The sequence below is a fragment of the Eisenibacter elegans DSM 3317 genome, assembly GCF_000430505.1.
Classification (GTDB): domain Bacteria; phylum Bacteroidota; class Bacteroidia; order Cytophagales; family Microscillaceae; genus Eisenibacter; species Eisenibacter elegans.
Genome location: NZ_AUMD01000021.1, coordinates 173,015 through 230,685, shown reverse-complemented (window position 1 = coordinate 230,685; position 57,671 = coordinate 173,015). Strand labels below are relative to the sequence as shown.

The 57,671-nt window shown below is 48.9% G+C and carries 48 protein-coding genes, 1 pseudogene and 1 riboswitch (2 of these 50 running past the window's edge); of the genes and pseudogenes, 22 read left to right on the top strand and 27 right to left on the bottom strand.

The annotated features are described in order from the left end of the window. Positions 1–936: the final stretch of a T9SS type A sorting domain-containing protein gene (locus G499_RS0109825; protein ID WP_026999798.1), read on the top strand. It extends 1,662 nt beyond the left edge of the window; only the last 936 of its 2,598 coding nucleotides appear in the window; its start codon lies beyond the left edge, outside the window; it ends in the stop codon at positions 934–936. A 414-nt stretch (positions 937–1,350) separates the two neighbouring features. Here G499_RS0109825 and G499_RS0109820 read toward each other — a convergent pair whose 3' ends face one another. Next, entirely contained in the window at positions 1,351–4,080 is a 2,730-nt protein-coding gene (locus G499_RS0109820; RefSeq protein ID WP_026999797.1) for a cation-translocating P-type ATPase, read from the bottom strand. A 224-nt stretch (positions 4,081–4,304) separates the two neighbouring features. Continuing rightward, positions 4,305–4,850, bottom strand: coding sequence for a GNAT family N-acetyltransferase (locus G499_RS0109815; RefSeq protein WP_026999796.1), 546 nt, complete (start codon positions 4,848–4,850; stop codon positions 4,305–4,307). Between the two features lie 202 nt (positions 4,851–5,052). On the opposite strand from G499_RS0109815, the gene G499_RS19485 reads away from it, so the two are divergent. Continuing rightward, on the top strand, positions 5,053–7,476 hold the full coding sequence (locus G499_RS19485; protein ID WP_051296135.1) for a S9 family peptidase: 2,424 nt from the start codon (positions 5,053–5,055) through the stop codon (positions 7,474–7,476). 291 nt (positions 7,477–7,767) lie between these two features. Here the strand turns inward: G499_RS19485 and G499_RS19480 are convergent, their stop codons facing one another. From G499_RS19480 to G499_RS0109780, 5 genes are all read right to left on the bottom strand, one after another. Next, positions 7,768–8,673 (bottom strand): prolyl oligopeptidase family serine peptidase, encoded by a 906-nt coding sequence (locus G499_RS19480; protein WP_051296134.1) that lies wholly within the window; start codon positions 8,671–8,673, stop codon positions 7,768–7,770. Between the two features lie 115 nt (positions 8,674–8,788). Next, positions 8,789–9,925 (bottom strand): site-2 protease family protein, encoded by a 1,137-nt coding sequence (locus tag G499_RS0109800; RefSeq protein ID WP_026999795.1) that lies wholly within the window; start codon positions 9,923–9,925, stop codon positions 8,789–8,791. A gap of 18 nt (positions 9,926–9,943) precedes the next feature. Then, on the bottom strand, positions 9,944–10,579 hold the full coding sequence (locus G499_RS19475; RefSeq protein ID WP_035727112.1) for an HAD family hydrolase: 636 nt from the start codon (positions 10,577–10,579) through the stop codon (positions 9,944–9,946). 247 nt (positions 10,580–10,826) lie between these two features. Next, entirely contained in the window at positions 10,827–11,738 is a 912-nt protein-coding gene (gene rimK, locus G499_RS0109785) for a 30S ribosomal protein S6--L-glutamate ligase (RefSeq protein WP_026999793.1), read from the bottom strand. Between the two features lie 45 nt (positions 11,739–11,783). Continuing rightward, positions 11,784–12,266 carry an ATP-dependent zinc protease family protein gene (locus G499_RS0109780; RefSeq protein WP_026999792.1) on the bottom strand — a complete coding sequence of 161 codons (483 nt, stop codon included), beginning with the start codon at positions 12,264–12,266 and terminating at the stop codon, positions 11,784–11,786. 276 nt (positions 12,267–12,542) lie between these two features. Between G499_RS0109780 and G499_RS0109775 the strand changes: the two genes are divergently transcribed. The 6 genes and pseudogenes from G499_RS0109775 (at position 12,543) to G499_RS0109745 (ending at position 19,330) form a co-directional block, all read left to right on the top strand. Next, positions 12,543–13,607, top strand: a complete 1,065-nt coding sequence (locus G499_RS0109775; RefSeq protein ID WP_026999791.1) for a 1,9-bis(guanidino)-5-aza-nonane synthase — start codon at positions 12,543–12,545, stop codon at positions 13,605–13,607. A 137-nt stretch (positions 13,608–13,744) separates the two neighbouring features. Further along, positions 13,745–14,653 carry a hypothetical protein gene (locus G499_RS0109770; protein ID WP_026999790.1) on the top strand — a complete coding sequence of 303 codons (909 nt, stop codon included), beginning with the start codon at positions 13,745–13,747 and terminating at the stop codon, positions 14,651–14,653. A gap of 44 nt (positions 14,654–14,697) precedes the next feature. Further along, entirely contained in the window at positions 14,698–15,360 is a 663-nt protein-coding gene (locus G499_RS19470) for a hypothetical protein (protein WP_051296133.1), read from the top strand. A gap of 199 nt (positions 15,361–15,559) precedes the next feature. Beyond that, a riboswitch (cobalamin riboswitch) is annotated at positions 15,560–15,746 on the top strand. A 234-nt stretch (positions 15,747–15,980) separates the two neighbouring features. Further along, positions 15,981–18,299, top strand: a complete 2,319-nt coding sequence (metE, locus tag G499_RS0109755; RefSeq protein WP_026999788.1) for a 5-methyltetrahydropteroyltriglutamate--homocysteine S-methyltransferase — start codon at positions 15,981–15,983, stop codon at positions 18,297–18,299. 452 nt (positions 18,300–18,751) lie between these two features. After that, a pseudogene (locus G499_RS22320) lies at positions 18,752–18,904 on the top strand (cysteine-rich CWC family protein); the annotation flags it as partial. A 36-nt stretch (positions 18,905–18,940) separates the two neighbouring features. Beyond that, positions 18,941–19,330: an acyl-CoA thioesterase gene (locus G499_RS0109745; protein WP_026999786.1), complete on the top strand. Its 390-nt coding sequence runs from the start codon at positions 18,941–18,943 to the stop codon at positions 19,328–19,330. Between the two features lie 289 nt (positions 19,331–19,619). On the opposite strand, the gene G499_RS0109740 is transcribed toward G499_RS0109745, so the two are convergent. Further along, positions 19,620–20,261: a Crp/Fnr family transcriptional regulator gene (locus G499_RS0109740; protein ID WP_026999785.1), complete on the bottom strand. Its 642-nt coding sequence runs from the start codon at positions 20,259–20,261 to the stop codon at positions 19,620–19,622. Between the two features lie 377 nt (positions 20,262–20,638). On the opposite strand from G499_RS0109740, the gene pruA reads away from it, so the two are divergent. Further along, on the top strand, positions 20,639–22,264 hold the full coding sequence (gene pruA / locus G499_RS0109735; protein WP_026999784.1) for an L-glutamate gamma-semialdehyde dehydrogenase: 1,626 nt from the start codon (positions 20,639–20,641) through the stop codon (positions 22,262–22,264). 82 nt (positions 22,265–22,346) lie between these two features. Here the strand turns inward: pruA and G499_RS22015 are convergent, their stop codons facing one another. After that, complete coding sequence (locus tag G499_RS22015) at positions 22,347–22,487, bottom strand: hypothetical protein (protein WP_161627729.1); 141 nt, start codon at positions 22,485–22,487, stop codon at positions 22,347–22,349. A gap of 62 nt (positions 22,488–22,549) precedes the next feature. On the opposite strand from G499_RS22015, the gene hemN reads away from it, so the two are divergent. Continuing rightward, positions 22,550–23,911 carry an oxygen-independent coproporphyrinogen III oxidase gene (gene hemN, locus G499_RS0109725; RefSeq protein WP_035727109.1) on the top strand — a complete coding sequence of 454 codons (1,362 nt, stop codon included), beginning with the start codon at positions 22,550–22,552 and terminating at the stop codon, positions 23,909–23,911. A 275-nt stretch (positions 23,912–24,186) separates the two neighbouring features. After that, positions 24,187–26,301, top strand: a complete 2,115-nt coding sequence (locus G499_RS21125; RefSeq protein ID WP_026999782.1) for a ComEC/Rec2 family competence protein — start codon at positions 24,187–24,189, stop codon at positions 26,299–26,301. Between the two features lie 11 nt (positions 26,302–26,312). On the opposite strand, the gene G499_RS0109715 is transcribed toward G499_RS21125, so the two are convergent. From G499_RS0109715 to pyk, 3 genes are all read right to left on the bottom strand, one after another. Continuing rightward, positions 26,313–27,149: a coiled-coil domain-containing protein gene (locus G499_RS0109715; protein ID WP_026999781.1), complete on the bottom strand. Its 837-nt coding sequence runs from the start codon at positions 27,147–27,149 to the stop codon at positions 26,313–26,315. Between the two features lie 13 nt (positions 27,150–27,162). Further along, positions 27,163–27,534: a response regulator gene (locus G499_RS0109710; RefSeq protein ID WP_026999780.1), complete on the bottom strand. Its 372-nt coding sequence runs from the start codon at positions 27,532–27,534 to the stop codon at positions 27,163–27,165. Positions 27,535–27,992: 458 nt separating this feature from the next. Next, on the bottom strand, positions 27,993–29,423 hold the full coding sequence (gene pyk / locus G499_RS0109700; protein ID WP_026999779.1) for a pyruvate kinase: 1,431 nt from the start codon (positions 29,421–29,423) through the stop codon (positions 27,993–27,995). Between the two features lie 188 nt (positions 29,424–29,611). Here pyk and G499_RS0109695 point away from each other — a divergent pair, with 188 nt between their 5' ends. Beyond that, positions 29,612–30,775: a hypothetical protein gene (locus tag G499_RS0109695; RefSeq protein WP_026999778.1), complete on the top strand. Its 1,164-nt coding sequence runs from the start codon at positions 29,612–29,614 to the stop codon at positions 30,773–30,775. Between the two features lie 178 nt (positions 30,776–30,953). Here the strand turns inward: G499_RS0109695 and G499_RS0109690 are convergent, their stop codons facing one another. Both G499_RS0109690 and G499_RS21120 read right to left on the bottom strand, forming a co-directional pair. Next, a complete protein-coding gene (locus G499_RS0109690) occupies positions 30,954–33,671 on the bottom strand; it encodes a valine--tRNA ligase (RefSeq protein WP_035727106.1) in 2,718 nt (905 codons plus the stop codon). A 116-nt stretch (positions 33,672–33,787) separates the two neighbouring features. Beyond that, entirely contained in the window at positions 33,788–35,092 is a 1,305-nt protein-coding gene (locus G499_RS21120; RefSeq protein WP_051296132.1) for a GWxTD domain-containing protein, read from the bottom strand. A gap of 115 nt (positions 35,093–35,207) precedes the next feature. Between G499_RS21120 and G499_RS19455 the strand changes: the two genes are divergently transcribed. Together G499_RS19455 and purN are read left to right on the top strand one after the other, a co-directional pair. After that, the gene (locus G499_RS19455; RefSeq protein ID WP_051296131.1) at positions 35,208–36,005 is read left to right on the top strand and encodes a 2OG-Fe(II) oxygenase; all 798 of its coding nucleotides are present in this window, start codon (positions 35,208–35,210) and stop codon (positions 36,003–36,005) included. Positions 36,006–36,086: 81 nt separating this feature from the next. Beyond that, a complete protein-coding gene (purN, locus tag G499_RS0109675) occupies positions 36,087–36,683 on the top strand; it encodes a phosphoribosylglycinamide formyltransferase (RefSeq protein WP_026999776.1) in 597 nt (198 codons plus the stop codon). 44 nt (positions 36,684–36,727) lie between these two features. Here purN and G499_RS21115 read toward each other — a convergent pair whose 3' ends face one another. Next, on the bottom strand, positions 36,728–37,576 hold the full coding sequence (locus G499_RS21115) for an SGNH/GDSL hydrolase family protein (RefSeq protein WP_154658393.1): 849 nt from the start codon (positions 37,574–37,576) through the stop codon (positions 36,728–36,730). 113 nt (positions 37,577–37,689) lie between these two features. Here G499_RS21115 and G499_RS0109660 point away from each other — a divergent pair, with 113 nt between their 5' ends. Beyond that, positions 37,690–38,055, top strand: a complete 366-nt coding sequence (locus tag G499_RS0109660) for a MerR family transcriptional regulator (RefSeq protein ID WP_026999775.1) — start codon at positions 37,690–37,692, stop codon at positions 38,053–38,055. Positions 38,056–38,199: 144 nt separating this feature from the next. On the opposite strand, the gene G499_RS21110 is transcribed toward G499_RS0109660, so the two are convergent. From G499_RS21110 to ychF, 6 genes are all read right to left on the bottom strand, one after another. Then, positions 38,200–38,619 carry an OmpA family protein gene (locus G499_RS21110; protein WP_026999774.1) on the bottom strand — a complete coding sequence of 140 codons (420 nt, stop codon included), beginning with the start codon at positions 38,617–38,619 and terminating at the stop codon, positions 38,200–38,202. A gap of 57 nt (positions 38,620–38,676) precedes the next feature. Then, positions 38,677–39,099, bottom strand: a complete 423-nt coding sequence (locus tag G499_RS0109650; protein ID WP_026999773.1) for a hypothetical protein — start codon at positions 39,097–39,099, stop codon at positions 38,677–38,679. Positions 39,100–39,173: 74 nt separating this feature from the next. Beyond that, positions 39,174–39,599 (bottom strand): hypothetical protein, encoded by a 426-nt coding sequence (locus tag G499_RS0109645; RefSeq protein WP_026999772.1) that lies wholly within the window; start codon positions 39,597–39,599, stop codon positions 39,174–39,176. 30 nt (positions 39,600–39,629) lie between these two features. After that, the gene (locus G499_RS0109640) at positions 39,630–40,049 is read right to left on the bottom strand and encodes a hypothetical protein (protein WP_026999771.1); all 420 of its coding nucleotides are present in this window, start codon (positions 40,047–40,049) and stop codon (positions 39,630–39,632) included. Between the two features lie 353 nt (positions 40,050–40,402). After that, positions 40,403–41,653 (bottom strand): sulfate adenylyltransferase subunit 1, encoded by a 1,251-nt coding sequence (locus tag G499_RS0109630; RefSeq protein ID WP_026999770.1) that lies wholly within the window; start codon positions 41,651–41,653, stop codon positions 40,403–40,405. A gap of 279 nt (positions 41,654–41,932) precedes the next feature. Further along, positions 41,933–43,033, bottom strand: coding sequence for a redox-regulated ATPase YchF (gene ychF, locus G499_RS0109625; RefSeq protein WP_026999769.1), 1,101 nt, complete (start codon positions 43,031–43,033; stop codon positions 41,933–41,935). Positions 43,034–43,262: 229 nt separating this feature from the next. Between ychF and amaB the strand changes: the two genes are divergently transcribed. Next, positions 43,263–44,813, top strand: coding sequence for an L-piperidine-6-carboxylate dehydrogenase (gene amaB, locus G499_RS0109620; RefSeq protein ID WP_211231608.1), 1,551 nt, complete (start codon positions 43,263–43,265; stop codon positions 44,811–44,813). A gap of 216 nt (positions 44,814–45,029) precedes the next feature. Further along, a complete protein-coding gene (locus G499_RS0109615; protein ID WP_026999767.1) occupies positions 45,030–45,440 on the top strand; it encodes a response regulator in 411 nt (136 codons plus the stop codon). A gap of 48 nt (positions 45,441–45,488) precedes the next feature. Here the strand turns inward: G499_RS0109615 and G499_RS19440 are convergent, their stop codons facing one another. Continuing rightward, entirely contained in the window at positions 45,489–47,108 is a 1,620-nt protein-coding gene (locus G499_RS19440) for a glycoside hydrolase family 10-like protein (protein ID WP_051296129.1), read from the bottom strand. Between the two features lie 238 nt (positions 47,109–47,346). Further along, the gene (locus G499_RS0109605) at positions 47,347–48,351 is read right to left on the bottom strand and encodes a DUF4349 domain-containing protein (RefSeq protein ID WP_026999766.1); all 1,005 of its coding nucleotides are present in this window, start codon (positions 48,349–48,351) and stop codon (positions 47,347–47,349) included. A 380-nt stretch (positions 48,352–48,731) separates the two neighbouring features. Here G499_RS0109605 and G499_RS0109600 point away from each other — a divergent pair, with 380 nt between their 5' ends. Further along, complete coding sequence (locus G499_RS0109600; RefSeq protein WP_161627727.1) at positions 48,732–51,164, top strand: PP2C family protein-serine/threonine phosphatase; 2,433 nt, start codon at positions 48,732–48,734, stop codon at positions 51,162–51,164. Between the two features lie 118 nt (positions 51,165–51,282). Here the strand turns inward: G499_RS0109600 and G499_RS0109595 are convergent, their stop codons facing one another. Next, positions 51,283–51,990: a DUF4738 domain-containing protein gene (locus G499_RS0109595; protein ID WP_026999764.1), complete on the bottom strand. Its 708-nt coding sequence runs from the start codon at positions 51,988–51,990 to the stop codon at positions 51,283–51,285. A 380-nt stretch (positions 51,991–52,370) separates the two neighbouring features. Here G499_RS0109595 and G499_RS0109590 point away from each other — a divergent pair, with 380 nt between their 5' ends. Beyond that, entirely contained in the window at positions 52,371–52,898 is a 528-nt protein-coding gene (locus tag G499_RS0109590) for a YceI family protein (RefSeq protein WP_026999763.1), read from the top strand. Between the two features lie 119 nt (positions 52,899–53,017). Here G499_RS0109590 and G499_RS0109585 read toward each other — a convergent pair whose 3' ends face one another. The 3 genes from G499_RS0109585 to G499_RS0109575 form a co-directional block, all read right to left on the bottom strand. Next, positions 53,018–54,442 (bottom strand): hypothetical protein, encoded by a 1,425-nt coding sequence (locus G499_RS0109585; RefSeq protein ID WP_026999762.1) that lies wholly within the window; start codon positions 54,440–54,442, stop codon positions 53,018–53,020. A gap of 121 nt (positions 54,443–54,563) precedes the next feature. Next, the gene (locus tag G499_RS0109580; RefSeq protein WP_026999761.1) at positions 54,564–54,743 is read right to left on the bottom strand and encodes a hypothetical protein; all 180 of its coding nucleotides are present in this window, start codon (positions 54,741–54,743) and stop codon (positions 54,564–54,566) included. 131 nt (positions 54,744–54,874) lie between these two features. Then, positions 54,875–55,468 (bottom strand): thioredoxin family protein, encoded by a 594-nt coding sequence (locus tag G499_RS0109575; RefSeq protein ID WP_035727103.1) that lies wholly within the window; start codon positions 55,466–55,468, stop codon positions 54,875–54,877. 260 nt (positions 55,469–55,728) lie between these two features. Here G499_RS0109575 and G499_RS0109570 point away from each other — a divergent pair, with 260 nt between their 5' ends. From G499_RS0109570 to G499_RS0109560, 3 genes are all read left to right on the top strand, one after another. After that, positions 55,729–55,971, top strand: coding sequence for a type B 50S ribosomal protein L31 (locus G499_RS0109570; RefSeq protein WP_026999759.1), 243 nt, complete (start codon positions 55,729–55,731; stop codon positions 55,969–55,971). Between the two features lie 143 nt (positions 55,972–56,114). After that, the gene (locus G499_RS0109565) at positions 56,115–57,308 is read left to right on the top strand and encodes a GlmU family protein (RefSeq protein ID WP_026999758.1); all 1,194 of its coding nucleotides are present in this window, start codon (positions 56,115–56,117) and stop codon (positions 57,306–57,308) included. Between the two features lie 81 nt (positions 57,309–57,389). Beyond that, positions 57,390–57,671: the 5' portion of a tetratricopeptide repeat protein gene (locus G499_RS0109560; protein WP_081413735.1), read on the top strand. It continues 843 nt past the right edge of the window; 282 of the gene's 1,125 nt are visible here — the first part of the coding sequence; its start codon is at positions 57,390–57,392; its stop codon lies off the right edge, out of view.

Here is a 57,671-nt window from a genome sequence, read left to right as displayed (position 1 = left end):
GTAGGCAGCACAATACCAAACAACATAGCAGGGTCGGGGGTGTTTATTGCCCGTAGCAACACAGACATCACCCTTGATGTGCGTCGTTATCATTATGCCGCCCTAGGATTCAGTATTCTAAGGGTCTACAGTATCCAACTTACCGCAGGGACTATCAACGCAGGCAATACTGCTACCGTGCGTATTGCCTATCCATTGTTGGCACTCAACGGGCACCCTGCTGCGGACTTGCAGGTATACCGTAATGCCGGTGGCGGTTGGCAAGAGTTGGGGCGAAACCCATCTCAAACAAGCTTGGCCAATCAATGGGTCGGTTTGGAGAATATCCAAAGTTTTTCAGATTGGACACTGGCTCCCGAAAATTCCCCCTTACCTATTGACTTACTTCGTTGGGAGGTGGACATCCACCCACAAAATCCACAACACGCCCGCCTACGCTGGACTGTCAGGCCTCTACAAACGGATACCATCAGCTATTGGATAGACAAAAGTACAAACCTCCAGATAGACAATACACACCCCATTGTACACCTCAGGGTATCTCAAAACCTCCGTAATAGTCCGGTACAATACCAAGCCATTGATACAGCCTTTCAACAGTCAGCCTATTACCGCTTGCGCTGGTATGACCAAGGCCGGCTACGCCACAGTGAATGGCGTTATTTGGCCAAAAACAACACAAATGCGCAAGATTGGGTGCTTTACCCAAACCCTACTCCTTACACACTCTCCCTCAAAGGCGGCCCTAGCCCTGATGAGTACTGTACCATCTTGTTGTTGGATATACAAGGACGACAACTGTGGCAACAATCTGGGGCATTTGAGCTAGTATGGCAACAACTCAATGAGCAATTAATACGCTTATCATCAGGGCCTTATCTTCTAAAAATAGAAACAAGATTCCAACAATGGAACAGTCGATTTCAGAAAGAATAGGCAATAATTCCAAAGATGCTAGTGCTGTGGCATCATTGTTGCGACTTTGTTAATGCTATTAATTTTGGTGTCATTTTTGTTCGGGCATTCAGCTTAATTTTTAAGCTGCTATGCCTTTTTTCTTGTTCCACAAACACCACTGGACATTTTTCAAACCCCACAGTTAACACTACAGGCTAAATCTCATTTTACCCCCACAATGAGGCCTCAGCTTATCGCGGAGCTGGAGCTCCGAGTTGCTTTTCCAAAAATGTAGCGTGAGCTACGCCCGCGCCAGTGTCCTCACAGGCCTGATTGATATCCCTTAAATAACACAATTCTTCAAGGGTTTGAGACCCTTGAAGAATGAGTAGTATAAGCCATAATATGGTCGAACTAGTGTGCTATTCCCCCCTCAGAAGCAGCTTGTTTTGGCTAGCGTTCTTGGGTGTATTCGCAGCGCAGCGGTGTATGGGGTATGATTAGTTTGAAGATTTCGGATACAACCAACACAGCCAAGGCAACTATCAACATCGTCCCCCACTCATGGAGCGTAACCACATCAACCCCAAGGATGGTGCGCATCCATTCGCTTTGCATTGCGGCAATGTGGATACCTTGCGCCAGCGCAACCCCACCAAGGATGTACCAGTTACGGCTGAGCGGCACACGAAACACCGAGCTACGCTCCGAGCGGCAGTTGAACACCTGTACATTTTCGATAAATACCAAGAGCATCAGCACCAGATTGCGGGCATGAATGGTTTCGTAGCCGGCCTGCATCATCCAATACCAAGCTGCAAACGCTGTCAAGCCCATCGTACTGCCTACAATCAAGGTTTGGCTAATCATCAGTTTGTCAAAAATACCTTCAGAAGGTTTGCGAGGCGGTTTGCGCATATTTTCAGGCTCCCGCCCTTCAAAGGCAAGGGCAATATCTTGGATGCCGTTGGTTACTAAATTGACCCAGAGCAGCTGCACTGCCGTCAGAGGCATTGGTGTATTGGCCAAGATAGCGCAAACAAAGAGCATAATCTCGGCAGCTCCGGTAGCTATGAGCAGGTAGATGACCTTGCGGATATTGTCGTAGGCGTGTCGCCCTCCTTCAATACCAGCCTTGATAGAAGCAAAGTTATCATCCGTAACAATGATTTCGGCGGTCTCCTTGGCCAAGTCAGTACCGCTGCCCATGGCTACGCCGATATGGGCCTTTTTGAGTGCCGGTACATCATTCACCCCATCTCCGGTAACGGCCACAAAGTGTCCATGATTTTGTAAAGCAGTAACAATCTGCATTTTTTGCAGGGGAGATACCCTTGCAAACACCCGCTTTTGACCGATGAGCGCGGCAAACTCCTCCCCTTCGGTATCTGCTATTTCGGCGAGAGCAGCTCCGGTGACCACTTCATCCATTGTTTTGGCAATCCCCAACTCTTGGGCAATGGCCAAGGCAGTGAGGGGATGGTCTCCGGTAACGATGCCTACCTGTACGCCAGCACGTTTACAGTCGGCTACGGCCTGTGCGGCTTCGGGGCGTAGCGGGTCTATAAAGCCCAAAAGCCCAATAAACTGTAAGTCTTGGAGGGAGTTCTCTGTAGGGGTTGTTGTTGCATCAATTAGCCCATCTACTACCGCCAACACGCGGTAACCTTGCGCCGTCAGGGCATCTGCTTGTGCTGTAATGGCAGCGGCATCGAGTGGTGCACTGCCTCCATCGGGCAAACGGATAGCATTGCAGCAGGGCAGCAAAGTTTCGAGTGCTCCCTTGGCGGTGGCGTGTCGGCCTTCGGCAGTGTCATAAATCAGTCCGGCATACTTGCGTTCTGACTCATAAGGAATTTCGAGCTGTACCTTTACCGTCGATTTGAGGTCGGCGGGCAGTACGCCCACTTTGTGCCCTAGCGCCAAGATAGCCACATCCATCGCATCGCCTTGCCCCTGCCACTGTGTGCCGCGTTTTTCGAGCGAACCTTCGTTGGCCAATGCCCCCAGCCTAGCCACATAATTGAGCGCCGGGCGGCTGTCTTCGTCGGTAGTGTTTTCGGGTAGGGCTTCGCCCTCGCCGCTGTACCCCTCCCCACTAATTTGCCACACCTGCCCCTGTGGCAACACCACACGCCGCAGCGTTTGTTGGTTTACGGTCAGGGTGCCGGTTTTGTCACTAGCAATAAAAGTACAACTACCCAAGCCTTCTACCGCTGTGAGCTTACGGACAATCACATTGCGCTGCGACATCCGCCAAGTCCCTATCGACAAGGCTACCGTAATGGCAATGGGCAAGCCCTCTGGGATGGCTGCTACGGCCAAGGCCACCGAAATAAAGAAAATCTCTGTAGTAGGATACCCTTTGGCAAAAGCCAACAAGGCCAATAGGGCCGTTACGCCCAACATATAATACGTGATTTGGTGCGAAAAACGCTCTATCCGAATCACCAGTGGAGGTTTGCCACTAGTGGTGTACTGCAAGCTTTTACTGATGTGCCCAATTTCGGTTTTGGCTGCCGTACCAATGACAAGCCCTACAGCCCTGCCCGAAAACACCGTAGAGCCGGCAAAAAGCCGGTTGCGCTGCTCCAGAACGGGTACTCCCTCAGGGATGGGGGCTGTGTTTTTCTCAATCGGCTCGGACTCTCCCGTCAAAAATGCCTCATCAACTTTGAGTTGGTAGCTTTGCAGCAACTGCATATCTGCCGGCACACGGTTACCCGATTCCAGCAACACCACATCGCCGGGGACTAGCTCCTCAGCAGGCACTGACACAACTTTGCCGTCACGCCGGACACGTACCTTGGCCTTAATCAGGTTTTGGAGTGCTTCCGCACTGCGGGCTGCGCGCCACTCTTGGTAAGTGCCAATGACAGCATTGAACAGCAACACCACCCCGATAAAGGCTGCATCTATCCACTCTTGCAACAACGCCGACACCACAGCAGCGGCTAAAAGCACATAAATCAAAGGGTTGAGAAACTGTTGTATGAAGATCTGAAAAACAGTTGGAGGCGGCTTGCTAGGCAAGATATTGGCACCATATTGCTCCAGCCGTTGTTCGGCTTCTTGGCTCGAAAGTCCTTCTAGGCGGCTTTGGTATTGTTGGAGCACAGGAGCCGTATCAGGCGGCGAAGAGGTCGTGGTGGTAGTAGTAGTGGGGCGGTTTTGTTGCGACATAAGGCTCAAAATTGTTAAAGACAAAGTCAGGATTGGTACAATACAAGTCAGCGAAGTCCCTTGCCCCCCAAGCTTTAATGATTTTTTGTTAGAGGCATCTCCCGTGTCGGAGGCGCGGTTTGTAATGGGTTGGGGCATCACATAACGGAAGTACATAATTAGTACATCCTTCCCAAGCAAAAAATGACATTCGACAGGTTTGGATAGAAAATCCTAGCTTATTCCTACAATTTCACACTCCTCACCAGCCAATCTGTTTTTTGGATATGATAAATAAAATTGAGTTTGGGTGCTTCGCCAAAATAAGCCACCTCTTGCTCACCCATCTTGACAGCCCCCAAGCGTTCGATAGATTTTTGAGAGCGGATGTTAGCAGCGCCGATATGAAATCCCACTTTTTCGACATACTGGAATAGATAGTCGAGCATCAGGGTTTTGACGGCGTGGTTGAACCCTTTGCCCCAGTACATCCGGTGAAAAAAGGTATAACCAATCAGGATACTCTTTTCGGCAGGGTTGTAATCATAAATACGGGTGCTGCCTATGGAGGCATTGAGCTGTGTGTCTACGATTTTGAATGCGCCGCCACTCTGCATCGCGCCCTCAAAAAAGGTCTCGAACACAGGCCTTTGCCAACGATTTTTGTTGGGATGTTGCTCCCAAATAAGCGCATCTGAGGCGATGCTATACACCTCTTCAAAGTCTTGGGCTTGGAGAGGCATCAGGGTTACACGCTCGTTGCGAAGTATGGGTTGTAGATTGAAATGCATTTGTTGATAGTCAGATTCTGAGCTGAAGATACATTTTTTTGCGTCGTTTTTTCTCCGAAAGAGTAAAAAGCTTTCTGAGCTGCCAAAAAGGGTATTGAGCTAGATAGACCTGTCAAACGGCGAAAAAGTTGTGGCCAAACAAGGGTTTTTCCTAACTTGTGCAACAATGCTGAATAATTCACCACTAACTTACCCTCTTTTTATGATAAAGCAACGATTTTGTTGGATATGGATACTCTGCCTGAGCAGCTATACCCTGCTAACGGCGCAAAGCGGTTACCAAACGCCTCCACAGGCGATGGTAGACTTGGCCAACGCCCCCCTCACCCCGCTGGTGAGTGTGGATAGTAAGGGCGCTCGAATGGTGTTTTTGGAGCGCTCCGAAGCACCCACGATTGAAGAACTTTCGCAGCCTGAGTTACGTTTGGCAGGCTTGCGCATCAATCCACAAACCAATGGCCCTAGCCGCGCTACGAGCTTTATCGGAATGAGCCTAGGTACTGTAGGCCAGCGCGAAACCAGCGCCGTCAAAGGTCTACCGGCCAACGTAAATATTAGCTATGTGCAGTGGTCGCCGGATGAGCGCAAAGTAGCATTTGCCAACACTACCAGCCAAGGCATCGAGCTTTGGGTATTGGATGTGGCCTCTGCGCAAGCGCAGCGGGTGGGCAATCTGATGCTCAATGCGGTTTTGGGAGCGCCCTTTGAGTGGATGCCTGACAACCAGCAACTCATTTGTAAGTTGGTATTGCCCAGCCGTGGCCAAGCACCCAAACGCTCAAGTGTGCCCGAGGGCCCTGTAATTCAAGAGAATATCGGCAAAAAAGCCCCTGCACGCACTTACCAAGATTTGCTCAAAAACCCTGATGATGAGGCGCTATTTGCTTATTATGCCACCGCACAGGCGGCCTTGGTCAATATTGCCAACGGCAACATAAAAAATATCGGTGCTGCTGGGCTGGTATTGGGTGCTAGCCCCTCGCCCGACGGGCGCTATATTTTGCTGGAGACGATAACGCAACCCTTCTCGTACCTCGTACCTTACTACCGCTTTCCGATGAAGGTCGAGATCCGTACTGTAGATGACCAAGCCGTCAAGACCTTAGCACAAATTCCGCTACAGGAGAATATCCCCACAGGCTTCAACGCTGTCCAAACAGGGCCTCGCAATCATGGGTGGCGTGCTGATGCACCTGCTGTTGTCTATTGGGTAGAAGCCCAAGACGAAGGCGACCCACGCAAGCAAGTATCCATCCGTGATAAGGTATTTGCCCTCAATGCGCCCTTCGACGGACAGCCACAACTACTGGCACAAACCACACTCCGCTTTCAGGACATTCTCTGGGGTGATAACCAAACTGCCCTATGCTACGAAAACTGGTGGGCTAACCGTCAGCAGATTGTCCGCCTGATAGATCCTAGTGGCAAGGCCGCTGCTAAGGTAATCTTTGACCGCTCATATGAAGATACTTACAACGACCCCGGTACACCTGAGCTTCGCAAAAACGCCCAAGGTCGACGCATACTGGCGCTCGACAAAAACCGTAACTTATGGATGACCGGCAAGGGTGCTTCGCCCGAAGGTGACCGCCCCTTTGTAGACTTGCTCAACCTCAATAGCCTCAAAACACAACGCCTATGGCGTTCCGAAGCTCCTTATTTTGAGCAGCCTGTGGCTATTCTCGATTTTGACAAGCAACTGGTACTTACCAGCCGAGAGTCGCCCAAAGAAAACCCCAATTACTTCGTGCGCGACCTCAAGAAGAGAAACCTGACCCAGACGACCTTTTTCCCACATCCTTATCCCGAGTACAAAGACCTCGAAAAGCAAGTCTTGCGTTACCAACGCAATGATGGGGTAGAGTTGACGGCCGATCTTTATCTGCCCCTTGGCTATAAAAAAGAAGATGGTCCGCTACCAACCTTTATCTGGGCTTACCCACGAGAGTACAAAGACAAAAACGCTGCCGGCCAAGTAAACGGCTCGCCATATCAATTTGTGCGCTTATCTATCTGGGGAGCGATTCCTTTCGTAACCCAAGGCTATGCCGTACTTGACAATACCTCGATGCCCATTGTGGGTGAAGGCAATGCCCAACCCAATGACAGCTTCGTAGCGCAGTTGGTAGCCAATGTGCAGGCCGTCATTGACGAAGGCGTGCGCTTAGGAGTTGTTGACCCCAACCGCGTGGGTGCAGGCGGGCACTCGTATGGGGCGTTTATGACCGCCAACCTGCTGGCACATAGCGATTTACTACGCGCCGGTATAGCCCGAAGTGGTGCCTACAACCGTACACTTACTCCTTTTGGCTTCCAAGCCGAAGAACGCACCTACTGGGAGGCTCCAGAGGTTTACAATACAATGTCGCCATTTATGAATGCCCACAAAATCAATGAACCACTCTTGCTCATCCACGGAGAGGCTGACAACAATTCGGGCACTTTCCCCATTCAGAGTGAGCGCCTTTACAATGCTCTCAAAGGTTTGGGAGCTACTACACGCCTCGTGATGCTGCCACACGAAAGCCACGGCTATCGCGCCAAGGAGTCTTTGATGCATATGTTGTGGGAAATGCATCAGTGGTTGGAGACTTATGTCAAAAACGCTCCCAAAACTGGGAACTAAGCTGGTTTTACATCAAGATTCACAAGATTTGGAGATTTACAGAATTTGATTTCCTTGATTATCAAGGATTTTCAGTGTGCAGATTTTCCAAACCAATTGTGATTGGGTATACATCAAGATTTACCGAGTTTTACTTTCTTGATTCTCAAGCATTTTTACCCAATAATTCCCCAAGCCAAATTGGCTTGGGAATGCCCCTTCTTCTATCCCTTCCCGATACTTCGGGCAATCAGTTGTACCGCCGGAATTGTTCCGGCGGTTTTTTTGGCGTTATGGATGCAGTTTTATAGCTTAATGTTTGGGAAGGAAAGACTCAAAAAAATCGAGCATCGGCACTACTTCAGCATCCCAGTAATCATAATCATGGCCAGCCTCCTCAGGGGTATTGAGCACGACAGTCAGCTCGGGCTTGGCCTTGCGCAGCGCTTCATAAAACAATATTGTTTGTTGGAAAGGCACGATGCCGTCGCGCTTGCCATGTCCAAGATAGATGGGCGTTTGGAATTTATCAGCCTGATATACAGGATTATCAGCTCCTTTCCAACGTTCGGGAAACTTACTGTATTCGCCATAGTACCCACGCATTAGGTTATCGGCGGGCATTTTGGTTTGGTCAAAATCGCCCGAAAGCGCAGCAGCGGCTGTAAATAGCTCGGGTAAAGCCAAACACAACAGCGCCACCCCGCGCCCACCAGTCGAAAGCCCCAGGATGAAATTCTTCTGCTCGGGCAACAAGATACCATAACGCTGTTGGAGCGCCGGCACTAGACTGTCCGTACACCAAGCTTTGTTGGGGTAGCGCAGCCAATCAGTACGGGTTTCGATATAGTACTCTGCCGAATACACACTACGTGCCATCTCTGGCAATACCAGACGGTAGCCCCTTGCTAGGGCTTGCGTACAAAGGCTGCTTTTCTGACACCAGTCCTTCCGCGAGAAATCCCAGCCCGGCAATACAATAATATTCCCTTTGACTTCGCCCGAGGGTTGTATCACATCTACCAAATGCCCCCCAATCAGTAGTGTTTGTACACTATCCAAAGCCAGAAAGTGGCGTTGTTGATGTGCTACTGTTTGTGGCTTAAACTTGGCCGAAGCGCGCTGCTCTTGGCCAGCGTTTTGATGCGCAGCTCCACAAGAGGCCAGTAGTGCTAGGAAACAAAAAATAATCGGAAAACGGAGTAGTTTTGTATACATAAAGTCGGAAGAGCACTAAGAAGATGATGATAAACCAAAAAGTATTACAAAATAACGACTTTCAGGTTTGCCATACAACAACTGCGTAGTATTTAGGTGTTAGCGTCTGCCGAATTTACCCTATCATAAAAGGTCTAGGACTGAAGCAGAGGATAAAAATCACCAAGCTCAACCAACCCAGAGCCTTGCGGGCTGGGCTTAGGGGCGCATCTTGGATGGCCGGGGGGTGATAAATCCCCAACACACGCCCCAGAAGGAAGGCATACAGTAGCCATCCGGCATAGCCGATGGTGGTGGGTGATACAAAGCTGATGAGAAACTGTACTGTAAACACACTCATCGCCCATAGTAGTACATTCCGCCGCTCTACAAACATCCGCAGCGCAATGAGGTATAAAAAAGCCACATAAATCGGGATGGCGGTCAGCAGGCTCTCATTGTCATCGTAGGGCGTGATAATGCCCAAGCCCGCATACAACACAAAAACAGTAAACAAGACAGGGGCTACTTTTTGGTGGACTTCTTGCCCAAACATCCCATAGAGGATGTGCCCCCCATCAAGTTGGCCGATGGGCATCAGGTTGAGCGCCGTAAAAAGCAGGCCGATATAGCCGGCAAACAACCAAGGATAATGCACAATCTCGTAGGCGTTGGGCATTCGGGCAGGGTCGCGCACCAAGAGCCACTCTAAGCCCATAAACAAAAGGCTCTTACCTACTTTGAGCCCCTCAACATCTTGGTAGACGTGCGGGGCATAGTCCAAGCCGTAGGCTGCATACTCCGGATGGATGTCAAAGATATACTCCGGCTCGGGCAGGCTCCAAAAACCATATACCAATACCCCAAAAGCGACCACAAAGCCAGCCAGCGGGCCGGCTACACCGATATCAAAAAGCTGTGTACGTGACTGTAGCGGGCTTTTGATGCGGATAAATGCGCCTGCCGTGCCGATGGTGGCCGTGATGCCCAACCACAACGGGATGTAGTAAGGCAGGGTTACGCGTACCTTGTGCCAACGAGCCGTAAAATAATGCCCAAACTCGTGTACGGTCAAGAAAGTTAGAAAAGGGATGGAGAAGGCCAAACCCTTTTTGAAGTGCGCCCAAGTCATCCACTCGCTCCAGCCAAGATGCTGTTCATTGACAAAAAAGAGCCGCCCCGTAATCCATTCGGCACCGGCTAGGGTGGTGGTGAGTACTGTCAGGCAGAAAAGCAGCAGATGGAGGCCGTAGCGGCGGAATAATCGGAGCATCGTTAAATTAGAAAAGGTTTAGGTAGTAAAATGTGGCAGTCGTTGGGGCAAGGTCAGTATCTCGTCGGTGTTGGCCGGTACGTGTATGGTAGCAATACCAAGACCTTGAGCGGCGTGAACATTGTCGAGGTTGTCGTCCAAAAACAAGGTTTCGGCAGGGTTTAAGCCATTTTCTTCGAGTACTTGTTGGTAGATGGTCGGGTCGGGTTTGCGTTTGCCCATATCGTAAGAATAATAACAACGTTCAAACAAGGGTGGAAGTTGGGCAATGCCTGTACGGGCTTGGAGAATTTGCTCTACCCCACGGATATGGATGGCGTTGGTGTTGCTCAGCAAGAATACACGGTATTGTGTGGCCAATTGCTGCAAAACTTTGATACGGGCGGGCGGAATATCTCCTAGTAGGGCGTTCCAAGCAGTGTCAAAATCGTGGTCGCTGAGCAGGGGAAGCTGGAAAGTCTTGATGACACGCGCCCGAAATTCGGCATCGCTGATAAAGCCCTTTTCGTAGTCCCAAAATAAGTCGGACTGGAAAGTATCGCGCCAAATGATGTCTTTCAGGGCGGGGTTGAGGGCTTCAAAGGCGGCAGTGCTGCGTTCGAAAACGACATCGATGATGACCCCGCCGAGGTCAAAAATAATGTTTTTTATCATATGGTATGTTATCAGTGCAACACAGACTGTGGTTTGGGTGTTGTTGTGTTGCTTTGGTGGGTATTTTGGGCGCGGGTACTGCTACGAGCAAAACTACGCAGGCGTAAGCAACTTAGCGCTTTCGGCGACAGCTCCCCCCGCGTGCCCTTGGGTATGTGGAACACAGCCCTCAACGTGCGGCGCGGGGAAGCTACAAGAAAAGACAAATAACGCAGGGATTGTGGAAATATGCGTGTACAGGGTGGGGCTAAACCCCAATTTTATCCTTTTTGCGGCCTTCTGTATTGCCGATATTTTCTTCGACATACTGGATGATTTTGCCGGCGATGTCGATGCCCGTTACGGTTTCGATGCCCTCTAGTCCGGGTGAGGGGTTGACCTCTATCACCAAGGGGCCACGCGCAGAGGGGAGCATATCTACACCAGCTACCTTGAGGCCGAGGGCATCACAGGCTTTGACAGCCATGGCCTTTTCGGCGCGGGTAAGCTTGATGAGTTCGCCCGAGCCCCCCCTGTGGAGGTTGGAGCGGAACTCGCCCTCCTGCCCTTGGCGACGCATAGCGCCTACGACCTTGCCATTGACCACAAAGGCGCGTATGTCGGCTCCTTTGGCTTCTTTGATAAACTCTTGTACTAAGATATTGGCATCGAGCCCATAAAAAGCCTCCATTACGGAGCGGGCAGCGGTTTTGGTTTCGGCCAAAACTACCCCCAAGCCCTGTGTGCCTTCGAGCAGTTTGATGACAAGAGGCGTACCCCCAACTTGGTCGATGATAGACTGGATGTCGCGGGGATGCTTGGCAAAGGCCGTCCGGGGGATGTCTACGTCGGCCTTAGCCAAAATTTGTAGGCAGCGCAGCTTGTCGCGGGCACGAACCAAGGCCAACGAACCAAGGGTAGTGAAGACCTTCTGCATCTCAAACTGCCGGATGATGGCGCTGCCATAAAAAGTAACCGACGCACCGATGCGCGGGATGATGGCATCGACCTGACCCACGTCTTGTAGGGTAGAGTGTACACTAGTCAGCCCTTTTTCCATCACCACATAGCAGTTGGCGTGGTTGATGATGAGCGCGTCGTGCCCGCGTTGTTGGGCAGCCTCTAGCAGCCTTCGGGTAGAGTAAAGTTCGGGGTTACGCGAAAGTACGGCTATTTTCATAACATCTCCTCGTCGGTATAATAAATAAAGTGTTGCAATTTTGAATTATAAAGGTGTTTGGGTAGATAGGTTTTGCTGTTTTTGCTTAAACGACAAATCAACTAGGCTCACATCTACCAAAAACTGGTTTTTGAGCAGTCGTTTGCCCAACAAGACTGGGAACTTCATCTGCACACGGTCGGCTAGGGTGAACTGTGTTGAGAAGACTTCTCCAAAAAGCTGCACCTGCGTAGTAATTACATATCGATACTCCGTATGGCCAAATGAGCTGCGGATGCGCCGCTCCTCAAACTTCGCCGTGCGGTATTCCACCCCATCATACTCAGGATGAGAGGGGTCGAGTAATTTGAATGAAATCAGTTCTTGTCCTTCTTTTTCAATCAATTTGACATGATGACAGTGAATGGCCGAGGTCTCTGCGCCAGTATCAATCTTACAGGGCAAATCAAACAACGCAAAGTCTACAAAATCAATCCGGTCTCTTGTGCCAATAATCCGCTTAGGAGCCGTATTTTTCTTTTTGGTCATAGGTTTGGGCGGCAGTGGGTATACAGCCGTTTGGTAGTTAGGAGCGAAGATAAAGGCTTTTGAGAATTATCTCCAGCTTAGGCCATTATTTCTTGTTGATTTTTGCCAAAGCGAGACATAGGTACAAAAAAATCCATCTCTATCAGGGTTCGATACCCAATTCTAGGCAAAGCGCAAAATATTCTACCCAAAAACAAGGCGCAGCCCTGTCCAAGCGGGCATAAATTCGTACCTTTGCTATGTCAAATTGTAATATTCTAACTTAGGACGAGCACCATGACCAACGAAGCCCGCAAAAAAGAGTTTCTCCAAGAAACTATCCAACACATTGACATGAAGGCACACAACGTCGTGCCGATGGTAGACGCGATGGCCGATATGGCCTTCCAAGCCCGCAACCTCGCTCGCGGTGCGCAAATCTTCAATATGATGCAAGAGGATACGCAATCGACCGTGTTTTTGACCTTGGCCGGTTCGCTTATCTCTGCCGGCTTGAAGCACGTTATCCTTGACCTTGTGAAAAACAACATGGTAGACGCAATCGTCTCTACCGGTGCTAATATAGTAGACCAAGACTTTTTTGAGGCCCTTGGCTTCAAACACTACAAAGGCACTCCTTTTGTAGACGACCAAGAGCTGCGTGAGTTGATGATTGACCGTATCTATGATACCTATATCGACGAAGAAAACCTCCGCATCTGTGATGACATTATGGGGCAGCTCTGCGACAGCCTCGAAAAACGCCCTTACTCTTCGCGTGAGTTTATCATCGAAATGGGCAAGTACCTCGACGAAAACGAGCAGTATGCCGCTTACCGTGAAGATTCTATCGTGTGGCACTGCTACAAAAAAGGTGTTCCTATTTTTGTACCTGCGTTTTCTGACTGCTCTGCCGGCTTTGGCTTGGTACAACACCAATACAACAACCCCGACAAGCACCTTTCTATCGACTCTGCCAAGGATTTCCTCGAACTGACCCGCATCAAGCTTGTCAGCCAAGAATCAGGCATCTTTATGATTGGTGGCGGTGTGCCCAAAAACTTTATCCAAGATACCGTAGTAGCGGGTGAAGTACTCGGCTTTGATACACCAATGCACAAATATGCCGTGCAAATCACTGTGGCCGACGAACGCGACGGCGCACTCTCCGGCTCTACCCTCAAGGAGGCCTGCTCTTGGGGTAAGGTAGATACTGTATACGAGCAGATGGTATGGGCCGAAGCCACACTGGCTATGCCCCTCATCAGCGGATATGCCTACCACAAAGGCGCTTGGAAAAATCGCCAAGAACGTCGTTTCAACGATGTGCTGGCCACCAAAGCCGCAACACAAGAAGCCTAGAAAAACCCTTAGTTAGTCAATAAATAAGAGTCATCCCCACAATTTTGGGGGTGGCTTTTTTTGTTTCGAGGGTTTGGTAAGTATCCAAAATGACGATATTTACGTTATGGTGTCATATCTATCAAACGATTGCCTCGATGATGCTACGAAACACCTCCCTCTGCGCCCTGCTGTTGGGGCTGATACAGTTTGCCCATGCACAAGTCAGCAGCCCTGACTGGCTACAAGGCCAGTGGCAAACCAAAAGCAGCTTGATGCTGATGGGAATGGCTTTTGAAGAACAAATAGCCCTGAACATAAGCATCACCGAACTGGTATTACACAAAACCCAAAGACAAGGGTTTATCTTGTCTGAGGCAGAGCGTCAAGAGCTAATCCCCCAATTAGAGGTGCTCAAAGCCCAGGGCAAGCTCACAGACCTGCGTACGCAAGAGCTTTATGAGGGTATTTTGGGTGCCGCGTTGACCTTCTCGTGTAAGTTGCCCCTAACCGCACATCATCCTTGGGATAAGCACAGTGGCTATTTTGTATGTGGAACGCCAACCGATTTTGATGCGTCGAGCACCCACCTCAACCCACCAATAGATACGCAAGACCTCGTGCAAATCCGGTGGGTGCAATACCAACGCTTGCCCGGCGGTCAAGTACGTTTTGTCTTGCAAGGCGACGACAACAGAGACCCTAAGCCCGAAGAAATGCGCCGGGAAGATGCTTTTAGGTTTGTCCGACCCCAAACTGCCGCCACACACGCCGCCCTGCCCAAGGCTGGTATCACGCCAGAAAATATAGCTGACTGGATTGCCCAAGTAGATGCCTTTTTACAAAGCCCCGAAATAGCACACCGCCGTAAAACAGAGCCAGAACCTGACCGTACGATGGGAGTGCTGGCCGGCTCAAGGCAGGAGATGGAGTTTATCTATGATTTTTTTGTGAGCCAAGGCCACAACCCTGTTGACGGCATCAAGACCTTATTCATCAACATAAACCGGCGACAACATCCCAATATAGCTGCTGATTTGTTGCAGCTTCTGCAAACAATGGACTGATTTTCATACAACAATGCCCCTCCAATATAACCCCATACCCCCCTATGAAACCACTGTATACAATTACCCTGCTGTTAGCGCTTATTTCCACTGTGCTCAAGGCCAGCCCCCTACCCCCCGATACTGTACCCACTCCCAAAGGCTACCTCAAACTCGTGGAGGCGCTAGGCGACCTCAATGGTGACAGCTCGGTAGAGCTGGTTGTCATCTACCAAACTAACGAAGAGACCGACCTCGGAATGGTGCGAGAGATTCGCATTTTCCAAAAAACTAAAGGCAACTGGAGCCTATGGCACCAAAGCCGGGGGGCAGTGCTGCCCAGTCAGGCCGGAGGGATGATGGGAGATCCTTTCCAAACCCTAAGCATCAAAAACGGCCAAATAGTATTAGAGCACTTTGGCGGCAGCCGCGAGAAATGGCAATACATCCATACGTATCAATACCAAGACAAACAGTGGTACTTGGCCAAGGCCGAAGTGGAATTTGGAGACCCCTGCGGCCAAACTACCCGCTTTGAATACCAACTCAAGGATGGGGCATTTAGGCTTGAACAATTTTCGGAAAACTGCGACGAGGTTGCAGAAACCGTTGAGCAGAGACAATCGCTCAGCTTTGGCATCCCCCCACAAAAAAAGTACCCAATGGATGACTTCAATCCCGGAGAAAACCCGCTGGAGCTAGGCCCCAATAACATCGTGTATTTTTAAAAACCATTGTTAACGGTATCGCCCCACAGGGCTTTGTCAGCAACTTAGTTGCGGGATAAGCAAGATTTTAGCGATTTAAAATGCTGATAAAAAGCCACTTATACCCATAACATCCAGATATTACGCAAAAAAACACGACTGTTCGGCATTTATTAAAGGGCTTATGCTATTTTTGCGAACATAAGTTCTTTGTTTCGTAATTTCATCAACGCAAAAGCGGTTCTATGGAAGCATAGATTAAAAGGGAATCGTGTGAAAATCACGAGCTGACGCGCAACTGTAAGTAACGTATCGGTTTTTGTCCTCGCGTACCATTGCCCCTGTGGGGCGAGAAGGTCGGCAAAAATGTTACAAGCCAGGAGACCTGCCCTTTTGTATTGACCCACGCCCTCGCGATTTGGGGCCTCAAGTCAGGAAGATGTATCTGCTCACACCTAATTTTTGAGGGGAATGCCTTGTCCTTTCGGCAGCATTCGACCGAGGTCTCTGCGTGTGTGTAGCATACTTATTTTTTTGACCCAACTCCCTCATTGTTTTTTACGGTGTATCGCCTGTGTGCGTGGCGAAGTTTCGCTTGAAGAGCTTTTGACTTCATTGTTTCACAAAAAGTTAAAAGTCCTATGCAAACGCATAACCTCGGCTATCCGCGAATTGGTAGCCACCGCGAACTCAAAAAAGCCAGCGAAAACTATTGGGCCGGCAATGCTAGCGCCCAAGAGCTGCAACAGACTGCATACGAGCTGCGCCTGCGCCATTGGAAAGCCCAATCGGAAGCCGGTATTGAGCTTGTTCCGGTCAATGACTTCTCGCTCTACGACCACGTACTCGACACCCTCCTAACCTTTGGCGCTATCCCCGAGCGCTACCAACCCCTTGTTGGCGGTGCGCAACCTCTTGACCTCTATTTTGCGATGGCCCGTGGCCATCAGCGCGACGGCCTAGACCTACGTGCGATGGAGATGACCAAGTGGTTTGACACCAACTACCACTACATCGTCCCTGAGTTTCACCGTGAGCAACAGTTCCAGCTATTCCGCCCCAAGGTACTCGACGAGCTCGCCGAAGCCTTACAAGCAGGCATCAAGGCCAAGCCCGTGCTGCTAGGGCCTATCTCGTTTTTGTTGTTGGGTAAGGCCAAAAACACTGACTTCAATACCCTCGACCTGCTCCCGCGCCTGTTGCCCGTCTATGCTCAATTGTTACAGCGCATTGCCGACCAAGGCGTAACTTGGGTACAGCTCGATGAGCCTATCCTCGCCACCGACATATCGCCGGAGGCGCAAATCGCCTTGGTACAAGCCTACAACTACCTCCGCAAAAGTGTCCCCGGTCTGAAGTTTTTGTTGGCCAACTATTTCGACTGCTTTGGCGAAGCGCTCGACACCGTGTTGAGCCTGCCCGTAGAGGCCTTACACCTCGATTTGGTACGCTGCCCTTCACAGCTCGACGACCTGCTCGAACACCCCGCCCTAGGCGACCAACGCATCCTGTCGCTTGGTGTGGTAGACGGTCGCAACGTTTGGCGCAATGATTTTGCCCATAGCCTCACCTTCTTGCGCAAGGCTGTGGCCAAAGTCGGAGAAGCACGCGTATGGGTGGCTCCCTCTTGCTCGCTGCTGCATAGCCCCATCGACTTGTCGCTAGAGACCAAGCTCGACCAAGAACTACAACAATGGCTTGCCTTTGCACAGCAAAAGCTCGAAGAGGTCAGCACCTTGGCCGAACTGGCCAGCACTGCCGAGCCAAGTCGCCGAGCCCTCGCCCGCCTAGAGCTTAACCAGCAGGCACACGAAGCCCGCCGCCGCTCTACCCGCATCCATAATCCGGAGGTGAAAAAGCGTCTCGAAGCCCTCAAGGCCGACCACTTCCGCCGACAGTCGGCTTTCGACCAACGCCAATCAGCCCAACACAAAGCGCTCAAGCTACCGCTCTTCCCTACTACGACCATCGGCTCTTTCCCACAAACCCCAGAAATACGTGCCTTGCGTGCCAACTTCAAAAAAGGCGCAATCAGTGCTGCCGAATATGAAGCGGCAATGGAAGAAGCCATCCGCGAATCTATCACTTGGCAAGAAGAGGTCGGGATGGACGTGCTCGTACACGGCGAATTTGAGCGCAACGATATGGTCGAATACTTTGGCGAACTACTCGAAGGCTTTGCCTTTACCCAATATGGTTGGGTACAGAGCTATGGCAGCCGCTGTGTGAAGCCGCCCATCATTTATGGTGATGTATGGCGCAGCCGCGACCTGTCCGTCCGATGGAGTAGCTTTGCCCAAGCCCAAACCCAACTGCCCGTAAAAGGGATGCTCACAGGGCCGGTAACCATCTTGCAGTGGTCTTTTGTGCGTGATGACCAGCCCCGCCACCAAACAGCCTTCCAAATCGCTTGTGCCATCAATGATGAGGTAAAAGCCCTCGAAGTCGCCGGTATCGGTGTGATTCAGATTGATGAGCCAGCCTTCCGCGAAGGATTGCCACTGCGCCAAAAAGACCGCCCCGCCTACTTGGACTGGGCCGTGAAAGCTTTCCGACTGTCTAACAGCGGAGTGTCCGACCAAACCCAAATCCATACCCATATGTGCTACTCTGAGTTCAATGATATCATTGAGGCCATCGCTGCGATGGATGCCGACGTGATTACCATCGAAACCTCCCGCTCAGATATGGAGCTCTTGGATGCCTTTGTGGACTTCAAGTACCCCAACGAAATAGGCCCCGGCGTGTATGACATCCACTCCCCTCGCATTCCCAGCACCGACGAGATGGAGGCGCTCTTGCTCAAAGCGCTTAAGTTTGTCCCCGCCCGCAACCTGTGGGTCAACCCCGACTGTGGCCTCAAAACCCGTCGTTGGCCCGAAACCAAGGAAGCCCTCATACGGATGATTGCCGTAGCCAAGGCGCTGCGCGAAAAGACAGCCGCTTCCGTGGCATCATAAGCTCCCGGAATATGCCAAGATTTGCCTGATTATCAAGGATTTTTAAGGCACTTTTCTTGTTTTATTCTGGGGCTTACCCTTCGGGTCGCGCTAGGCGGCTGTACTCCTCGCACTTCGTGCTGTGGGGTACTGCTCGCCTATCGCTAAGCCGCGTGCGCCCGCTTGTGTCAGAGGCTTCACCCTGTCAGCACGAGGCCTGATTTTGGTGTCAAACAGCGTTTGAGCAAACCATTTTAGCCACCATAGGAGATGAAGGAATAAGTTTGCAAACCTATCGCTAAGGAGGTTTTCGAGAACTTTAGCACCAAAATCACGGAAGAGCCAATATATGACGCAAAGAGCCTTCCAAGCAAAACAGGACTTGCCCAAACCGTTTTAGCCACCCTAGCCCTAAGGGTAACCCTGTACTGAGCGCTCCAACCCAAACTTTTTTTCACCAAACAAGCAGGCCTATGCCCAGTCACGAACACAAACCTTGCGCCCGCTGTGGCAGCACTTTTGAGTGTAAGGTAGGTAGCGTTACGCTCTGCCACTGCTTCGACCAGCCCCTGAGCTACGAAGCACAGCAGTATATCGCCTCCCAATATTCGGACTGCCTCTGCGCCACCTGCTTACAATTACTCCACAAACAATACCAACAAATGAGCACTGCCATTGCCTCCCGAATAGCCGCTTCAGAAAGCCGCGTATTCAAAGTAGTATTCCCTAACACCACCAACCATTACGACACCCTCTTCGGAGGTACGGCGATGGAAATGATGGATGAGGTAGCCTTTATTACCGCCACACGATTCAGCCGCAAGCGGGTTGTTACGGTTTCTTCTAGCAAGATTGACTTCAAAAAATCTATCCCCGCAGATACCATCATCGAGCTGATAGGCCGTGTGGTGCGTGTGGGGCGCACCAGTCTGGAGGTGGAAGTCTCTATCTTCAAAGAGGAAATGTATCAAGAAGGCCGAGAGCACGCCATCCAAGGCACGTTCACCTTTGTAGCCCTCGACGAAAACAAGCAGCCCACTCTCGTAATCTAAGCACTTGTTTATACTCAACCACAATTAGTTTGGGAAATCTTTGCACTAAAAATCCTTGATAATCAAGAAATCAAATTCTACAAATCCCCAAATCTTGTGAATCTTGGTATAAAAACGCTCGCCGTAGCCCTCCCACGATTAAAATCGTGGGCTATATGTAATGCCTGCGTTTTTTGCCTAGTATCAGCACAAAAACCAGTTGTTTTGCCTGCCCTGCTGAAAATTTAAACAAGCACTAAGTACTGCGAAGCTAGCAAAAACCTGCCTACAAGACACCTGTAGGCCGGTTTTATAGCTTTTTATTGATAATTTGGTTGCGTTGTAAGGCGATATAACCCTCTTTTTCCATTTTCTTGAGCAGGCGCGAAATCACCTCTCGCGAGGTACTGAGGTCGGCAGCAATCTCTTGGTGGGTGGTGTTGAGAATATCCCCTTCTGCATCAAAATGCCGTTTGAGGTAAAACTCTAGCCGCTCGTCCATCCCTCTAAATGCAACACTATCCAGTACTTGGAGCATCTCATCAAAACGGCTGCGGTAGTTTTTGAGCACAAAATTGTACCAAGAGCGGTTGTTGCCAAACAACACTTCTGTTTGCATTACGGGCACAACCAAGGTGCGGGTAGGTGATACGGCCTTGGCCGTGATTTGACTAGGCTCGCTGTTGGCCGAGCAAATCATACTCAGGGCACAAGCCTGCCCCGGCTCAAGGTAATAAATAAAAAACTCGCTACCATCTTCGCTCTCCCGATAGAGTTTGACACGCCCGTCGAGGATGAGCATTGTCTGCTTGATATATTGCCCTGTACGCATCATCACCTCGCCCTCTTCCCACTGGCGTATTTGGCCGTGTTCGGTCAGATGTGTGATGACCTCTTGGTCTAATTGGCTAAATTGCTCTTGAAAAAGCTTTAGGTCTATTGTATCAATCATTTTCGGTTGTTGGTCTTTAAGCAAAGATACCGATTAGCGGACAACAACTCCGTAACAATTGTTACAAATTATGCCAAGATTCATTTGATTTGAGGGTTTACAGGAGTTGATTTTTTTTGATTCTCAAGGATTTTTAGCGCCACACATTTCCCAAACCAATTTTGGTCGGAGTATAGCGCACCTATTTCTGTGTGTCTTTATTTTTTGGGGAGATTACCCATCTTCGACATACATTTACCCACAAAGAGCATAAGGCACACACAAAGAGCGCTTGGAGAGTTGCTCAAGATATTGCACCTTTGTATATCCGTGCTTTCCTGTTAGCTAACTGAAAGTGCGCCCCATCAATGCATCATACACCTCAAAACAACAAAAATATGAGCTACGGATTTTTTAACACCCCTACGCCCATCAACGAGCCTATCCTGAGCTATGCGCCCGGTACGCCGGAGCGTGAGCGCTTGGCCAACACCCTGAAAGAGATGCGCGGCCAACAAATGGCTATCCCGATGTATATCGGCAGTGAGCGCATTTTTACAGATAAAAAAATCAATCTTACTCCTCCCCACGACCATCAGCACGTATTGGGGTATTTTACCGAAGGCGATGCCGGCCACGTAGAGCAGGCCATCAATGCGGCCTTGGGCGCTAAGGAGGCTTGGGCTGCAATGAGCTGGGAACACCGTGCCTCTATTTTTCTCAAAGCTGCCGACCTGATTGCGGGCAAGTACCGCGCACGCCTCAATGCGGCTACGATGCTGGGGCAGTCGAAAAATGCGTTTCAGGCCGAGATTGATTCTGCCTGCGAAATCATCGATTTCTTGCGCTTCAATGTGCAGTATATGGCCCAAATTTATGCCGACCAACCGCAGTCTGCACCCGGTATCTGGAACCGTATGGAGTACCGCCCGCTCGAAGGTTTTGTGTTTGCCATTACGCCCTTCAACTTTACGGCCATTGCGGGTAACCTCCCCGCCGCTCCAGCAATGATGGGCAATACTGTGGTGTGGAAACCTGCCTACACTCAAATATATTCTGCTCAAGTACTGATGGAGGTCTTTCAAGAGGCCGGTGTGCCCGACGGGGTCATCAACTTGGTGTATGTAGATGGCCCCGTGGCCGGAGAGGTAGTCTTCAAACACCCCGACTTTGCAGGCCTGCACTTTACAGGTAGCACGGCGGTATTCAAACACCTCTGGAAAACCATTGGCCAAAATATCGACCACTACAAGACTTATCCCCGCATTGTGGGCGAAACGGGTGGCAAAGACTTTGTGTTGGCACACAAATCTGCCGATGCCAAAGCTCTAGCCACTGCACTGGTGCGTGGTGCTTTTGAGTTTCAGGGGCAAAAATGTTCGGCAGCCTCTCGTGCCTACATCCCCTCGAATCTTTGGGAAGAGGTGAAGGGCTATATGCTTACCGACCTAGCCTCCATCAAAATGGGCGGTACGGAAGACTTTGGCAACTTCATCAATGCCGTTATCGATGAGCGAGCCTTCGACAAAATCGTGGGCTACATCGAACGCGCCAAGCAAACCGACGGCGTAACCGTCGTGGCTGGAGGTACTTACGACAAGAGCAAGGGCTACTTCATTGCCCCTACCGTGCTACAGTCTATCGACCCGCTTTCTGAGACGATGTGCGAGGAGATTTTCGGCCCTGTGCTCACCATCTATGTCTACCACGAAGAGAACTTTGAGGATACACTCAAGCTCGTAGACCAAACTTCTCCCTACGCCCTCACAGGCGCTATCTTCTCTCAAGACCGCTACGCGATTGAGTTGGCTACCAAGGCTTTGAGCAATGCTGCCGGAAACTTCTACATCAACGACAAGCCTACGGGAGCCGTAGTAGGTCAGCAGCCTTTTGGCGGGGCTCGTGCCTCCGGTACCAACGACAAAGCCGGCGCGATGATGAACCTCCTCCGCTGGGTGTCGGCACGCACCATCAAAGAGACCTTTGCCCCACCGGTAGACTACCGCTACCCCTTCTTGGGCTAGACCTGATAGTTCTTAGTACAAGTAAGCACATCCGTTTCCCAAACTGATTGCTATTGGGTATGCCTCCCAAATAAACTAGGGATTAGCTCTTGTGAATCTTGGCATAAAAACAATACCCATACCCCTGACGGCGCTTTCTGCTGTCAGGGGCTATTTTGTTGGGGAGGTGATACATCAACTCTTGTGAATCTTGGCATAAAAACAACAGACTGACAAATGTCATAGCATCAGCGCGCTAACATCACTAGCTTTGGCTTATTGATGTAACCCTAACGCTATTTAGAGATGACTATCAGCACTTCCCTTTTGCGCAAATACAACAAACCCGTACCGCGTTATACCAGCTACCCTACTGTTCCTTATTGGGATAATGCGCCAAGTGCCTATCAATGGCAGGATATGGTGGCCGATGCTTTTGCACAAAGCAATGCCCGCAAAGGGATTGCGCTTTACATCCATCTCCCTTTCTGCGAAAGCCTCTGTACTTACTGTGGTTGCAATACCCGTATTACTGTCAATCACCACGTCGAAATCCCTTATATCCAAGACCTACTCAGTGAATGGGCGCTTTACAATGAATGTTTCGATGCTCAGCCCATCATCCGTGAGTTGCATCTTGGTGGCGGAACTCCTACTTTTTTTAATCCCGCAAACCTTCAGCGTCTCATTGAAGGGATTTTGAAGCATAGCGTCTTGGCCGAAGATGCCGTGCTGAGCTTCGAAGCTCACCCCCACAATACAACCCAAGCCCACCTTGACACGCTCTATGCGCTGGGGTTCAGACGTATCAGTATTGGGGTACAAGATTTTGACACCAAGGTTCAATGTGCCATCAATCGTATCCAAACTAGGGACGAAGTGGCGGCTCTAAGCCAAAAAGCACGCCTTACGGGGTTTGATTCAGTCAACTATGACCTTATTTACGGGCTTCCTATGCAAACAGAAACTTCTGTAAGCCAGACTATCCAGCAAGTGTTACAAGACCGCCCCGATCGAATTGCCTTCTATAGTTATGCGCATATCCCTTGGCGCAAACCGGCGCAAAAGTCTTTTGAGTCAATGTTGCCCAAGCCCGAGATGAAGCATCAACTCTATACCCTTGGCAAACAACTGCTCTTAGAGAGTGGCTATGTCGAGATAGGGATGGATCATTTTGCGCTTCCTAGTGATGAACTGGCTATTGCGGCTAACCAAAAACAATTACATCGCAACTTTATGGGCTATACTGTACGCCATACCCAACTACTCATCGGCCTAGGCGTGTCTTCTATTGGGGATGCTTGGATGGGTTTTGCCCAAAATGCCAAAACAGTAGATGAGTATCGCCAACTACTCAAACAACGCCGCCTGCCCATTACCCACGGCCACCAACTCACCAATGAAGACCTCGTATTGCGCAGACATATCTTGAGGCTGATGTGCCGATTTGAAACCTCTTGGGCTTTGCCCCAAGACCAAACCGCCGTACTTTATGATTTGCTGCCACAGCTCCAAGCTTTGGAATCCGATGGGCTGCTGCACCTAGAGGCTCAGTCCCTGAAAATAACGCCCTTAGGTCGAGGGTTTGTAAGAAACATTTGTGCGGTATTTGATGCGCGATTGCAGCAAAAAGCACCTCAATCAGCCATTTTTTCCCAAAGTATTTAGGGCCTGTTCAATAAATATCTTGCCCATTTCCAAGGAGGGTAAAGTAGTGATGTATGTATTATACCAAGATTGACAAGATTTGAGGACACGCCACTGGACATTTTTGGAAAAGTAGCTCGGGGCTCCAATCTTTTTTCAAACATTGATAGGGTTTTATTGTCTAATTCAGTATAAAAAACACATAAACACTACTTTATATTGTATTATGGTTTGTTTTTTAATATATTAGCTACCAACAGCATCTACTATCAAACCATTATTCTTAGAAATATACTATGCAATGGCTTCCTTATAGCTATGTACGGCTACTGGCTGCTCTGGTTTTGGGTATTTTATGGCAATACTTCTTTCCTACACCCCAAAATATATTTATTGTATGGGTGATTGTTGCTAGCTTTATCTATGGCTTGAGCCCTTGGTATGTTCCTTCGCACAAGCGCCATCAAGCTCAACTATGGCTTGGGCTGTTGGGGCTTTCGGTTTTTATGGGTGTCGGCGCTGTACGCTGTTATCAGACAGTAGCCCGCAATCATCCCTCACATTTTGTCCACCAACCAACAGATAGCTTGAGGGCTTATGTGGTTCGAATCACCGACGAGGTACAGGCTAAATCAAGCTACTGGCAAACAATCGCAGAGGTAAGGGCGTTGCGCTACCCCGATGGATGGCATCGTTGCCATGGCAAAATTCTGCTTCGAATCGCTTATACTGACAGCCTCCCCGAGCCAAGTAGTGCTCCGCTAGTAGGCGACGAGCTGATAATCAAGGGCATATATAGTCCCATTGATGAAGCTAAAAATCCCCATAGTTTTGACTATCAGGCTTACTTATGGCACAAGGGAATCTACTGCCAACAATATGTGCAGCCACAACATATCGGCATAATAGCCCGCCAGACCCTGCCTTGGTGGCAACAAGCTTCGCTACAAATACGCCACTACTGCCAAATACAGCTTCACACTTATCTACCCGAAGCTGAAGCTTTAGGCATAGCCTCTGCCTTGGTGTTGGGTGTCAAGACAAACCTCGACACTGAAACCTCTCAAACATATGCCCAAGCCGGACTGATGCACATATTGGCTGTTTCGGGGCTGCATTTGGGGTTGGTAGCAGGCCTAGTCTCCTTGATGCTAAAGCCTTTGCGGCGGTGGCGTTATGGAGTTTGGGTATATAGTCTCTTAGTGATTATGGTTTTGTGGGGCTATGCTTTCCTAACCGGGGCTTCAGCATCGGTACTACGGGCAGCCACGATGTTCTCACTGATTTTATTAGGGCAAGCCCTCACCCGACAAACCAATATTTACAACATTATCGCAGCTTCGGCCTTTATCTTACTTTTGTACAATCCAATGCTATTGTTTTCTCTAGGGTTTCAGCTTTCTTATCTGGCTGTTATTGGAATAATTTACCTATATCCAAAGATTTATGGCATATTCTCAATCCCTAACCCATACTTAGACAAAGCGTGGCAGTTGTCGGCTGTTTCGATATCAGCACAATTAGCAACTTTTCCGCTAGGCCTGTACTATTTTCATCAGTTTCCAAACTATTTTCTACTATCCAATCTAATGGTCTTGCCTGTCGTACCATTTATTTTAGGGGGCGGAATCCTGTTGTTGTTGCTCTCCCCATTCCCTTACCTAGCCGTGTGGTTGGGTTGGCTGTTGAGTCAGACCATTGTCTGGATGGGAATCTTGGTGCGTTGGCTTACTAGCTTGCCATACGCCAGTACTCAGGGCATATATCTCAACGGCTGGGAATTGTGTTTTTTGTATGGGATGCTCTTGGGTGTCTTATTACTGTTGGCTCAACGACGTTTTGTCTACGTGTGGTTGTGTGTAGGAATGGTAACAGCTTGGAGCAGCAGCCGCATATATTACCAATACCAGCTCCGCTCACAGCGGTTGATGACTGTATATTATTTGCCCAAAAATCCCCACTTACAGCTTTTACAAGGCCAAAAAGCCCAAGTATTGCTGCCCAACAAATTATCTGCTGTGCAGTCTGCTGACTATCAGTTTGCGCTTGGTGGCCATCATACGGCCTTAGGCTTGCAGGTTTGTCATTTTGAGCGGCAAAAAATCAGGCCGGGCAGTCTGGCCTTTGAGTTGGTTTTTTGGCAAGGGCAGCGCATTGCCCTTGTGTCGGGGGCGGTTAGCCCTGCTTTTTGGGAACTTTGTGGCGAAGCCGGAGTGTCGGTATTTATTTTACAAAACAATGCCGTGCGAAGTTTGAAGCCTTTGGCAGACAAGCTTCCTCGCCAAGCACAGTATGTAGTAGATGCCAGTAACTATACCAAAACCACTCAAAAACTCAAACAAGATGCCGCTGAGCTGGGCTTACAATGGCACGATGTCCGCAGCCAAGGAGCTTGGCTTTGGCGGTTTTAGTGGTTGGGTTGTTAGAGTTGCTCTTTGTGTCGACTGGGGAGTTTGGCTTTCACACTGGAGAGGCGCGCCTCTAGTTCGCGGCGTTTTTGCGCCAGGGCTTCTTCTTCTGCTACTAGTGCATAGGCTTTTTGATAAAAATCATAGGCGCTCATTAGGTGTTCGTTTTTCTTTCGGGCAGCAAGCTTGGTTTTTTGCGCCAATTCCTCTTCGGCCAAACCTTGGGCAATGAGCTTGTCCACTTGTGCTTGTAATGTGCGGATGCGCTCTTCTTGCAGGCGTATATCTTTTTGGGCTATTTTTTCGGCTTGTGTGGCAATGACTTTGGCGTTCTGCTCACGCAGCGATTCCTGAAGGGCGAGTTGGTCTTTGAGAGAGATTACCTCATCTGTCAGCTGATTGACTTGCTTTTGTAAGGCAATGATTTCCAACTCCTTGGCCTGTAGGTCTGTTTTGAGTTGATTGATAATGCCTCTCAGGCCGGCGACCTGTGCGCCATTCGTTGCTTCTTGGTTGGCCAGCAGTTGCTCCAACACTTCGATGCGGTCATTGCTGGCGCGCACATAGCGCTGTAGCCCTTCGATTTTGGAGAGGATATCACTCCGTTTGCGTGCCCCTTTTTCACGTTTAATCAAGGTATTGAGTTCATATTGCTCAAGATTGACGGAGTCGAGCGTCTCGTTAAGCAAGACCATCAAAGAGTCCATCTCTTGGTTGGCACGGGCCTGTTGTATATATTTTTGTAGCAATGCTTCTTTCTCTTGGTTGAGTCGCTCTTCGCGGGTATTGCAGGCAACAAGTCCAAGGATTGGTATCAAGATAAATGGAAAAAAAATAGGCAGGCTTTTCATAGTGTTTAAAAAATCAGGGCAGGTTATCCAATATTTTCTTCACTTGTTGGTCATCCAGTGGCTTGATCAGGTAGTCAATTACTTGGTTGTAGCCTTTGGCACGCTTCATATCCTTTTGTCCAATAGAAGAGGTCAAAATCATCACGGGGATATCTATCTTGTCGGCTTGCATTTGTTCTAAAAACTCCCACGCGTTGATGTCATTCATATTGATATCGAGCAAGATAAGGGCCGGGTTGCGTCCTGATTTGAGGTAGCTCAGGCCATCTTGCCCTTGTTCGAATATCTGCATTCGGATACGGTCTGATTGCCGGGCAAACATCCGCTGAATAATCATATTATTGATGGGGTCATCATCTACTAACAATATTACCTGAGTATCCATAGCAATTTGTATTACATTTGCGATTGTATGTCTTGTAGAGGCTTGGTTTTATATGCAATATAGCTAAAGTTTTGAGATGCTCTGTGTTTGGCAGTATTTGATTTGTATGATTTAAAATATTCAAACACAGCGCTATCACCCCTCCCAAGTATTAGGAAGTAGCTCATATAGCCCCAAGGTATGTTTCTGTTTGTTCTAATTTTTACCGTTATGCAAATTACGCAAATTGGCCGTATTTCGTATTATTTTTTGCCAGCCCTTGGGACATTTTGGGGTTTTGTGTTGGGTTGGGGCTTTGTTGTCGCCCTATAGCGCACACAAAAGCACAAAGCAGTAGTATCGCTTAGCTCTTGGTTGTTACATGCACATCAACGACAAGGGTTGCCCCAAAGCAAAACACCTAGCTCTTCCGAACTTGGAATTCCAAAGTTACGGAAGAGACTTGCTTTAATTCGACACTAGCGTGCTATCGAAAGTTTAATGGCATTGGTACGTCGCTTCTCTGCAATAGGCATACTGGCGGTGTTGATAAATACGTCGCCGTGCGCCAGATAGCCCTCCTTCATCAAGAACTGTTTGAGGTCGTTGAAAGTAGCATCAGTAGAGACGAGGCTATCGTAGAAGAAAGTACGCACTCCCCAGACAAGGTTGAGCACAGGGATTATTTTTTTATTAGAGGTGAAAATAAATATATGTGCTTTGGGGCGGTGTGCGGCTATACGGAAAGCCGTGTAGCCCGAGGTGGTCATCCCTACAATAGCCTGAGCCTTGGTGTCTTTAGAAAGCACGCAGGCCGCCGCTATGACGCTATCGTTGTAGAAGGTTTCGGCGGCTGTATCCAATACATAAGGGCGGTTGTAGACCCTAGGCGACTTTTCTTCTACGATACGGATGGTTTCGGCCATCGACTGAATGACCAACTCAGGGTATTTGCCTACGGCAGTTTCGGCGCTGAGCATCAAGGCATCAGCTCCATCAAGAACAGCATTGGCTACGTCGTTCGTCTCGGCGCGGGTTGGGCGTGGGCTGTCAATCATACTCTCCATCATCTGGGTAGCGATAATTACCGGCTTGGCTGCGTCTGTGCTTTTTTGTACAATCATTTTCTGAATCATCGGCACTTCTTCCATTCCTACTTCTACCCCTAGGTCGCCACGGGCCACCATCAGTGCGTCGGTCGCTTCGATGATTTCATCAATAAGGTTGATTGCTTGTGGCTTTTCTATCTTAGCCACAATGCGGGTATCCTTGCCTCTTTGCCGGATGATGTGTCGCAGCAAGTGAATATCTGTTGGAGAGCGCACAAACGAAAGAGCAACCCAGTCTACCTCGTGTTCTAGCCCAAAGTAGAGATCTTCGGTGTCTTTTTCGGTCAGTGAGGGGGTTGATACCAAGGTGTTGGGCAGATTGATACCTTTTTTGGAACGTAGAGGCCCGCCATAAATTACGGTAGCCTTGACCTCCTCTCCATCGATGCTTTGTACTTTTAGCTCTATCTTCCCATCATCAATGAGGATACGGTCTCCTTCGCTGACATCCTTGGGTAGTGCGGTGTAGTTGGTACTGATAAGGGCTTCGCTGCAAGGAACGTTGGCCGTGGTGATTCGGACGGTCTGCCCTTTTTCGAGCATTACTTCCCCACCTTCGACTTCACGCGTACGGATTTTGGGGCCTTGCAAATCTTGTAAGATAGAGATACTATAACCGTATTCAACATTGATAGCGCGTATATGTTGAATGACCTGAAAGTGCTCTTCGTGTGTGCCGTGTGAAAAATTGAGCCTGAAGACATCTACTCCGGCCTGAGCCAAGGCCAACAATCGTTCTTTGGTATTAGAAGCTGGGCCTACGGTGGCTACAATTTTGGTTTTATTGAAGTTTGCGTGCATACAATCCTTGTTTGAAATAGCGTTGGGGGGTGGTTTGTTTGATGCCATTAAATTAGACATTATTCTGCCAAAAAGCAGGAAAGCTCCCTAGATTTTTTAGTGGGGTTGCCTCAGAAGGCTATATTTGATAGCTTTACAGTCTACGTCTGTCTTATCTGTAGGTCTCCACCTTTCAAACGCCTCTCTTTATGCTTCCCTCGTCTGTATTTCGTAGTTTGTTTATCCTCTTTTTGATGCTCCCTTGGGGCTTAGCGGCGCAGTTGCGCAATGAAGCGCTCTCTGACCAGAAACCCTTGTTGGCCGAGCGTGCGCGTGAGTTGTATCTCCGGTTAGATGCCTTGCCTTTTGTACTCAACACCGAATATTTTAATCCCATCACCTTGGGAAGGACTTATTTTGGGGTGCAGGCAGCGCCCAGCTTGGTATATTACCCCTCCAAGCGGGTGCGTTTAGAAGGGGGAGTGTTGTTGAGGCAAGACTTTGGCGCTGACAATCCAACGCTGGTTAGTCCTATATTTTCGGTAAAAGTTGCGCTGACCGACAGCCTAACGCTCACCTTGGGTATGCTCGAAGGTGGCCTGACACACCGGCTCATTGAGCCTCTTTATGCTTTTGAAAACCTGCTCAACCTACGCCTCGAAGACGGGATGCAAATCCAGCATCGAAGCCGACGCTGGTATACAGACCTATGGGTAGACTGGCAGCGAATGATTTATGTAGACTCTGATTTTCAAGAAATTATCTTCGCAGGCCAGCATACCCACTACCGGTGGCTTGATGCGCCACGCCACCAAAATGAATTGGTCTTACAGGGGACTGTCTTGCACTATGGAGGTCAAATACAAGCCAACAAAGAAGATCCTGTAACCAATACGGCCAATGTGGCGTTGGGCTGGCAACATACCTACCGCCCGCTACGCAGTGGGGCTTGGCTCTCACAAATGCGTCTCAGTGCCTACGGTCTGAGCTTTAGTGGCAGCTCTTTTCGTATCCAAAACACCCCCGAAGACGAGGCCATCAGCGGATGGGCAGCTTATGCCAACGCTTCGGTAGTGTCGCGCCGCAACTGGGAGTTTATGCTCAGCTATTGGTATGCCGAAGGCTATGCCTCAGCCCAAGGAGGGGCAATCTATAGTTCTTTTGCAGAGCTTAGCCCAGAGCAAGCGCCCCAAAACCGGCAACTCTTGTTCTTGCGTCTGCTCAAAGAAGTACATATCAATGGGGGGGTAGATTTTCTCTTCCGCCTAGAGCCCTATTATGATTTCAACAACCAGCTCTTTGAACACGCTGCCGGCATCTATATCCGTTATCGACCTGATTTTAAGTTGGCTACGCTCAAGCCTGCCAAGTGATAGTTGCGGGCCTCGAAATCCATCATTGGCTTCCTACAAAAAAGATAAAGCGCTGTATCTGTGTCGATACAGCGCTTTATTGTTGCGCTAAGCTATTTTATGCCCAACCAAAATTAGTTGGAGCAATAAAGAAAATCAAATCCAGTAGATTCTCCATTCAAATAGCCCTTGGGGTAACTTAAGCCAATTTCTTCAGGGCTTCGCTCAGGGCTTGGATGTTGGCTTCGGCATCGGCCAGCTTTTCGCGTTCTTTCTGCACTACGTCGGGTTTGGCATTGGCCACAAAGCGCTCATTGCCAAGTTTTTTGAGGACGCTGTCGCGGAAGCCTTGAGCATATTCCAGCTCTTTTTGCAGCTTTTCACGCTCTTTGTCCAAATCGATGGCATCGCCAACGTGTACAAAAAACTCTTCTCCTTTGACCAAGAAGGAGACGGTTTGCTCCGGCTGAGCCTCACACGTGTCAAAGCTTTCCAATACGGCCATTTTACGGATGATGTAGGCAGCTTCGGTATATTTCTGCAAGGTATCTGCCTTGGCAAAAAGCTTGAGCGGCACTTTGGGGGCAATCTCTTTCTGGTTGCGTACCTGCCGTACCCCAATCACAATCTCAAAAGCCTGATCCATTGCCTGAATGCGGGCTTGGTCAGCGGGGCGGGTGGCAGCGGGGTAAGGGGCAATACAGATAGACTCTCCGGCGGCACGAGGGCGCACTTGCTGCCACAGCTCTTCGGTGATGAAGGGCATAAACGGGTGTGTCAGTTGCAAGAGTCGCTCGAAGAAATCGAGGGTATGTTGTAGTGTGCTACGGTCGATGGGCTGGCCATACTCCGGCTTGATGATCTCGAGATACCAAGCGCAGAAGTCATCCCAGAAGAGTTTGTAAACAGCCTGCAAGGCATCTGAAATACGGTACTTACTGAAGTGGTCGTCTATCTCGGCTAGCGCCTGCTGCAGGCGCTCCTCCAACCAAGCTACGCTGTGGGCGTGGGCAAAAGGCAGGCTTTCGTCTACCTCCCAGCCGCTCAGCAAGCGGTAAGAGTTCCAAATTTTATTGGCAAAGTTGCGGCCTTGTTCACAAAGCTTGGAGTTGTGGGACTCAGGGTCTTCCATAAAAGCCGTGATGTCTTCCTGCTTTTGTGATTTGGGTACACCCGTATCAAAGAGCAAGTCATTGCCGGCTGCCGAGCTGAACAACACACCAAAGCGCACCCCGTCGGCGCTGTACAGGTCTATCAAGCGCAGCGCGTCAGGGCTGTTACCCAGTGATTTAGACATTTTTCGCCCCATTTTGTCTCGAATGAGGCCGGTAAAGTACACATCTTTGAAAGGTAGCTCTCCTTTGAAGGCATAGCCGGCCATAATCATCCGTGCTACCCAGAAGAAGATAATATCGAAGCCCGTCACCAATACAGCCGTAGGATAGTAGTATTGGATATCGGCATTGTTGGGATCTTTGAAGCCATCAAACACCGAAATAGGCCATAGCCAAGAACTAAACCAAGTATCGAGCACGTCTTCATCTTGGCGGAAGGCATCAAAAGGCATTGCCGTACGGCCTTCCTGTGCGCAGAGGGCTTGGTACTCGGCATAGGCTTCGGCCTTGGTATTGGCCACGAAGATATTGCCTTGGTCGTCGTAGTAGGCCGGAATCTGCTGCCCCCACCAAAGCTGTCGAGAGATGCACCAGTCCTTGGGGTTTTCCATCCAAGAGCGGTACATATTCTTAAACTTCTCGGGAAAGAAGCGGATGGTATCATTCATCACATTTTCAAACGCTGGGCGGGCGATGTCTTCCATCTTGAGCCACCACTGCATCGAGAGCTTAGGCTCTATCACCGCGCCGGTACGTTCCGATGTTCCTACTTGGTTGCTGTAGTCCTCTACTTTGACAAGCAGGCCGGCCTCTTCCAAATCCTGAATGATGGCCTTGCGCACACGGAAACGGTCTTGACCGATGTATTTGGCAATGCCTACGGCTTCGGACATTGTGCCGTCGTCGGCGATGGTATCGATGGCAGGTAGGTTGTATTTTTGGCCGATGTTGTAGTCGTTTACATCGTGGGCAGGGGTGATTTTGAGAATACCCGTACCAAACTCAGGGTCTACGTATTCGTCCGCAATTACGGGCACTTCACGGTCGAGCAAGGGTACCAATACCTTGCGGCCTATCCAAGACTGGTAGCGCTCGTCGTTGGGGTTTACGCACACGGCCACATCGCCCGGAATGGTTTCGGGGCGTACGGTAGCTACCGTTAAAAACTCATCAGGGTTATCCGCTGCCCGGTATTTGAAGTACACCATCTTGGTGTTAGAGGTTTTGAAAATCACCTCTTCGTCGGAGAGGGCTGTTTTACCCTGAGGGTCCCAGTTGACCATCCGCACGCCTTTGTAAATCCACCCTCTGCGGTGTAGCTGTACAAAAGAATCGATAACGGCCTTCGACAGTTCCTCTTCCATGGTAAAGCGGGTGCGATCCCAATCACAAGAAGCGCCCAATTTTTTGAGCTGCTCTAGGATGATACCTCCGTATTTGTCTTTCCAAGCAAAGGCGTGTTCGAGGAACTGCTCACGGCTGATGTCTTTTTTCTCAATGCCTTGTTCTTTCAACATCGCGACGACCTTGGCCTCTGTGGCAATAGAGGCGTGGTCTGTTCCGGGAACCCAGCAGGCATTTTTACCCTGCATACGGGCACGACGGATGAGCACGTCCTGAATGGTATTGTTGAGCATATGCCCCATATGCAGCACACCCGTTACGTTGGGTGGCGGGATGACGATGGTATACGGCTCTTTGTTGGGGTCGGGGGTGGAGCGGAAAAGCTTATGCTCCATCCAATACTGATACCACTTGGCTTCTACGTCCTTGGGGTCGTAGGTTTTAGAAATTTCGCTCATATCGCAGATGTGTCAAACAAAGAAAAAAGGCTTTTTTGCAAAGGTACACAAAAAAGCCTTTTTTCAAGCCACCCCCACAAAGCATTGAGCACCAGCTAACGGTAGCCAAGCATTCGTTAAGAGCCTATCCTTCCTTCTCTCCAGCGCTCTATGGCTTCATACCATACTTGTTCGTATTCGGGATAACGCACCAATACAAAAACCTCTCTTCCAAACACAGTCCGGGTTTTTTGGAAGGTAAAATTAGTCTCCGAAAAGGTTTTCTCTTGTGTGTAAGTCCAAATTTCTTTGTCATTAAATTTTTTGACTTTCTGTGGACTGCCAAATACAGTGAAAATCATCCCCATATCGGTTTGCCATCCGGGTTTGTAATCTGTGAAAAATTCATTGGCAAACTTTACCCTTTGGTAGTAAGCCTTGATAGTAGCCTTGGCTCTTGCCAAGTTATTGTCCATCAGTTCGAGCCAGAGTGAATCAAGGGCTTCCTTGGTGTCGGCAGAGACTTGGAGGCGCTGAAACTCCTCTTCGGTGGTGATATAGCGCAGTGGCTGTACAAGGTCTTGGAGTTGTGCCAATTTTGGAAACCGATTTTCTGCAATATAGACACTGATTACGCCAGTATAGGCGGCGTTGTCAATTAGATAAAAACCAGGCTTTGCGAAGCTCAGTGGTTGCCCAATACGGATAGAAAAAGTAGAGTCGGCCAAGGCGGGCAACCGTTCCATCGGTACTTGGGTGGCCATCGGAATGGCCGCCGGCCCAAAAGGTTGTTGATAATAAGTAACCGTGAGTACATTGGGGGCGTTGTTGTGTAACGCACGGATTTTGAGGCGGTTTTGTGTGCGGAAATACGACTGGAACTGCGCCTCTCCTGAGTCGGCATCTTCCCAATAAAAAATATCCTCCAACTCCGGTTTCTGAAACCTCACCGGCAAGTTGTACAAGCCTTTTTGTGTGCTGAGTTTGTCGAATATTTCAATCAGCAATACCGCCTCATTGCGGTCTTCACGCTTGGGAATGTCTGCCATCACATAGAAGTACTGGCCTGTTTTTCGGGCATTGGCCTCGGTAATTTGTAGCACTCCGGTCTGGACAAACTGCCGCTCGTCATAATCTGAGATAATTCCGTAGCTGATGTTGAACTCTTCCATCAGGCGCTTTACGTCCTTGTCGTTGGCCAAACGCGTTAGTTCGAGCTGCAACATCACCCTGATGTGGCCTTGGTTGTCTACCACACGGTGCTTACAGTCTATCTTCCCACCGGCGACTTTTACTTGTCCGCCGCCCTGTGTGGCCGTTGCACGCGATGCGCTGACTTGCTGCCGGCTGGGCTCATTGGGCAATATCTTAGGAGTACAGGCCGCCATCCCTACCCAAAAAAGGGTAGCAGCCAAGAGGAATATGGAGGGTTTAGTGGTCATAAGCTTTATCTCTGAGGGACATAAAAATCAGCTGACAAGAATCTTGGCACAAAATACGCACAAATGCTGAAAAATTGCATATTTTTGTCTACTTCAAACTCATCTTCCCTATACTATGTTTGAGCAACACATCAACCCCGACTATATCAGCGTAGAAGCTACAGCCCGACTACGCCAACAATTTGACCAAGCGCAACCCTACCGCCACTTGGTCTTGGATAATTTCTTGACCGCAGACTTTGCCGAGGCGCTCAACGCCCAGTTTCCATCAATCGAAAAGCTCAAAAAACACTATAATGGGCTAAACGAACGGAAGTCTGAAGGGGCTAATTTTGACGATTTCCCGGAGGTTTTCCGCCAAGCCCGCGAGCTGATTATGGGCGAGCAAATGGCCGCTTGGATGAGCCGTGTAACGGGCATCGAAGAGGTCTTTGTTGCAGATGACCACCTCGGCACAGGCCTCCACCAAGGCAGCAATGGTAGCTTTTTGGATATTCACATCGATTTTAATATCCACGCTGAAAAAGACATTCACCGCCGCCTCAATATGCTCATTTATATGAACAAAGACTGGCTCGAAAGCTATGGCGGAGACCTCGAAATGTGGGATGCTAAGATGACACGCTGTGAGAAAAAAGTCGCTCCTATCTTCAATAGAGCCGTTATTTTTGAAACCAGTGAGATTTCTTACCACGGCTACTCCAAAATCACCGTCCCCGAGCACATCACCCGTAAGTCGATTTATGTGTATTTCTACACCCAACTACGCGAAGGAGCAGCCTCCTACCACGATACTGTTTTCAAGGCCAAGCCCGAAGACACTGCTGTCAAGAAAGTGGGTACGACAGTAAAAGAAACCTTGAAAAATTTTGCCAAAGCTACGCTCAAACGCGCCGGTATTAAAAAACTATAGCTCCTTTATCTACCCCCGGAAGCGCGGCACAGTCGCGCCTCCCCTGATACTTTTCGGGGAGTACCCCGTTGATAGCCTTTTATGAAACCAAAGAAAATCGCCATTTTCGCCTCCGGTACAGGTAGTAATGCCCAAAACCTGATGGCCTATTTCAGCCAAGTGCCCGATGTTACGGTGGCCTTGGTACTTTCCAACAAAATCGATGCGCCCGTGCTCGAAAAGGCTCGCCAACACGGTGTGCTGACACAGGTCTTTGACCGAGATACTTTCTACAAATCCGATATTTTGGTTCGGGAGCTAGAAGAGCTAGAAATAGACCTTATTGTCTTGGCAGGCTTCCTGTGGCTAGTGCCTCAAAACTTGCTCGAACCCTTCAAAAACCGTATCATCAACCTACACCCTTCACTACTGCCTGATTTTGGGGGCAAAGGAATGTATGGGATGAACGTCCACAGGGCTGTTTGGGAATCGGGCGCTACCGAAACCGGGATGACGATTCATTATGTCAATGAAAACTACGACGAAGGGCAGATTATTTTTCAGGCCAAATGCCCTATCCGCGCCGAAGACACTCCTGAGACCATCGCAGAGCGTGTTGCCACCCTCGAACACCAACACTTGCCCCGTATCGTACACCAACTACTCGAAGATACTGCGGCTACCGAAAACTTAGCCTAATCCATTGGGCTGACAAGACTGCCTATCCAAATTTTAGCATTGCCTTATTGTGGGGTATAAAGGGTAAACGGATAGGCACTTTGGTACATAATCCATTCGGTGAGGGTGTCTGCCCAAAGGCGGCTGCCTTCCAGATTGGGGTGGATACCGTCTTCTTGTCGGGGCAATTTGAGACTTTGGGAGCTAAAAAAGCGCTGCTTGTCTATCATCTTGGCCAACAACTCGTTGATTCCTGTATCGGGTCGCCAGTTAGGTGGCCCTACCCAGATATAGGGGGTGTCGCCCAATTGCTCCAAAATATCGTGAATATAATAGGCGCGTTCTTCCAAATCTCTGACAAAAAGCTCGTTAGAGCCTAAGGCAATAATCACAAAGCTAGGCTGGTGGGCTTCGATAAGCGCTTTGGCGCGCTTTTCTTGGCTCCAGAGCTGGGTCGAAGAACTAGACTGGTGCTTGACAATGAGCGTATGCCCATTGAAGAGGGTATATTGTTGCATCCCATATTCCAAGCCAGCCGGCCCTGCCATCGAGTCGCCTATCATCAAGATGCGTTGCTTTTCCCCTTTGGGTACTTTGGGACGCTCGTTGGCAGCCTGTTTTTCGGGAGTCTTGGTGCGTGTACAGTCGGCGGCTACATTGCCTAAGTGCTTCCCAGCAACCTCAACGACAAAGGCTGTCTGGCCGCTATTGTCCAACCCTACAAATGCCCTACTTTTGGCTTGTTTGACAACCAGCGTGTCGTTTTGGATGGGAGTAGGCATCAGCCCATACCCAACCACCACAAGCCAAGCCAAGGCCAACATCCACCAAATTTCGTTCAATGGATGCCAAGGCTTGGGCGAAGACGGTCGAACCGGAGTTTTTTGAGGGGATGCAGAAAATCGTGCGTGCATTTTGGTGTCTAAAATACTGTTGGTGTCTGTTTGGTGGAGCTAATTTAATTCCTAGGTTTGAATAATCCCTAGGTTTGGCTAATTTTCGTTGTAGATATGATATGACCAAGACTATGAAGATAAGTGAATTGGCACAAAAAACAGGGTTTACCCCCGACACCATCCGGTATTACGAAAAAATCGGCTTGTTGCCTCCCCCGCTCAATCGGCAAACGCGCAACAACTACCGATACTACGACCGGGAAGCTGTTGCGCTGCTGTTGTTAATCAAGCAAGCAAAGCTATTTGGCTTTACACTGAGCGAAATCAAACTGCGGCTACAGGAGTGGAAAGATGGGCAGATTCCTTTGCCTGAAAAAATCAGGGTCTTTAAAGAGAAAATCCAACTTGTCTCAGAAAAGATAGCCGAGCTAGAGCAAACCAAGCAGGCGCTGAGCGAAAAACTAAAGGAGTACCAACAGCTTTTGCTGGGGCAATAAGAGACCAGTTAGTCAGTATTGCACGCTACTGGGCATTTTCCAAAAAACCCAAAATATGGATGCTCCTTTGCGGTTAAATATATGTCAAGAACAAGGGGATAAAGTACGCACAAGAACGACAAAACCAAAAAGGTGTCGTGGGTGTCAGTATTGCAAAATCTTGACCTCTACTCTTCGGTTGAGCGCCTCCTCCTGTGAGTTGTTGGGTTTTTTGTAGAGCGGATGTTTGCCTCCGTAGGTTTTTACTTCTACGCGGTTGTACTTGATGCCTTTGTTCATCAAATATGCACGTACCACCTCAGCACGCGCCAAAGCCAGCTCTAAAGACGATTCACGGTGCCGGCCATTGGTATGCCCTGCCAACTCAATGCGTACACTGGGGTTGCGTCGCATAAATTTGTACAAAGACTTTAGGTTGGGCACTGACGAGGGCAGCAGGTTCTGGCTGTCTCCTTCAAACAAAAAAGCGTCTCCACGATATTTGGCGTTCTGAGCCATCATCAAGGTAGGAGACAAGAAGGCAAAAAGCAGCAAAAAGACGGTAGTGTATAGGGCGTTTTTCATAAGGTGTGTAGTTTAATATGAAACTTTTACCTTTAACGCCCCAAATACGATTTTAGTCTATTGGCTTTCGCCCAAAAATTTTTGCGCATACCCATACGCCTCCTCCAAAGTACTGACAAATACACTGCCGACGCGCTCCTCGGTTTTGTCGGCAAAGACTTGCTCTAATGAGAGCCGGGCAATAAAATCGGCACTCTCTACCAAGATTGCATATCTACAGCCATTGGGAAATAACGAAGCAATGATTTCCTTATTGAGCCAGTCTTGTAGCGCTGGGTGTATGCTGAAGTTAGAATCGACCATATAGGCAATCACCGTCAGAGGTCGGTAAGTCTTGATGCACTCTATACAACGGCGCATTTCGGTTTTGTATTCCTCATCGCTCATCCCGTGATTGCCTGATTTCCATCGGTATATCATCGCGTTGAGGCTTTTGTCAAATTCAATACGCATATAGTCGGTGTCGGCATAGGTAATCATAAGCAGAAATAGTGGGGATAGTAGTGAGAGAATCGTGATTATATGATATAGGGCACCAGAAAACACGGTTGTTTCTAGGGCAATAAGTGCTTTTGTAGATTATCGGCAGCTTGCCGGCGGGCATCTTCTAGCGAAGTAGCAAACGTGATGGTAATAGGTTTGGCCGAATCGTCAACGGCTTGCTCTACCGAAAGGCGAACAATAAAGTCCTTGCTCGGCACAATGACCATATGTTTCGCTCCTGTAGGGGGAATTTTGACAGCCACTTCGTTGTTGAGCCAGTCTTGCAACTCTATGCTGACAGTAAACTCCGACTCATAAGAGTTGGCGATGACAGTTAGCGGGCGATGGACTTGAGAGGCTGCCAATACACGCAAAATACCGGCTTTGTAATCCTCATCAAACATATCATAGTTTCCTTTTTTTAGGCTGTATATCAGGGCTTTGATACTTGAGTCATGCACAATCTGTAGATACTGGCTTTCTTCTATAATCGTCATAAGCACACTAGTGAGTTGATTTGTAGTGTTTTAAGCTGCTTGCAGAAACTTTGCAGCTTCTACACGGGCGGCTTCCATACTTCCTACAAACATATTGCCAACACGGTTTTCGGTTTTTTCTTCAAATACTTGTTCTATCGAAAGACGGGCAATAAAATCTTGGCTCAAGACCACTATCACATAGCGACAGCCATAGGGGAATAGTTGGTACATTACTTCGGTATTGAGCCAGTCCTGTAGTTGGGGCTTGACCGTAAACTCAGAATCGACCATATAGGCGATGACCGTCAGCGCTTTGTACTCCTGTACTGCGGCCAGAGCGCGGCGCATTTCTGTTTTGTATTGTTCTTCGGTCATCCCGTGGTTGCCTTTTTTCCAAGCATACACCACAGCCTTGAGGGTTGCATCATATTCGATGCGCATCAAATCATTGTCTGAATAAGTAATCATCAGTGTTCGTATTTAGAGAAGGGCTCGATGTGTAAATAATCCTACAATAACTAAAAAATACAATACAAATCCAACACTCTTCTACCAAAACATCTGCTTCTTCCGTACATTTGGCATAAACCCTTGGCAATAGGTTTGCAAACCTATCACTAAGAAGGTTTTTGAGGACTTGAGCGCCAAAATAACAGAAGAGCTAAAGATTTACACCGAGGTAATGCAACAGCCGCACCAATGGACATTTTTGGAAAAGCACCTCAGAGACAAACTAAGGCCTCATTTTGGGGGCAAAATGAGGCCTCGCCCACAGTTAAAACTGCGGGATTTGAAAAATATTCAGTAGCGTGTGCAACAGCCTATATTTCGACAGCCGTAATCATTCCGGCGGCAACAGTATTATTGTGTTGCTCATCAATCAGGATAAAAGCACCATTTTCGCGATTTTGGCTATAGGTATCGGCAGCTATAGGCGCAGCCAAGCGGATAACAACCTGCCCAATATCATTGAGTAACAGTGTATTGTCTCCCAAAACAGCCTCTAGGGTGTGTATATCCGTTTTTTGGCTTACTTCCTTCACAGCACATCGAATGAGGCGGCTGTTGTGTTGGAGTAAGTATTTTTTGGAAAGATTGAGCGGCTGGTTTTCCATCCAGCAGAGAGAGGCCCTCAACTCACGGCTGAGTGTGGGAGCCTCTGTAGCAGGCACAATCATATCGCCACGGCTTACATCGACATCTTCGGCCAAGTGTAATACCACAGACATAGGCGCGCTTGCTTCGGGCAGTTGTTGGCCGTCAAATTCTATGGCGGCCAATGTTGTGCGTAAGCCCGAGGGCAATATCACTACCTCCTGCCCTGCTTTGTAAGTACCGCTATTGATGCGCCCGGCATAGCCACGATAATCGTGTAGCGCATCGGTTTGAGGACGGATAACATATTGCACCTGAAAACGGGGCTGAGTAGAGAGCACTTCTACAATAGACACCTCTTCGAGGAAGGGCAATAAGGCCAAGCCCTTGTACCAAGGCATCCGAGCAGACGGATGGACGATGTTGTCGCCTTTGAGCGCCGACACGGGTATAAAGGCCAGATTGGCGATGGCCAACGGCGCAGCAAAAGCCTCGTAGTCGGCTATAATTTCCTCAAAACGGCTCTCGGCATAGTCTACCAAGTCCATTTTGTTGATGGCAATGACCATATGCTTAATCCCCAACAGATGACAGAGATAGGTATGGCGCTTGGTTTGCTCGGTTACTCCTTCGCGAGCATCCACTAAGATGACAGCCAGCTGGCAATTAGAGGCTCCCGTAACCATATTGCGGGTATACTGTACGTGCCCGGGAGTATCGGCAATAATGAACTTGCGCCGCTCGGTTTGGAAATACTTGTAGGCCACATCAATAGTAATGCCTTGAGCGCGCTCATCACGCAAGCCATCCGTCAAGAGGGCAAGGTCTATCTCGCCGTCGTTCTTGTTTTTGCTGGCTCGCTCAATGGCTTCGAGCAAGTCTAGCGGAATAGCACGGCTGTCATAGAGCAATCGACCGATAAGGGTGCTTTTGCCGTCATCTACGCTGCCGGCTGTAAAAAATCTGAGTATATCCATAATCTTGGTAGACTTTTAAAGACGCTGCAATTTCTGTAATTCTAAAGGCTTTTGCAAGAATACTATTAATATTCTATCGACTAAGTAGGATATTTGGCAAAAACAAAACATCAAATCTTTGAAAAACACCATTTTCTACGAGCTTTTGAACCACTACAAATAACTGGGGCTTCCCCTTCGGGTCGGGCTAGGCGGCTGTACTCCTCGCACTTCGTGCTGTGGGGTACTGCTCGCCTATCCCTAAGCCGCTTACGCCTCTATACAGGAACAGGCTATCTGCTATACATTGAAGCGGAAGTGCATCACATCCCCATCTTCTACAATATATTCTTTTCCTTCTACAGCAATTTTTCCAGCATCGCGGCAGGCAGCTTCGCTTCTGTACTGCATATAGTCAGGTATTTTGATAACTTCGGCGCGGATGAATCCCCGCTCAAAATCTGAGTGAATCACCCCTGCGGCTTGGGGAGCCTTCCAGCCTTGGCGGATAGTCCAAGCACGTACTTCCTTCTTGCCGGCGGTGAAGTATGTAATCAAATTCAACAAGCGGTATGAGGTTTTGATGAGGCGGCTTAGCCCCGACTCTTTCAGGCCATATTCAGCCAAGAACACCGCCTTCTCTTCGGGCTCAGTCAGCTCGGCTATTTCAGCTTCTATAGCTGCCGAAACAATGATTACCTCTGCCCCCTCATCGGCTACAGCTTGGCGGAGCGCCTCTACGTATTCGTTGCCGTTGTGGATAGCGCTTTCTTCTACATTGGCCACATAAATGACAGGTTTAATCGTCAATAGCTGTAGGCTATCGATATAGGCAGCTTCATCGGCGCTGTAGCTTACTAGTCGGGCGTTTTGGCCCGATTCTAAAGTACTTTTAAACCTTGAGAGCAACTCATATTCTTTTTTGGCGGCAGCATCACCCGCCTTGGCCGTACGTTCTACCTTCGCAATGCGCTTGTCGATGCTTTCGAGGTCTTTGAGCTGTAGCTCTGTATCGATGATTTCTTTGTCGGCCACAGGGTCTACCTTGCCGGCGACGTGAACGATGTTGGGGTCCTGAAAGCAGCGTACCACGTGGATGATGGCATCTACCTCGCGGATATTACCCAAGAACTTGTTGCCCAAGCCCTCGCCCTGGCTTGCCCCTTTGACCAACCCGGCAATGTCTACAAACTCAATGACGGTAGGCAGAATGCGCTCAGGCTGTACCAACTCAGCCAGTTGGTCGATACGCTCGTCGGGCACGGTTACTTTGCCTACATTAGGCTCGATGGTACAGAAAGGATAGTTGGCCGATTCGGCCTTGGCCGAAGAAGATAAAGCATTGAACAAGGTCGACTTACCCACGTTGGGCAGACCTACAATTCCGCATTGAAGCCCCATAGTTGAAATGTGAGATGATGATGAGAATATTAAGCAGCGCCACAGAGCGCCAACCAAACGAGTGCAAATATACAAACTTTGACGCGTTCGTACTCTATTCTGAGGGATTCCCCCAAGGTGATTCATTTGTGAGGAAGCCCCCAAGCTATGTGATTTTTTAGTACATTTACCCATCAAATCAATACTACACCTGCGATTTTTGTTCGCACAGCCATTCATAACTCCTATGATGCAAATACTACAATTACAGGAAACCCTCACAACCTTAGGCATTAAGCCCCGCAATCCGGCCTCTAGCTCTGGCCAAGAATGGGGGGTGCTGAGCGACGAACACAGCGCCTTCACCAGCTACTCGCCTATCAATGGTCAAGCACTGGCCGAAGTACAATATGCCACCCGTGCAGAGTATGATGCCTTGATAGAAAAGGCAGAAGCGGCTTTCAAGGTATGGCGCAATGTTCCTGCCCCTAAGCGCGGGGAAATTGTACGGCAGATTGGTGAGCGCCTACGACAATACAAAGAACCATTGGGGCGCTTGGTCTCTATCGAGATGGGCAAGCTCTATCAAGAGGGTTTAGGAGAAGTACAGGAGATGATTGATATCTGTGATTTTGCCGTCGGACTCTCGCGCCAACTCTATGGGATGACTACCCACTCCGAGCGCCCCGAGCACCGGATGTTTGAGCAATACCACCCCCTAGGGATTGTGGGTATTATTTCGGCTTTCAACTTCCCAGTGGCCGTATGGTCTTGGAACGCGATGATAGCCGCCGTCTGTGGAGATGTATGTATATGGAAACCCTCCGAAAAAACCCCACTGTGTGCCATTGCCTGCCAGCGGATTATTGCCGAAGTTTTGGCCGAAAACCAGCTGCCTGAAGGCATTTTCTGCCTTTTGCAGGGAGAAGCGGCTGCCGGCACTTGGATGACCGAAGACGAACGTGTCCCCCTTATTTCGGCTACCGGCTCTACCCGAATGGGCAAGCAAGTAGCCCAAACAGTAGGCGCACGCCTAGGCAAAACTATCTTAGAGCTGGGTGGCAACAATGCCATCATCATCACGCCCGAAGCCAATCTCGAAATGGCCATTCGCGCAACTATTTTTGGCGCTGTAGGTACCTGCGGGCAACGCTGTACCACTACCCGCCGCCTTATTGTTCACGAGCAGGTCTACGAACAAGTCAAAAACCGCCTCCTACAAATATACCCAACACTCAGTATCGGCAGCCCCTTGGCCGAAGGTGTATTGGTAGGCCCACTGATTGATGCCGCTGCCGTAGAGCAATTCCAACAAGCCCTCAACAAGGTACAAGCCGAAGGAGGACGGCTATTGTGTGGCGGAGAAGCGCTCAACCACAGCCCTTACGAGCAAGGATACTATGTAAGCCCTGCCTTGGTCGAAGCCAAAAATGAATATGAAATGGTTCAAACCGAAACTTTTGCACCCATTTTGTACCTGATTTCGTATCAAGGTGCAATAGAGGAGGCTATTGCCATCCAAAACAGTGTACGCCAAGGGCTCTCCTCAGCTGTTTTCTCCAATCACTTACTCGAAACCGAACGCTTCTTGTCGGCCAATGGCTCTGATTGTGGAATTGCCAATGTCAATATCGGTACGTCGGGAGCCGAAATAGGTGGCGCTTTTGGTGGCGAAAAAGAAACCGGTGGAGGCCGCGAGTCTGGCTCCGATGCCTGGAAGGCATATATGCGCCGCCAAACCAATACCATCAATTATGGAGCAAGCTTGCCCTTGGCTCAAGGCATCAAATTTGATATCTAAACCGTATCACAAACCTCCATCACTCAAGCGCCTCCCCAGCCCAAAAGCTAGGGAAGCGCCTGTTTCACAACTTAACACAAAAACAGACTTATCAATACGTAATTTTCTTACAGACTTTTAAGGTCATTGTAAAGAAATATGTATCTTGCAATTGATACCTCCCCAGAGGCTCTAAAAACCCTCATTATCTCGAACTCCTAAATAGCACTACCTCTTATGGCAAAGTACAACATCGTAATGCTCATCGACGACAACGAAATTGACAACCTCATCAACCAACGCATCATCGAGTCTGCCAGTATCTGTAATCATATTTTTGTGCACACCGGCGGGAAGAGCGCCATAGAGTTTCTCAAAAACGCTGACAAACTCGTGGAAGTAGTGGGGGCTGAGAATGGTTTGCCAGAAATTATTTTCTTGGATATTGATATGCCGCTGATGGACGGGTTTCAGTTTTTGGATGAGTTCGAAAAGCTCCCCTCGCGCATTCAAAACTTTAGCAAAATTGTGATGCTGACATCTTCTATCAATTCGAAAGACATCAAACGCTCCAAGAAGTATTCGTATGTCAAAGAATTTATCAACAAGCCTTTAAGTAAAGAAAACCTCACAGGGCTGAGCCTTTAGGGACTATTCACAGATAATGGGGTAGTTTTTTGAATACCACCCCACAGGCTAGGGAAGCCTCAGGTAGATAATGAGAGAGGTGTCTTCGCTGCGGTCGCCATAGCGGCTTACCCGTACCTTGGTAACGCTGCTTTCGTTGTGCATTTTATCCAATGCCGATACTCCATAAACATACGAAGCCCCTACCGTTCCGGTTTGGTCAAAAAAATCTGTTGTTCGGTGCTTGACCGAAAGGATGTGCCGAGGGTTTTCTATCTGGAGTACTTCACTGCTAAGACAGCGGTAGATGACATAGGCCTGCGCCTCGTCTTGATCAGCTGCCGGATATGGCTCTACCCAACGCAACAAGACCCCGCTGGTATCTTGTGCTACCATTAGGCGGCGCGGGCTAAGCGGCGGAATGCTGTCTTTCCAAGGCATATTGGGTAACAAAATGGGGCTTTGGTATGCCTGCCTTACTTGTATTGGGTACTCGGAGTTGGCCGCAAAAAGATGTGCCGCACGAAAATGGATGCTTCCCTGAATATTGGGGAGCTTGCGTATGGCCTCTATCTGATGGATAATCTCACGACGATTATTCCAACTGTTTTCTACCCCTTTGTAGAGGGCGTGGCCGATGTAGATGTGTCTCCCTGAATTTTTTTGCGCCGCCCACCAGTCAATCAAGGTCTGAAAATCAGCCGTCGGATGGCCTATGTGCCAATACAGTTGCGGAGCAATGTAGTCAATCCACCCTTCTTCGAGCCAACGCAAGCTATTGGCAAATATCGCATCATAGGCCGGAATACCGGCGCGGGTCGCAGAGCCGCGAGGGTCGTCTTGTTGGTTGCGCCATACGCCCGGAGGGCTGACACCAAATTTGACCAAGGGTTTGTATTTTTGAATCGTTTCCGAAACATCACGAATCAGCTTGTCAACATTGTCGCGTCGCCAATCGTCCAAGGCCAGTTGCCGCTCATTGTATTGAACATACGTGTTGAGGTCGTTGATAGAAAGATCTTTTTCGGGATAAGGGTAGAAATAATCATCGAAGTGAATCCCGTCAAGGTCATAGCGGATAATTAAGTCTTTTACTACCTCAACAATGTGTTGGCGCACTTGTGGCAACCCCGGATTAAGGATACGCTTTTTACCATAGGTCAAAATCCAATCTGGGCGCGACTTGAGTAAGTGGCTGTCGTGGGGCTGTGTTTTTTCGATGTTATGTGTGGCCCGATAAGGATTGAGCCACGCGTGGGCTTCTATCCCGTGGAGGTGACAGTGCTCTATCAGAAGAGCCAGCGGGTCATAAAAAGGTTCGGGAGCGCGTCCCTGCACCCCCGTCAGCCATTCGGACCAAGGCGCAAGGTGGGTCTGGTAGAAAGCATCACCACTAGGGCGCACCTGAAAAAACACACTGTTGATTCCTGCTGCCGCCAAGCTATCAATGAGTTGCCTCATCTGTTCCTTTTGAGCATAGCTATTGGTACCAATGTGTTTGGGAAAATCACTGCCGAATACTGTCGTTATCCAAACACCCCGCATCTCGCGCTTGCGGGTATGATAAGTAACTGCTGCTTCGGCCTCCATTTGGGCCTGCAAGGGCTTGACAGGCAATATAAAACAAGAAAAAATCAAAGCTACAAAGCAAGCTTTGATAATAGGATGGGAAAAAAACAATTGCGTCATTGCGGGGTGTGTTAGGCAGGCAATTTACACAAAATGCTTTGTTTTTCGTAAAAAGCTACCCTTGGTTTAGCCAAAACTCATACCCTAGGACATTTTTGCAGCCCAAGGGTTGCCCCATAGGCTGCCTTTAGAAAGGATTCAGGCTTGTACCAAAATCGTACTTCTTAGCTGGCACAAACCAAGAGCTTAATCCTTGGTGCTCGCTGCTTTATCTATAACGTTTGTTAGGAGATTGTAACTAGGCTTTACGTTTACGGTATATCCACCATCCAGCAATCGCTGTGAGCATAAGTACTCCGGGCCACCAACGGAACAGTAGGAGCACAAAATTGACCAAGCCTTCCCAGCCACCTTGTAGCGCATCCAGCGCACGCTTGCCAAAACTAGGGCGATAAGGTTTGATGGTATACGTATCGGCGACAATCACTTGGTGATGACGACTAGATTCATACAGCTCCAAATATACTGTGGCAAAAGCCACTTGGTCGGCCAATTGTTTGACTTCAAACTCTTGCTCATCGGCCTGAAGCTGTTGATACAGCAGGCGTGTTTGTACATCAGAAGTCTGCATTAGATCGCCGGGCTTTTGTGCTACATTTTGCTGTTGTTGGCTGGCAGCTAACGCCCAGCGCCGGGCAGCCACACGCTTCTGCATTTGCAAGAGACTCACATCCTCGGCGTTTTGGCGGAAGTACTCTAGGTATTGTACCAGTGGCTGTAATTCTTTGAGAAAAGCATCCAACTGCCGGCTGGGGATACGCAAGGTCAGCTGGTTTTGGAGGTGATATACACGGGTATGGCAGGTGGAATCGGCGCTGATAGGCGTATAGTATTCTCCACGCGGTTTGCTTTCGAGCTGGGCACTGATGATGAAGCCCTTGTATTGGGCTACTAGGTTTTCTACTTTGAGTGTGGCCTGTTTTACTTGCTTGACCTCAAACCGCAACCGCGCTGTCCGGATAAACTCCCGTCCACTGCTATCGAGGTTGAGGCGATTATCGAGCGATACAAACTGCCTCTGGTCTATTTCGGAGGCCTGGGCATCCAGCTCCCGAGGAGCCTCTTGTGTGTCATAAGAAGCAGCGCTCTCTTCGGCATACTCCGCCTCTGTGGCGGCAGATTTTTGCCTATAACCTTCGCTGGAGCCACCGCCTCCTCCACAAGAGGGCAAGACACCTAATAACGTCAGCCCCAAAAACACGAGGGACAGTCGCTGTTGGGTTGAAAAGTTTGTGATACGCATAGGGGTATTGGTTTGTGTGAATGAGATTGTTAGAAGGGTATACTGACTTCATCGTGTAACGTTACAGGATAGGCAAGTTTTTTGCAAGAAAATTCGCTAAAATATGGCGCGCCTCGCATTTGGCATCTCAAAGGTATTGTACACCAGCGTATGGTCTCATTGCGAGGGGTTAAGGTACACCAACTTTGAAATCACCAAAAAGAGTATTTTTGAACTTATATCAAAAAAATGCCCGCATCTTCGTTAAGCTCAAGATAAAGTTTTAGTAACTTTGGAAACAGGCTGCAACTCTTGATATGATACCAACACTAAGACGTTTGTTTTTTTCAGTTCAATACCGCCTAGCTTGGTCTTTGGGTATATTTTTATTCGCCGGTATAATGCTGTATATAAGTACTTTATATACCCTAGAACGCCAACGACAAACCCAACAAGCCTTGTATGAACTACAAACATTACACCAGCAAATAGGCCAACTACAAAACCAATACTGGACAGTACAACAACAGCTCCCGGCAGACGACAAGGCGCTCAAAAAAATATTGGATGACTTTGATTACTCGCATCGCCAAGTCAAGCTCAGCATAGACCAACTAGACGCTTGGTATGGCCATAGCAACCAAACCTTGTTGCTCTTCAAGGAGCTACAACAACAAGCAAAAAAACTGGCGCAAGAATCAGAGGCCGTAGCCAAGCTCTGGGTCAGCAGGGGGAGTTTAGAAAAAGGCGCACGTTATGACGCACAGTTGGCGCTCAACACCTTGGTGAGTCAAAACCCTGCTATATTCGAGCAACGCCAATACCAACTACGCGCCGCCGAGCAAAGCTATTGGAGCACACGCCAAGCCGAACAACTCGACTATTGGAAACGTACAGCCCAAGAAATCAGCACCCTGCTCAAGGCAAGCACTGCCCCTGATGCCAATGAACAGCTATACCGTTGGGAACGCTACGCCAAAAGTTTTTCGCAGGCTACTGCCCTCGAAGAACAGCTAGACCTGAGCAATACTAGCGGTACCGGTGCACGATGGATGGAGCTATTGGTCAATACCCGCCAACAAACCGAAGCCCTACAAGTAAATACGCACCAAGCACAGACAAATTTCAAAACACGGCTCAGTACTATCACCGGTATTGGGATGGGATTGATGTTGTTGATTTTTGCGCAGTTAGCCTTCTTTATCTGGAAAGACATCATCAAGCCCTTGCAGGCCTTGCGTGCCAATATGGAAGAAGTCTTTGACCAAGTATCGCCCAGTATGCTCATAGACAAAGGTGTGAGCAATATCGAACAGCGACGTATGGATATAGTGGCGGCACAAACAATGGACAACGAAATCGCTCAAGTCAAAGCGCTTTTCAACTTGGTGTCCGAAGAATTTGAAGAACGCAGCATCGCCCTCGAAAGCCAGCAAGACAACACCGAGGCCGAACGCCGTGAGCTGACGCGCTTTGCAGAGTATTTCCGAACCCTCAACGCCCTTGGCCAAGAAATAGCCACCAATTTCTCTATCCTCAATATTATCCAGAGGGCGGTCAACCCTATGCAGGATTTGCTACAGGCCAGCTCTTTTGGTATTGGGGTATACAACCCAAGGCACAATCATCTTGAGTTTTTTACCCACGCCACCACACAGGCTGCGCCCTATGAATACAGTCTCTCGCTGGAAAATGAGGAACACAGCCTTGAAGCTCATTGTTTTCTACAACGCCACGACCTGCTGCTGCCCGATTTGCGCGAGCAAGCCCTCCCCTACCCCTTAGGCCTGATGCAGGTCAATGGACAGGCCACCAACCCACCTCAGTCTTTAATGATGCTGCCTTTGATGTCGCACGGAAAACCCGTCGGGGTGATTACTGTCCAAAGTACAGAGCCTAATCTGTACCAGCCTCTACACCTAGACTTGCTGCGCAACTTGGGCAACTATGCCGTCATTGCCCTTGAAAATGCCAAAGTCTACAACCAAATACAGCAACAAAAAGAACAAATCATCGACAGTATCAGCTACGCTCAGCGTATCCAAGAGGCGATACTGCCCCCCATTCACCAACTCCAACACGTGGTGGGAGATGCCTTTGTGTTATTTAAGCCAAAAGACATTGTTTCGGGCGACTTTTATTGGTTTGCCAAAACTGACCCCAAGCCTATCTACGAAGAAGTACTGACAGAAAAAGGGGCTAGACGGGTGTTGAAGGAGATTATCAACGAAAAAATTGTCATTGCAGCCATCGACTGTACCGGCCACGGCGTACCCGGAGCATTTATGAGCGCTATTGGCAACGACTTGCTCAACAATATCGTAATCCACGAAGGAATCGTAGAGCCTAGCCAAATATTGTATCGCCTACACCAAGAAATACGCATCGCCCTCAAGCAAAATGAGACCAATAACCAAGATGGGATGGATGCCGCCATCTGTGTTATTGACCTAGAGGAAGAAGAAATGCTCTATGCCGGCGCATACAATCCGCTGCTTTATATCCAAAACAAGGAAATCCGCATTATCCAAGGCGACAATAACCCTGTGGGAGGCTGGCACATCAAGGGCAACGAACGTAAGTTTAGCACCCATACCATCCCCCTTGACAAGCCCACAGTGTTTTACCTACTTACCGATGGGTTTCAAGACCAAATAGGTAGCCGCGACGAGAAAAAGTTTACGACCAAACGCTTGCATCAACTCCTACTCAATATCCATACACTACGAATGGATGAGCAGCGCCACGTACTCGATGATGTGATGAATGATTGGATGGGAGAAATAGAACAAGTAGACGATATGCTGGTATTGGGCTTCAAAGTAAAACGCTAAAAAGCCCACACACGACCGCTCAATCCCAACAAAAACGCCCGTACGCAAAGCATAAGGGCATTTTGAAATTCAAACAAACACAAACAAAAACATTTGAAATCCTAGGGTAAGCACAGGCTTACATCATCAAGTTTTCGATGGCAGTTACCCGTACTTGGCCTTTCATATCAACAGCCACTTGTACCATTACTACCAAGTCTGTACTGGGTATTCCTATAATGAACGCCAGTTGTAATTCTTTAGTTCGGGTGTTGAAACCTAACAGCTCAGGATGCTTCAAGATAGCATCTTCTACAAAGCGCGGCATCAACTGCCCTTGGAGGTCTTCTTTGCGAATATTACGCACAACAATTTCTTGGCCTGCGTGGCCGATTTGTACGGTTGTCTGGTAGTTATGTGATACCATATATGCTTTGGGAGCAAGACCCGCCATATCATACATTTCTTGTAATACGCCCTCATCATTGAGGCAGCTAGTAGTCAGGCGGACTTCATAGCCCTCAAACACGCTGTCGGTCTGTGTCTTGCCATAATCAGGCTCGGCAAATATCAACTCTACGCTTGCGTCTTTGCGCAATTGTGCTATCAACGCCTTGACATTGCGCCCTGTTTCTTTTGAAGCCACTTCCTTAGCCTGTGGTTGCTGTAGTTGGGTCGCCAAGTCGGGGAGTTCCTGAGGTTTTTCGGTGGTTGTTTTGGGGGTTTGCTCTATGGCCACCTCTTGAGGATTGGTATTTTGAGGGGTGGTGTGGTTGTCGGCGGTTTGCTCTCCTCCACAAGCCTGAGCCATCAAGAATATGCTGCTTATCAGTAGTAACTTGTTCATACGCCGCGCTTATTTTGGTGATAATATATTTGGTTATACGGAATGTTTAGCAGCTTTGTGTCAATACATTCTGATTTTTTCGCCCTATTTATTAGGGAAATACCCGCCAACACATAATACCCCAGCACCAAAATATTGTGTGGTTTCGGGAGCCTTTGGCTAGTCCCACACAACAGTACTCTTATGTTGAAGCCTGGATTGGATGGGGGATACAACAAAATTAATTTATTTGTAATATATTGACAATCAATTGTTTGTATATAAAATTTATAAAACTCTGTGGGAAAAGTATAACACTTGTAAACCATATTATATGTTTAAACGTTATATGTTCAAACACTTAATAATATCCCCATTTCATCTTAAATCACTCCATCATTATGGCAACTTGGCAATTAGACCCTATGCACTCAGAGCTGCTTTTCAAAGTAAAGCACTTGGTAATTTCTACTGTAACCGGACGTTTCAAAGACTTCAATGCCAGCCTTGAGGCGGGTCAAGAAGACTTCAGTGATGCCAAGATCAGTTTTTCGGCAGATGTATCAAGCATTGACACCAACAACGGTCAGCGTGATGAGCACCTTCGCTCAGAGGATTTTTTTGCGGCAGCTGCACACCCTAAAATGACTTTTGAGAGCACAGCTTTCAAGAAGACAGGCGCAGGTGAGTACCAACTCGTGGGCAATTTGAGCATCCGCGGTATCAGCAAAGAAGTAACTCTCGATGTAACCTACGGTGGCACTATGGTAGATCCTTATGGCAATACCAAGGCCGGCTTTGAGCTAGAAGGCAAGATTTTGCGCAAAGAATTTGGCTTGGCGTGGGATGCAGTTACAGAAGCCGGAGGCGTGGTTGTCAGCAATGAGGTAAAAATTGTCGGCAACATCCAATTTGCCAAACAGGCTTAAGAAACTGGTTTTTAGTTTCGATTATTTTTTGTGTATGTTTGAATAGCAAGCGCTCCGAAGACTTGGTCGACGGAGCGCTTATTTTTGTCATCCATTACGCCTGATGAGCTGCTATGTTTTTAGTTGCCGTTTAGGAAGCCCAGCGGCATAGTGAGCCCTACATAAGGCATCACCATACTGGTAGCACGGAACTGCTCTACACCGTCTACTTCGGTGAGGGCAAAAGTCCAGCGATACTGTACCCCGGCGGCGAGGAAAGGCTTGATTTTGTAGGCTATCAAGGCTGTTGCTAGCGAGCGCTGGTCAAGCACAAGCGCGTCGTTGAAAGTAGTCAGACCACCTTTGAAATAGTTGGCATTGAAGATAATCTTAGGGATGATATCACCCGGGTCAAGGGTAAAGAAGATAAAGGCAGGGTTGGCCTCCGAAATCAAATCAGGTACTTGTAAGCCCCCTGTGAGTCGGATTTTGTTGAGGAATACCCCACCCAAAGAGCCATAAATGCCTTGTACACCCTCGGCATTGGCTAGGCGCAAGATTTTATCATCCGGATTGATGGCATAAAAAGCATCAAAAAACTGAGGGATATAGTTATTGCCATACCAAAGGCGCTCAAGGCGGGCTTCGATGCTGAAAATATTGGCAATAAACTTCATCCGAGCCACAGCTCCCACACTGGCACCAATCCCGGCATCATAGCCATTGGCAAATGGGCGGTCAACCCCAAGTACGTCAGCCTCCTCGTTAGATTCTGTTACGAAGCTAGCCAAGGCGCTATTGCGTGCTAGGTAGTTGAACTGGCCTAGGAGGCGTAGGTTGAGAAAATCAGTGTTAAAAATTACAAAGCCCAAATCTGCGCCAAAGGCGTTCATCCCTTTGTTTACGAAGCGCGCATCTTCTAACTCTCCCTCAAAGTTGATGAGTTGTTGGGTATAATCGCCGGCATAGGTTGCCCCTACTTCCATCGTGTTGATGATAGGGATAGGCAAGTTGGCCAAGGGGCGTACGTATGGCCGCACTGCAAAAAGGCCGGTAGTAGAGAAGTCACTGTACATCCCTTCGACTCCCCACATTTTGTTGGGGCGTACATCAAAGAGGATACCCACTTTGCGGCGCTCAAAGCTAGGAGAGTTGGTGTAGTTGTTGATAAGGCCGCCACCGCCAAAGTAGGTCTGGCTCAAATCACCAAGACGAAAGAAAAGCGGATCACGACCTTTGCGGCCATAGCGGAAATAGCGCACCATACGCAATACGCCCAAGATTCCGTCTTGGAACTCTTGGGTACGGAAAGATCCATCTTGAAGGCTAAAGAACAAGGGTACATCAAGGCCAAAGCCGATTTTACCGAGAGATATCTCGGGCTGAATACGCATCCCCACGTAGGCTTGGTCACCAAAAGTAGTGATGCCGAGGGGTACATTGAGGCGGCTGGTGCTATCTGCGCCAAAAAATATATCTTCTGGATTTTGGGCTATAGCCGAACCCCAGCAGCCAAGCACTAGGGCAAAACAAACGGCCAAAAAACGCTGTATCGATTGTTTCATAATGATATGGTATTGGTTATAAACTGCTCTTTGTACGTAAAAAGAAGGGCAAAGATAGATGCAAATACAAAAAAAACCACAACCTATGGCTATGGGCAAAAATATTCATTGTCTTGAGGTCTTAGCGCCGCTTGGGTTTGCCTTCTGAAAAAGGCTCGATTATCTCCATGAGCGTATCAAATTCGAGGTCAAATGGTGATGGGTACAGGATGTACTCTAGGGTATCGAGCTGGGCTTTCATCCCCGATGCCGTCTGGCAACTCCTCAAGTCCTCACGCATGTAGTTCAAGTCCATCATCATGGCGTTTATTACTTCTTGGTAACGTTTCTGGGCTTGTTTTACGGCTTCTTAAAGCAACAGGCTTAAATAGTTTGGAGTCAGGTCAGGATGTACCATGAAGATAGCCTATGCCAACAACAATCACAAGACAGTCAGACTAGCTTTTGCAGCAAGGCTTCCAGCTCCTGCTCCAATTCTTGGCCTTTGTTGTCGGCATACCACTTGTGCAATTGGGCTGCAAAAACTTTAAAATCCCCGTCGGGCTGAGCTTTAAACTCTTTGGCCATCATTTGGGCAGTATTGGGGCGCGGCCCCCAGTCGGCCAAAACCTCTAAGGCTTCGTTGAGGATAATGAGCTTGGGAATTGCCCGGCCACCGTCCGTCAAGAAGGCATCCATGACATCGAGATGCTCGTCGCGCAGGAGTAGCTTGACGGTAATCAGGGGGTTGCTTCGGGCTATTTTGACCAATAGCGGGATATTTTGGGCAGCATCACCACACCAGCCTTCGGTCAGGATAAGCCAAGTTTGGGGTGATTGGATGCGAGCAGCCGCAGCCTGCACCTTAGCACTTGGTGTATAGGTCTTATCCCAACGTTTCATCCGCTGTTGGTTCATCCGGGTGTATTCGGTCAAGAACTCACTCTGGTTGGTTCCTGTTGTTTTGCCCTCGCTCAGAAGCTGGTCTATCAAGGCAGTATACGTTTCGTAAGTATAGGCATTGTTGAGATGAGTGGGGGTAATCATGGAGATGGGGGGAGGTTTTGAGAAAATCTAATCACTTGTGGCTTCTCCGTAAGGAGGCATTCATAACATACCTCACAAACGCAGCCCGGCCTTATGGGCGCTATGTTTGAAAAACCCTGAGGTCGCTCATAAAGTTCAACAGCGTGGGGAAGGTTTTTTCCTAGCTGTTTTATTGTGAATATGTTAGATGTTTGCTACCTTTGCAATCCTTTTTGGATAGAGTCTATCAATTCGCAACTCAATAAGCATTGCATTAAGCCATGAAAAAAGACATTCACCCTAACTATCGTGAGGTAGTATTTTGGGATACTTCCAACGATTCCAAGTTTTTGACCCGCTCTACAGTAGAAACTACCGACACAGTAGAGTTTGAAGGCAAGACTTACCCTGCTTACAAGGTAGAGGTTAGCTCTGAGTCACACCCCTTCTACACCGGTAAGAAAGTATTTGTAGATACTGCAGGTCGTGTGGAGAAATTCAACAAGCGTTTTGCCAAGAAATAAGCCTGGGTGCTGTTTCATCTGCTCCTAACGCCGCCCTTGCTCCTGAGGAGTATGGGCGGTGTTTTGTTTTAAAAAGGTTGATTGATGCCCAAAAACTCCTTATCTTTCGAGCTAAAACCGTTTTCATCAAGACCTGCGCTTGTATGCCTAAGCCCTATTTTTTGATTGATACCCCCAGTTTGCATGAGCAACTCAAACCCTTGAGTTTTACTCGTGCCATTGCCGACTTGCGTATCGGCATCGATACTATTGCCGAAAAGTGGACACAGCTATGGGGAGCGGAGCCGCTCTACCTGACCGTGCCCTATCTGCAACACAAATACCCCGCCTACAGCCTCGATGAGGCCAATATCGCCATTGTGGGGTCTTTATTGCCTACACCCGAATTGGTACAGGCCATCGCAGCGCTGGAGGTAGGCCAAGGGCTGGCCTATGATGATACGCTGCTTGCCTGTTGTTTGCCTGCCGAAGAGTTTCAGTACCCCTTACAGCCGCTTACTTTTGATATACTCCCCTACCCTCACCCTCCTACCCTGATTCGGTATCCTTGGGAGCTGTTTCTTTACAATGGAGCGGTTATTCAACAAGATTACCAGCGCCTGACCCAAGGGCGCAGCGGTGTGCCCCTTACAGACCCGCTCACGCGGGGATACCAACTTGACCAAGTTTTTCTGGAAGAAGGCGCACAAGTACAAGCCGCTATCTTAAACGCCAGCCAAGGGCCGATATACATCGGCAAAAACGCCCATATTCAGGAGGGGGCTATCATCCAAGGCCCGGTGGCTATTGGTGAGGGGGCAGTGGTGAATATAGGCGCTAAAATACGCCCCAATACGACCATAGGCCCTTACTGTAAGGTCGGGGGTGAGGTCAGCAACAGCATCTTCTGGGGCTATTCGAACAAAGGCCACGAAGGCTTCCTCGGCAACGCCGTGCTGGGGCAATGGTGTAACCTAGGAGCCGATACCAATAACTCCAACCTCAAGAACAACTATAGCACTGTGAAGGTCTGGAGCTACGCCGAGCAAGATTTTCAAGACACCGGATTGCAGTTTTGCGGCCTGCTGATGGGCGACCACGCCAAGGCCGGCATCAATACGATGTTCAACACTGGTACGGTAGTCGGGGTGTCGGCCAATGTGTTTGGCGGTGGATTTCCCCCTAAGCACGTCCCTTCCTTTGCTTGGGGAGGCGCAGAAGGATTTGAGGTGTATGAGCTGGACAAGGCCATTGAAACTGCCGAACGGGTGATGGAGCGCCGACAAATCAAACTCTCCCACACCGAACGCGCTATTCTGCAATACCTCTATCAACAAGAAACCAGCTATGAGCACTAACCAACAGGCGAGATTTGCCAATCTCTTGCTCCCCTGTGATACTGATGGACTAATTGAGCAACGAATAATTTACTGATTTTTATGAGTAGAAAATTAACATATTTGTTTTTACAAACATTTATCCTCCCTTGTAGTCTTTGGCTCGCTGCACCACGCGCCTTGGCGCAAATGGATACAGCTTATTTTGAGTTAGGCGCTTATTATTTGCAAAATGAAAACTGGGACGAGGCCATCGCCGCCTTGGATACAGCCATCCTAGTCAATCCCAATTACCTAGAGGCCTACCTCTATCGGGGTTATGCCAAGCGCAAGGCCGAGCTATACCAAGGCTCGTTATATGACTTTGACAAAGTACTGCAAGCC

What these genes read in the sequence shown, in the direction of transcription:
- G499_RS21125 (WP_026999782.1), top strand. Translation starts at nt 24,187, where the DNA reads ATGCAATGGCTTCCTTATAGCTATGTACGGCTACTGGCTGCTCTGGTT.
- G499_RS0109715 (WP_026999781.1), bottom strand. Translation starts at nt 27,149, where the DNA reads ATGAAAAGCCTGCCTATTTTTTTTCCATTTATCTTGATACCAATCCTT.
- G499_RS21115 (WP_154658393.1), bottom strand. Translation starts at nt 37,576, where the DNA reads ATGCACGCACGATTTTCTGCATCCCCTCAAAAAACTCCGGTTCGACCG.
- G499_RS0109615 (WP_026999767.1), top strand. Translation starts at nt 45,030, where the DNA reads ATGGCAAAGTACAACATCGTAATGCTCATCGACGACAACGAAATTGAC.
- G499_RS0109580 (WP_026999761.1), bottom strand. Translation starts at nt 54,743, where the DNA reads ATGATGATGGACTTGAACTACATGCGTGAGGACTTGAGGAGTTGCCAG.
- G499_RS0109650 (WP_026999773.1), bottom strand. Translation starts at nt 39,099, where the DNA reads ATGATTACCTATGCCGACACCGACTATATGCGTATTGAATTTGACAAA.
- G499_RS19440 (WP_051296129.1), bottom strand. Translation starts at nt 47,108, where the DNA reads ATGACGCAATTGTTTTTTTCCCATCCTATTATCAAAGCTTGCTTTGTA.
- purN (WP_026999776.1), top strand. Translation starts at nt 36,087, where the DNA reads ATGAAACCAAAGAAAATCGCCATTTTCGCCTCCGGTACAGGTAGTAAT.
- G499_RS0109565 (WP_026999758.1), top strand. Translation starts at nt 56,115, where the DNA reads ATGCCTAAGCCCTATTTTTTGATTGATACCCCCAGTTTGCATGAGCAA.
- G499_RS0109660 (WP_026999775.1), top strand. Translation starts at nt 37,690, where the DNA reads ATGAAGATAAGTGAATTGGCACAAAAAACAGGGTTTACCCCCGACACC.
- G499_RS0109800 (WP_026999795.1), bottom strand. Translation starts at nt 9,925, where the DNA reads ATGCTCCGATTATTCCGCCGCTACGGCCTCCATCTGCTGCTTTTCTGC.
- G499_RS0109740 (WP_026999785.1), bottom strand. Translation starts at nt 20,261, where the DNA reads ATGATTGATACAATAGACCTAAAGCTTTTTCAAGAGCAATTTAGCCAA.
- G499_RS19455 (WP_051296131.1), top strand. Translation starts at nt 35,208, where the DNA reads ATGTTTGAGCAACACATCAACCCCGACTATATCAGCGTAGAAGCTACA.
- G499_RS21110 (WP_026999774.1), bottom strand. Translation starts at nt 38,619, where the DNA reads ATGAAAAACGCCCTATACACTACCGTCTTTTTGCTGCTTTTTGCCTTC.
- G499_RS0109640 (WP_026999771.1), bottom strand. Translation starts at nt 40,049, where the DNA reads ATGATTACTTATTCAGACAATGATTTGATGCGCATCGAATATGATGCA.
- G499_RS0109820 (WP_026999797.1), bottom strand. Translation starts at nt 4,080, where the DNA reads ATGTCGCAACAAAACCGCCCCACTACTACTACCACCACGACCTCTTCG.
- G499_RS0109595 (WP_026999764.1), bottom strand. Translation starts at nt 51,990, where the DNA reads ATGAACAAGTTACTACTGATAAGCAGCATATTCTTGATGGCTCAGGCT.
- pruA (WP_026999784.1), top strand. Translation starts at nt 20,639, where the DNA reads ATGAGCTACGGATTTTTTAACACCCCTACGCCCATCAACGAGCCTATC.
- G499_RS19485 (WP_051296135.1), top strand. Translation starts at nt 5,053, where the DNA reads ATGATAAAGCAACGATTTTGTTGGATATGGATACTCTGCCTGAGCAGC.
- G499_RS0109630 (WP_026999770.1), bottom strand. Translation starts at nt 41,653, where the DNA reads ATGGATATACTCAGATTTTTTACAGCCGGCAGCGTAGATGACGGCAAA.
- G499_RS19475 (WP_035727112.1), bottom strand. Translation starts at nt 10,579, where the DNA reads ATGATAAAAAACATTATTTTTGACCTCGGCGGGGTCATCATCGATGTC.
- G499_RS0109570 (WP_026999759.1), top strand. Translation starts at nt 55,729, where the DNA reads ATGAAAAAAGACATTCACCCTAACTATCGTGAGGTAGTATTTTGGGAT.
- G499_RS0109780 (WP_026999792.1), bottom strand. Translation starts at nt 12,266, where the DNA reads ATGACCAAAAAGAAAAATACGGCTCCTAAGCGGATTATTGGCACAAGA.
- G499_RS0109605 (WP_026999766.1), bottom strand. Translation starts at nt 48,351, where the DNA reads ATGCGTATCACAAACTTTTCAACCCAACAGCGACTGTCCCTCGTGTTT.
- G499_RS0109690 (WP_035727106.1), bottom strand. Translation starts at nt 33,671, where the DNA reads ATGAGCGAAATTTCTAAAACCTACGACCCCAAGGACGTAGAAGCCAAG.
- G499_RS0109590 (WP_026999763.1), top strand. Translation starts at nt 52,371, where the DNA reads ATGGCAACTTGGCAATTAGACCCTATGCACTCAGAGCTGCTTTTCAAA.
- G499_RS0109770 (WP_026999790.1), top strand. Translation starts at nt 13,745, where the DNA reads ATGATGCTACGAAACACCTCCCTCTGCGCCCTGCTGTTGGGGCTGATA.
- G499_RS0109775 (WP_026999791.1), top strand. Translation starts at nt 12,543, where the DNA reads ATGACCAACGAAGCCCGCAAAAAAGAGTTTCTCCAAGAAACTATCCAA.
- rimK (WP_026999793.1), bottom strand. Translation starts at nt 11,738, where the DNA reads ATGAAAATAGCCGTACTTTCGCGTAACCCCGAACTTTACTCTACCCGA.
- G499_RS22015 (WP_161627729.1), bottom strand. Translation starts at nt 22,487, where the DNA reads ATGACATTTGTCAGTCTGTTGTTTTTATGCCAAGATTCACAAGAGTTG.
- G499_RS19480 (WP_051296134.1), bottom strand. Translation starts at nt 8,673, where the DNA reads ATGTATACAAAACTACTCCGTTTTCCGATTATTTTTTGTTTCCTAGCA.
- hemN (WP_035727109.1), top strand. Translation starts at nt 22,550, where the DNA reads ATGACTATCAGCACTTCCCTTTTGCGCAAATACAACAAACCCGTACCG.
- pyk (WP_026999779.1), bottom strand. Translation starts at nt 29,423, where the DNA reads ATGCACGCAAACTTCAATAAAACCAAAATTGTAGCCACCGTAGGCCCA.
- G499_RS21120 (WP_051296132.1), bottom strand. Translation starts at nt 35,092, where the DNA reads ATGACCACTAAACCCTCCATATTCCTCTTGGCTGCTACCCTTTTTTGG.
- G499_RS0109585 (WP_026999762.1), bottom strand. Translation starts at nt 54,442, where the DNA reads ATGAAACAATCGATACAGCGTTTTTTGGCCGTTTGTTTTGCCCTAGTG.
- amaB (WP_211231608.1), top strand. Translation starts at nt 43,263, where the DNA reads ATGCAAATACTACAATTACAGGAAACCCTCACAACCTTAGGCATTAAG.
- metE (WP_026999788.1), top strand. Translation starts at nt 15,981, where the DNA reads ATGCAAACGCATAACCTCGGCTATCCGCGAATTGGTAGCCACCGCGAA.
- G499_RS0109695 (WP_026999778.1), top strand. Translation starts at nt 29,612, where the DNA reads ATGCTTCCCTCGTCTGTATTTCGTAGTTTGTTTATCCTCTTTTTGATG.
- G499_RS19470 (WP_051296133.1), top strand. Translation starts at nt 14,698, where the DNA reads ATGAAACCACTGTATACAATTACCCTGCTGTTAGCGCTTATTTCCACT.
- G499_RS0109575 (WP_035727103.1), bottom strand. Translation starts at nt 55,468, where the DNA reads ATGATTACCCCCACTCATCTCAACAATGCCTATACTTACGAAACGTAT.
- ychF (WP_026999769.1), bottom strand. Translation starts at nt 43,033, where the DNA reads ATGGGGCTTCAATGCGGAATTGTAGGTCTGCCCAACGTGGGTAAGTCG.
- G499_RS0109745 (WP_026999786.1), top strand. Translation starts at nt 18,941, where the DNA reads ATGAGCACTGCCATTGCCTCCCGAATAGCCGCTTCAGAAAGCCGCGTA.
- G499_RS0109600 (WP_161627727.1), top strand. Translation starts at nt 48,732, where the DNA reads ATGCTGTATATAAGTACTTTATATACCCTAGAACGCCAACGACAAACC.
- G499_RS0109710 (WP_026999780.1), bottom strand. Translation starts at nt 27,534, where the DNA reads ATGGATACTCAGGTAATATTGTTAGTAGATGATGACCCCATCAATAAT.
- G499_RS0109815 (WP_026999796.1), bottom strand. Translation starts at nt 4,850, where the DNA reads ATGCATTTCAATCTACAACCCATACTTCGCAACGAGCGTGTAACCCTG.
- G499_RS0109645 (WP_026999772.1), bottom strand. Translation starts at nt 39,599, where the DNA reads ATGACGATTATAGAAGAAAGCCAGTATCTACAGATTGTGCATGACTCA.